The following is a 55,887-nucleotide window of genomic DNA, read 5'->3' on the forward strand; positions in this document are numbered from 1 at the left end:
TGGTCCCGGTCGAGGTCGTGGAGTCCGAGACCGCCGCCAAGTCCGACAAGGCCGAGGCCCCCGCGGCCGCGGACGCGGACGAGGACGACGAGAAGGGCGACGACAAGGGCGAGGGCGCCCCGCGCCGCCGCCGTCGCCGCAGCTCGGGCGGGCGTTCCGAGAACACCTGATCCACACCTGTGTGACCCTGTACGGGGCGGTCGCGTCTGCACGACGCGGCCGCCCCGCCGTCGTCCCGGGCGTATGCTCTGCTGGATGTCCCGACGCGAAGAAGAAGGATCCATGAGTTCTGTCCCCATCGCCGCCGAGCAGGAGCCGGGCACGACCGTCACGCTGCTGGAGCCCGACGGCGGTTCCGGTCTGGTGCGTCGGACGGTGCTGCCCGGCGGCCTGCGCGTGGTCACCGAGAACGTTCCCGGGGGCCGCTCCGCCGCCTTCGGTGTCTCCGCGACCACCGGCTCCCGTGACGAGGACTCCGCGCACGCGGGGTCGGCGCACTTCCTGGAGCACCTGCTCTTCAAGGGCACCGGGACCCGTTCGGCGCTGGAGATCTCCGCGCTGCTGGACGGGGTGGGCGCCGACCACAACGCGTACACCACCAAGGAACACACCTGCTACTACGCGAAGGTCCTCGACCGGGACCTGCCGCTCGCGGTGGACGTGGTGGGCGACATGGTCGCCAACTCGGTCCTGGACGAGGGGGAGGTGGAGACCGAGCGCGGCGTGATCCTGGAGGAGATCGCCATGTACGAGGACGAGCCCGCCGACCTGGTGGACGACGTCTTCGCGGAGCACTTCTTCGGTGACACCCCGCTGGGGCGCCCGATCCTCGGCACGACCGACACGATCAAGGCGCTCTCCCGCGAGCGCATCGCCGAGCAGTACCGGGACGCCTACGTGCCCTCGGAGCTCATCGTGACGGCTGCGGGCAGCCTGGACCACGAGAGCGTCGTGGAGCAGGTCCGCGCCATGTTCGCGAACCGCCTCGGCGCCGCCGGTGACGCCCGCCCGTCCCGCCCGCGCGGGGCCGGGGAACCGGTCCGGACCTTCGGTGGCACGGTCGTGCAGCCGCGTGAGACCGAGCAGGCGCACATCATCCTGGGTTCGGAGGGGCTGACCCGCACCGACCCGCGCTGGCACGCCCTGCGCCTGCTCAGCGCCGCGTTGGGCGGCGGCATGTCGTCGCGTCTCTTCCAGGAGGTGCGGGAGAAGCGCGGCCTGGCCTACGCGGTGCACGCGTACCACACGGCCTACGCCGACACCGGAACCTTCCAGATCTACGCGGGCTGCCTGCCGGAGAAGGCCGACGAGGTCATCGGCGTCTGCCGCGACGAGCTGGCCAAGGTCGCCGCGTCCGGGATCACTCCGGAGGAGCTGACCCGCGCCAAGGGCCAGATCCAGGGCGCCATGGTGCTCGGCAGCGAGGGCACCAACGCCCGGATGGGCCGCCTGCTCGCCCACGAGCTCACCCAGCCGCGCCACTTCTCCATCGACGAGGACCTGGCCCTGTTCGACGCCGTCACGCTGGACGACGTCGCCGGGGTCGCCGCCGAGCTGCTGGCCCGCCCGAGGGCGCTCGCCGTGATCGGCCCGTACGCGGCCGACCGGACGTTCTGAGGTCGGACCCCGCGAACGAAGGGAGCCCGTGACCGTCGCCGGTCACGGGCTCCCTCCTTCCGCTCGCCCTACAGCGGGCGTCCGCGCGGCCGACCGCGCTTCTTGATCGCGATCTGCCGGGGGCCGCCGGTGTGGGCGCCACCGTGGACGACGACCTCCAGGAGGCCGTCACCGAAGGCCGCCTCGACGTCCTTGTCCTCGACGTCCTCGGGGAGGCTGATCTCACGCCGGAACGAGCCCATGAAGCGCTCGGACGTGTAGTAGATCGTGGAGTCGTCCTCCTCGCGGTGCCGCTCGCCGCTGATGACGAGCACGCCGTGCGCGAGGCTGACGGACACGTCGGTCTCCTTGACCCCGGGCAGCTCCGCCCGGATGACGAGGTCGCGGCCCTTGGCCATGATGTCCGTGGACGGGCTCCAGGCGTCGGCGAACGTCCTCTCGCGCTCACCCACCTGGGTGGTCTCGATCGTCGAGATCGTGTCCGACATCCTGTTCATCTCGGTGATCATGTCCACCACCCCGTGGAAGGGGTTGCTGAACCTCTTGGGTGCCACCGTTGCCTCCTCAATACGCCGTCGGTGGTGATGCGCCCACCGTCAGGAACGAACTGGTTCCTACTCTGCCCGGTCTCCGGAACGAGAACGATCCTCGGCCCGCGACCTCTTGGGTTCGCCCGGGGCACGTTCGCTGGCCAGCCCCTTGAACAACCCGGCCGCCATGAACAGCAGGATCACCGCGAAGGGCAGTCCGGTGATCACCGAGGCCGCTTGGAGCGCCGACAACGCGTCGTCGCCCCCGGCCACCAGGAGGATCCAGGTGACGCCGCCCAGGCAGACGGCCCAGAAGCCGCGCTGGAAGCGGTTCGGGTTCCGGGTGCCGCCGTTGGTCAGCATGTCCACGACCAGCGAGCCGGAGTCCGCGGAGGTGACGAAGAAGATGGCCACGACGGCCAGCAGCCACACGGCCGCGACCATCGCGACCACTCCGGAGATCGGCAGCGCCTCCAACAGGGTGAACGCGGCCTGGGCCTCGTCCCCCTCGATGAAGTTGGCCCTGCCCGCGAGGTCGTAGAAGAGGCCGGAGCCACCGAACACGCCGAACCACAGGACGCAGACACCGGTCGGGGCGAACAGGGCGCCGATCACGAACTCACGGATGGTGCGCCCGTAGGAGATCCGTGCCAGGAAGATGCCGACGAAGGGCGCCCAGGAGATCCACCAGCCCCAGTAGAAGATGGTCCAGGCCTGGGTCCAGGCCGCCCCCTGCTCGTCGACCCGGGGACTCGGGAACGACAGGCTCCAGGAGACGAGGTTGCTCAGGTACTCCCCGGAGGCGGTGGTGGTGCTCGCGATGATCCAGAGTTTGGGACCGACCGCGAACACGAAGGCGAGCAGGATGAACGCCAGCCACAGGTTGATCACCGACAGGCGGCGCAGTCCCTTGTCGATGCCGGACAGCACACTGAACAGCGCCACGGCCGTGATCACCACGATGATCAGGGTCTGGATCAGCGCGTTGTTCGGAAGCCCGAACACGTCGGTGAGCCCGCCGTTGATCTGGAGGGTGCCCAGGCCCAGCGACGTGGCCAGGCCGAAGATGGTGCCGAACACCGCGAGGATGTCGACGACGTTGCCGGGCCAGCCGAAGGCGCGGTCCCCGAGCAGCGGGTGGAGCGCGGAGGCCGGGCGCAGCGGCAGACCCTTGCGGTAGGCGAAGTAGCCCAGGGACAGGCCGAGGGCGATGTAGACGGCCCAGGGGTGGAACCCCCAGTGGAAGAACGTGAGCGCCAGCGACTCCGACGCGGCCGCGGGCAGCGGAGCGCCGTCCTCACCCGGCATGAGCGCGGCGTCGCGCGGCCAGTGCAGGTGCTCGATGGGCTCGGCCACACCCCAGAAGACCAGTCCGATGCCCATGCCCGTGGTGAAGAGCATCGCGAACCAGGCCAGGGTGCTGAACTCGGGTCGCGAGTCGTCCGGTCCGAGACGGATGCCCCCGTACTTGCTGAGCATCAGGAACACGGCGGTGACGACGAAGAAGACCGTCGCCAGGACGTAGATCCAGCCGATCTTCTCGCCGATCCACGTCCGGGTGCCCTCAGTGGCGTCCAGCAGGGGGCCCGTGTACGCCACACCCAGGATGATGAAGGCGATGATCACGAGGCCCGACACGCCGAAGACCGTGGGGTTCGTCTTTTCTTTTATGTATGTGCGCAGGGATGAGATGGTGTCTCCTTCCCGGCACCGCCGGGGGATCGAGCGGTGTTTGGGAGAGTTGCCGGTCCCGCTGCCGGCCACGGATGGGTCCCGTGGGATGTTAGGGCCGTTGGTCCCTTGCAGCAAAGTAAAGCCGCGAGTTGGAGTGTTCCGACAAAAACGGCATGACGGACTTGGGTCGCGTGTGGCGCGGACGTCGCGGCGCCCGGAGGGTGCCTCCGGGTCAGGGGCGCGGCGGCAGTGAGGTGATCAGAGCCTCAAGGGTGAGCCCCGCGCGGTCCAGCCAGTCCGCGATCACCTCGAGTTCCGCGTCGGTGTAGCCAGCGTGCAGGTCGGTCATGGCCTGGCGCATGCCCGGCGCGGGGGGACCGAGCGTGGCCTCGGCGCCCTCGAGGAGCCGCACGGCGATCTTGCGTCGATCCAGCGGGTGCGGTGCGCGCTCGACCAGTCCGTGTGCCTCCAGGCGGTCCACGACGCCGGTGACGGACCCGGTGGACAGGCAGAGGCTGTCCGCGATCTCGCCGGGCGTCATGGTGCCGCTCGCGCGGAGCAGTGTGTAGCACTGGAAGTCGGTCGGGTTCATGCCCGAGCGGTCGGCCATGCGGTGCAGGAGCCGGACCAGGCGCACGGCCAGCTGCTGTCCGTCGCTCTGGAGCGCCTCGTACAGCTCCGCACGCGTCCTGTGACCGTTGCCGTCTCCGGGTGCCCTCGCGGGAGGCTCGGTGCTGGGCGCGGTGTCCATGGATCTCCCTACCGCTCCGTGAACGGTCCCTCCGGTCACTTGCCGTCGAGTCTAGGCCGCTCTCCAAGTGTCGCCTGGCCCCGGAGTGCGTCGCGTGAAATACTTGCCTCAGTAAGATGCTCGATTTTTAAGGTATTTCCCGAGAAATCGGACACTCGCCGGGGGTAGCCATCGCCGTCTCGCCTGCCGACACCGTGGAGGAACCGCTTCCCACCGACCTGGACGGGGTGCGGGAGGCGGTGAACGGACTCCTGGCCGCGTACCTCGGACACAGGGTCGAGGCCGCACGGGCGGTCGACGGGGACTTCGCGGCCGAACTCTGCGCGAGGATGTCGGCCTTCACACTCGCCGGGGGCAAGGGTCTGCGCTCCGTTCTGGCCTGGTGGGGGTGGCTCGCCGGTGGCGGCACCGCCGCGGGGCCGGTCGCCGGGTCGGCGCTGCGAGCGTGCTCGGCGGTCGAGGTGCTCCAGTCCTTCGCCCTCGCGCACGACGACGTCATGGACGCCGCCCCGCTCCGGCGCGGTTCCCCCTCCTTCCACGCCGTGTACACGAGACAACACCGTGAGAGGGGCCTGCGCGGGGACGCGCGCCGCTACGGCGAGTCCCTGGCGATCCTCGTCGGGGACCTCGCCATGGTCTGGGCCGACGACCTCCTCCACGAGTCCCTGGCCGACCTGCCCACCGGGGCCGCCGCGCACGCGGTGTGGCGGGACATGCGTACCGAGGTCATCGCCGGACAGTTCCTGGACCTCGGCGCCCAGGCCGACGGCGACCGCTCCGAGGACAGGGCGGTACGCATCGACCAGCTCAAGACGGCGACCTACACCGTCGAACGCCCCCTGCACATGGGGGCGGTGATGGCCGGGGCCGACGAGGCCACCGTGACCGCCCTCCGCGCGTACGGCACCGACGTGGGCGTGGCCTTCCAGCTCAGGAACGACCTGATGGACGCCTACGGCGCCCCTGACCACACCGGGAAGCGGACCGGCGAGGACCTGCGGGAGGGCAAGAACACACTCCTGTTGGCCTGCGGCGTCCGGAGGGCGGAGGAGGCGGGGGACCGGTCGGCCCAGCGCGCCCTCGCCCGGGTCGGACGCTCCTCCGCACCGGAGGACGCGGAGGAGGCGGCGCGCGTGCTCGACCGCGTCGGCGCCCGCGAGGAGGTCAGCCGTCGATGCCGCCTGCTCGCCGAGCGCGGACTGGGACGGATCCGCCGACTCGATCTCCACCCCGCCGTCTCCGAGGGCCTGCGCCGCTTCGCCGAGACAGCGGCCCGTACGTGAAACCCACACCGAGAGGATCCGTCGACGTGCCCGCGAGGAACGGTAGGGAACCCGTGGTCGTGGTGGGGGCCGGTCTGTCCGGACTCTCCTGCGCCCTCCACCTGCTGGGAGCCGGACGCGAGGTCGTGGTGCTCGAACGCGAGGACCACCCCGGCGGACGCGCCGGGCGCCTGGACATGGACGGCTTCCGGGTCGACACCGGACCGACCGTGCTCACCATGCCCGAACTCCTCGACGAGGCGTTCGCGGCGGTCGGGGAGTCCGTCGGCGACCGGCTCGAACTGCTGCCGCTGGCCCCGGCCTACCGGGCGTCCTTCACCGACGGCTCCACCGTCGACGTGCACACCGACCGGGAGCGGATGGCCGCCGAGGTGGCCCGGGTCGCGGGCCTGCGTGAGGCGGTGGGCTACCTGCGGCTCCGGGACTGGCTCACCCGTCTGTACGAGGTGGAGATGCGGTCGTTCATCGACGCGCGGTTCGACTCGCCGCTCGACCTCCTCGGCCCGGACCTCGTGCGGCTCGCCGCGATGGGCGGGTTCCGCCGCCTGTCCCGGGTCGTCGGCGGCCACCTGAAGGACGAGCGCCTGCGCCGCGTCTTCTCCTTCCAGTCGCTCTACGCCGGGGTCGCCCCGGACCGGGCCCTGGCCGCCTACGCCGTCATCGCGTACATGGACACCGTCGCGGGCGTCCACTTCCCGAAGGGCGGCATGCGCGCCATGGGCGAGGCCCTGGCGGGCGCCGCCGCCAAGGCCGGGGCGGTCCTGCGCTACGGGGAGTCGGCACACCGCCTGGAGCGTCGCGGAGACCGGGTCACGGCGGTCATCACCGAGCACGGGGAGCGCCTGCCCTGCGACCACGTGGTGCTGACCACCGACCTCGCCGCCGCGCACCGTCTGCTCGACCACCGCTCGCGGCGCCCGCTGCCCCACCGGTACTCCCCGTCGGCCGTGGTGCTCCACCTGGGCACCGACCGCACCTGGGACCACCTGGCCCACCACACCATCTCCTTCGGCACGCAGTGGGAACGCACCTTCACGGAGATCATCGACGAGGGCCGGACCATGAGCGACCCCTCCCTCCTGGTCACCCAGCCCACCCTCACCGACCCGAGCCTGGCGCCCGACGGGCACCACCTCCTGTACGTCCTGGCGCCCGCGCCCAACCTGGCCGCGGCGGACATCGACTGGGACAGCGAGGGCCCCCGCTACCGGGACCGGATCGTGGCCGTCCTCGAAGCCCGGGGGATGACCGGCCTGGACGCCTCGGTGCGCGCCGAACACCTGGTCACGCCCGCCGACTGGGCCCGACAGGGGCTGGCCCGGGGCACCCCCTTCTCCCTCGCCCACACCTTCGCGCAGACCGGGCCCTTCCGGCCGCGCAACACCGTCCCCGGAACCGCCAACGCGGTCCTGGCCGGGTGCGGGACCACGCCCGGGGTGGGTCTGCCGACCGTCCTCGTCTCAGGGAAGCTGGCGGCCGCGCGCGTCGTGGCCGGAACGGAGCGGCGCGCACGATGATGACCTCAGCCACCGGGGAACTGGACGCCGCCGGGATCGAGCCGGGGCGGCTGCGCTCCGACTACCTGCGGTGCCGCGCGCTGCACGCCCGCCACGGCCGCACCTACTTCACCGCGACGCGGGTGCTCCCACCCGAGCGCCGCCCCGGCATCCACGCCCTCTACGGGTTCGCGCGCTGGGTGGACGACATCGTCGACGAACCCGGCCCCGACACGACGCCGGACGATCAGCGTGCCCGCCTGGACGAGATCGGCGCCGACCTCGACACCGCGTTGACGGGAGGGGAGCCGCGCGAGCCCGTGCTGCGTGCGCTCGCGCACACGGTGGAGGGGTACGGGCTCCCCGGCGACTACTTCACCGCGTTCATGGCCTCGATGCGGATGGATCTCGACACCACGGCCTACCGGGACCTGCCGCACCTGCGCGAGTACATGTACGGGTCGGCGGCGGTCATCGGGCTCCAGGTCCTGCCGGTCCTGGGGACCTCCGCGCCCAGGGAGGAGGCGGCGCCGCACGCCGCCGCGCTGGGGGAGGCCTTCCAACTCACGAACTTCCTCCGTGACGTGGCGGAGGACCTGCGCAGGGGCCGCGTCTACCTGCCCGCCGACGTGCTGGAGGCGCACGGCGTGGACCGGCCGCTCCTGGAGCGCTGCGCCCGGGGACGTCGGCCCGACCCGCGCGTCCGTGGTGCCCTCGCCGCGCTCGTGGAGGTCAACCAGGACCTCTACCGCGAGGCAGAACCGGGCGTCGCGATGCTCTCACCGGTCGCCCGACCGTGTGTCTCCACCGCGTTCCGGCTCTACCGCGCCATCCTGGACGAGATCACCGCCGCCGACTTCGACGTGTGGAGCGTGCGGCACCGCGTCTCCGACACCCGCAAACTGGCCGTGGCCGCGCCCGCCCTGGCCCGGGCGCTCTGGGCGCGGACCGTGCCCCGGCCCCGGGTCGGCACCTGACCCGCCGGTCCGCAAGGGACCGTCAGAGACCCGTTGAGGAGGTCCCGTGACACTGCCCGACCCCGAGCCGCGACGCCTGCCGCTGCGGCGCATGCCCAGAAGCGTCTGGGCGCGACAGCACCCGACCTGGCGCGAGGCCTCGCCCTCGGTCATCGGCGGGGCGCTCAAGCGTGCCCTGGCCCGGCCCTCCGGGAACTGGTTCGTGCTGGCCGCCAGCTCCGAGGTCCGGACGGACCGGCCCTTCGGCCGGGTGGTGTCCGGAACCGAGCTCGTGGCCTGGCGCACCCCCGACGGGGCCGTGCACGCCGGTCCGGGTGCCTGTCCCCACCTGGGTGCGCCCCTGTGCCGGGGCGCGGTGACGGAGGGGAACCTGGTCTGCCGCTGGCACGGACTCTCGCTGGGGCCCGGGGGCATGCCCGGGTGGAGCCCGTTCCCGGCGCACGACGACGGCTTGCTCGTGTGGGTCCGCCTGGACGGGTGCGGGGGAGAGGAACCGACGGAGGCGCCGGTGGTCCCGGAGCGTCCGAGGGCGGACGCGAGCATCGCGGCGGTGGAGAGCCTGGCCGGACGCTGTGAACCGGAGGACGTGGTGGCCAACCGGCTCGACCCCTGGCACGGTTCGTGGTTCCACCCTTACTCGTTCGTCGGCCTGACGGTGACCGAGGTCCCGCAGGGTCCGGACCCCGACCCGGACCGTCTGGTGGCGGACGTGGGGTTCCGTGTGGCGGGCCGCTGGGGCGTGCCCGTGCGTGCCGAGTTCACCTGCCCCGAACCGCGCACGGTCGTCATGCGCATCATCGAGGGGGAGGGCACGGGCAGCGTGGTGGAGACCCACGCCACGCCGCTGGGCGCCGACCGCGACGGGGTCCCGCGCACCGCCGTGATCGAGGCGACTGTGGCGGTCTCCGGGCGCACCGGTTTCGCCCTGGCCCGGCGCGCGGCCAGCGCGGTGCGACCGGCGATGCGGCTGGTGGCCCGCCGACTGTGGAAGGACGACCTCGCCTACGCGGAGCGCCGCTACCTGCTGCGCACCTCCGGCCGCTGGCCGGGCTGACGGAAGGACCGGGCCAGAGCCCTCAGGACCGCGCCCCTCCCCTGGCGGGGCACGGTCCACAGGTCGTGTCCGGGCGTTCCCCAGCGCGACAGCAGCGCGTTGGCGGCGCTCAGTCCCGTGGTGGCCGCCCCCTCCATGAGGGCGACCGGCAGGTCGACCCGGACGTGGTCGCCCGCCACCACCAGGGTCGGGTCCGGTGTGGTCACCGTGCAGCGGTCCCGGTAGCCGCCGGGAGGGAACAGCGCGCAGTCCGCGCGCAGCTCGTGCCGGGAGTCCACCTCGCGCGCCGGAGCCAGCTCCGGGTAGACCGCCGTCGCCTGCTCCCAGAGCGACTTCCGCTCCAGGTCGGGGTCGTGGTCCCCGGGCAGCGCGTAGGCGTGCAACTCGACCACGGAACCTCCGGTGCGGGCGGCCCACGCGCGGGCCTGGTCCTCGTAGCGGTCCAGGACGCTCACGTTGTCGAGCGTCGGATACCCGGCGGTGGCCAGGAAGGCCTGCCGGTGCGGCCGCACCGGGCGGTCCAGCCAGTACCGGGAGACCAGGAACGGCGGAGCGGAGGCGACCCCCGCGACCCGTGCGCGCCAGGCCGCCGTCCCGAGTCCGGGGGAGTCCGCCACCAGGGCGCGCAGCCCGCGCGGGTCGGTGGCCAGCACCACCGCGTCGAACTCCTCCCGGCGGGACCGTCCGACGTCGCGCCAGGTGAGCGCGTGACGCAGGCGCTCCCCACGGGTGACCCGCTCCACCCGCACCGCCGTCCGGAACCCCACTCCAGCCCGGCGCAGGTACCCCTCCAAGGGGTTCCACAGGGCCTGGGGGAAGGGCGAACGCGGCACGTCGAACACCAGGCCCTCGGACGAACCGAGGAAGTAGACGTGGAACATGACCGCCATCTCGGCGGCGGAGAGCCGTTCGGGCGCGGCGAAGAAGCTCCGGCTGAAGACCTCGAAGGCCAGGTGGCGCGCGGTGCGCGGAAAGCGGGTGACCTCCAGCAGGTCCCGGGCGCTCCGGTGCCCCAGGCGGTCGTGCACCCCCGGGACGTCCACGTCCAGGAACTGGAGCACCGCCGGGAGGTTCACCGCGGCCAGTTCCGAGACCGGGAAGCTCCGGCTCGTGGCCGCCAGCGCGAACGCGTTCCACGGCGGAGTGGTGGGAAGACCCGAGAAGCGGTCACGGGCCCCGGAACGGTGCACCAGCGGGTAGTCGGGCAGCGGCACCAGCGAGTCCAGGTCGGGATCCGCGCGCCGGAGCAGCCCCCGCAGGTTGTAGTACTGGCGGAAGAAGGCGTGGAACCCGCGGCTCATGGTCGCCGTGCCGCCGTCGGCCAGAGTGGTGTCCCACCCCCGGAGACGACCGCCCAACCCCTCCTCGCGCTCGAACACCACGGTGTCCACCCCGCGCTCCGCGAGCCCGCAGGCAGCCGCCAGCCCGGCGATGCCGCCGCCCACCACCGCGACCCGTGGCGCGCGCTCCGGGGGCGGCCCGGACGGGGCGGGGGCGACGATCCGCTCGGCCCGGGGGTCGTTGACGTCGGGGTTCACGGCCGGGCTCCCACGAAGGTGTGCGTGATCCCGTAGCGCCAGCCCGGCATGGGCGCGCTGGCCACCGCTCCCAGCCCCGCCGCCCGCATCCGCTCCAGCAGGGCGGCGCGGCCGTCGAAGTCCAGGACGCTCCGCCAGAGGTACCGGAACAGGTCGTCCCGCCCGGTCAGGGCGCGGCCCGCCGGGATCACCACGCCCCAGCACACCGCGCTCCACACCGCGCGGGCGGAGGCGGAGTCGGCCACGGAGTACTCGTGCAGCGCCAGCCGCCCGCCCGGACGCAGCAGCGCCCGCACCCTCGCGAGGAAGGCGTCCGGATCCGGGACGTTGCGCACCAGGTAGGAGGCGAACACCGCGTCGGCCGGGCCACCGACCACCTCCTCGGCCCACTCCGGGGTGAGGTCCTGGGCGCGCGCCAGGTGGAAGCCGACACTGCTCGGCCACCCCTTGGCCTCCGCCTGGCGGAGCATGCCCTCCGAGGAGTCCACGCCGACGATCCGGGCCATGGGGTACTCGCGTGCGAGAGCGGCGGTCGAGGCCCCGGTGCCGCAGCCCAGGTCGACCAGCACCTGGTCCGCGCCCCGGTTCGGCAGGAAGAGCCGACGCGCGGACGTGCGCAGGTCCCGGTGGTAGCCGGGGCTGGACGCGACCAGTCGGTCGTAGGCCGGTGCGGCGAGGTCGAACTCGTCGGTCACGGCGGCGGTCTTCATCCGCTCTGTCGTGGTGGTCATCGGTCCTCCGGAAACGGTCGGGGTGGACGGGGGACTTCGACCGCCGTAGGGGCCATGCTGGGAGGATGGCCGACTACGACGTGGTGATCATCGGAGCGGGAGCCGCAGGGCTCACCTTGGCCCATCGCCTCGGGCAAATCAACGATCGGCGCGACCCACCGCTCAGAACGGCGGTCCTGGAGCCCCCGCCCGGTCCGCACACGCCGCCCCGGCGGACCTGGTGCTTCTGGGAGGCCGGTCCGGGGCCCTGGGACCACCTGCTCGCCGCCTCGTGGGAGGACCTGTCGGTCATCGGCCCGGACGGCGCGGAACACCGCTCCCCGGCGGGACCGTACGCCTACAAGATGCTGCGTTCCACCGACGTGGACGCGCACGTGCGCGCGTCGGCCGGTGCGGCGGTCGAGTTCCGGCCGCTGTTCGTACGGGACACGGAGGACGGGCCCGAGCACGCCACCGTCCGGGCGCTCGCGCCGGGAGGGGAGCACCTGCGCCTCACCGCCCGCTGGGTCTTCGACTCACGGCCCCCCGGTACGCCCCAGGGCGGTCGCACCCGCCTGCTCCAGCACTTCCGGGGATGGTTCGTCCGCATGAAGGACGACGCCTTCGACCCCGCCGCCGCGGTGCTCATGGACCTGCGACCGCCCCAGCCCGCACACGGTGTGGCCTTCGGCTACGTGCTTCCGCTGTCCAGCCGCGAGGCTCTGGTCGAGTACACCGAGTTCGGCCGGGAGGCGCTCACCACCGCCGAGTACGAGCGGGCCCTCACGGACTACTGCGAGCGGAGCGGGCTCCACGGCGCCGAGGTCACCGCCTCCGAGCAGGGCGCCATCCCCATGACCGACGCGCGTCCGCGCACCAGGGTCGGTCGGCGGCTGTTCCGGATCGGCGCGGCGGGGGGCGCCACCCGGCCCTCGACCGGCTACACGTTCAGCGGCACGGCCCGCCAGACCGCGGCGGTCGCGCGGGCGCTGGAACGGGGCCGGGTCCCGGTGCCGCCGGTGCCGCACCGCCCCAGGCACCTCGCCATGGACGCCGTCATGCTCCGCGCGCTGGACAGCGGCAGGGTCGCGGGCGCCGACTTCTTCACCCGGCTCTTCGCCGCCAACCGGCTCGGGGACGTGCTCGCCTTCCTGGACGGGGACTCGCGCCCGCCGCGCGAGTTCGTGATGGGGCTGACCACCCCCGTCGCCGCGATGTCCCTGAGCACGGCCGACCACCTCTGGTACTCACTGCGCTCGCGGGTCCCGGCCCCGTCGCGCGAGGGGGTGTCACGGCGCGGTCGGGGGGTCAGCCGCTGAGCGTCCGCACGCTCTCGGCGAGGGAACCCAGGTGCCCGTCCGCCAGCCGCAGGGCGTCCCCGGTCCCACGCCAGCCGGGGCCGGCCGTGTAGAGCGCGGTGCGCTCGGGCGCGGACACCGTCGCGCGGGCCGTCGCCACCAGCGTCTCCGTGTCCTGCTCGCCGCTCGTGTGACACCACAGGACCACAGCGCGCGGGCCGATCCGGCCGACCGTGCGGACGGTGGCGTCGGTCGGGGTGCAGGGCCCCAGGACGCGGTGGGGGAGCCCCGCCTCGCGCAGGGCCGCCGCCAGCGCCTCCACCGGGAGGCTGTGCGCCTCGTGCGGCACGCAGGCCAGGACCACGGGACGGGCACGGACGCGGGGGGCCGTCGCCGGAGCGGGCACGCGGCGCAGCACCGAGGACACGCTCCACGAGAGCAGGTGCTCCACCTCGACGTAGCGGCGGGTGTCCTCCCATCGGCGGCCCATGCCGTACAGCAGGGGCATCGCCAGGTTCTCCCAGGCCGCCACGGTCCCGTGGCGCTCCACGGCGGCCTGGAGCAGGTGTTCCACCAGGTCGGAGTCCATGCGCATGGCAGCCCTGGTCAGGCCCTGGAGGGTCGGGGTGTGCTCGCGCACGGCCGTGGGTAGGGCGTCGGTAGGCCGGGTGCCGGGGCCGGTGGCCTCGGCGCGCGGCTCCGGAACGGCGGGGGCCGTGGCGAGGATCCGCAGGGCGGCCTCGGCCGCGGGAACGCCCTCGCCGACCAGGTGACACAGTGCGCGGAGCCGGGCGACGTCCGCCGGTGCGTACCGCCGGTGCCCGCCCGGGCTGCGCTCACGGGGACCGATCCCGTAGCGCCGGTCCCAGCTGCGCAGAGTGGTCGGTGCGACGCCGAGGAGACGGGCGACGGCCCCCGGGCCGAGAGCTTCGGTCATGGCACCCCAACACGTTGCGAAAGCGGTGCGACTTGTGACGCGGGCCGCTGACCTCCGACTCTAGGACCTGAGAGCACCGAAAGGGGCGACGACATGGATCTGGACACCTCGCGCCGGGCGGACCGGCGGTTGGACCACGTCTACCGGATCGGGGCCGGGCTCACCGGGCTCGTCCTGGTGGGTTTCGGCAGCGCCGGCATGATGATCAGACTTCCGTTGTTCGACACACAGGGCGAGGTGGTCGCGGGGCTGTCCACGAACGGCGCCCTCAGCTTCCTGTCCATCGCGATCGGTTCGCTGCTGGTGGGCGCGGCGATCCTGGGGGGCAAGTTCGCGTCGACGGTGTGCGTCACGGTCGGCGGGGCCTTCCTGGTGAGCGGTCTGGTCAACCTGATCCTCATGAGCACCGACTTCAACATCCTGGCCTTCAGCGTCCCCAACGTCATCTTCAGCTACGTGGTGGGCCTGGTCCTGCTCACCTTCGGGATGTACGGCCGGTTCACGGGGAACCTCCCGGAGGACAATCCGTTCCGGCGGTACCGCCACCCTGAGGAGGACGCGGCGAAGGAGAACACCGACGTCTCCCCGGCCGAGGGCGGTGCCCACGGCGTGCCCGGACCGCGATCGGCCCGTGAACGCGAGGACAGCACCGAGGAGACCAGGGGATGAGCGCGCCCTCGGGGAGACTGGCCCTGGTGACCGGGGCGAGCGGGTACATCGGCGGACGGCTCGTCCCCGAACTGCTGGCCGCCGGGTACCGGGTCCGCTGCCTGGCCCGCACACCCGAGAAGCTGCGCGACCACCCCTGGCGCGCCCGGGTCGAGGTGGTCCGGGGCGACGTGGTCTCCGGGGAGGGGCTGGCGGAGGCGTTGGCCGGTGTCGACGTGGCCTACTACCTGGTGCACTCCATGAGCGGCGGCAGCGACTTCGTGCGCACCGACGCCGAGGGGGCCCGCCGGTTCGCGGAGGCGGCCGGGGAGGCGGGGACCGGACGGGTCGTCTACCTCGGGGGCCTGGCCCCCGAGGGCACGGAGCTGTCGGAGCACATGGCCTCGCGGGAGGAGGTCGGGCGCCTCCTGTTGGAGGCCCCGACCCCGGCGGTGGTGCTGCGCGCCGCCGTCATCCTGGGGTCGGGGTCGGCCTCCTTCGAGATGCTCCGCCACCTCACCGAACGGCTTCCGGCGATGACCACCCCCCGGTGGGTGCGCAGCCGGGTGCAGCCGATCGCGGTGCGGGACGTGCTCCGTCTGCTGGTGCGCGCGGACGAACTCCCCGAGGGGACCAACCGCACCTTCGACATCGGCGGACCGGAGATCCTCAGCTACGCCGAGATGATCCAGAGGTTCGCCACCGTGGCGGGGCTGGCTCGTCGACTGATCCTCCCGGTGCCGGTCCTGTCGCCGGGGCTGTCGAGCCTGTGGGTGGGTCTCGTCACGCCGGTGCCGCCCTCGGTGGCCCGGCCGCTGGTGGAGTCGCTGCGGCACGACGCGGTGATGGGCGAGGACGACCTGGCGGAGGCCCTGCCGGACCACCAGCGGATCGGGTTCGACGAGTCGGTCCGGCTGGCGCTGCGGCGGATCGACGAGGACCGCGTGGACACGCGCTGGTCCTCGGCGGCCTGGCCGAGCGCCCCCTCCGACCCACTGCCCACCGACCCCGACTGGACCGGCGGGAGCCTGTACACCGACCGGCGGGCCCGGTACGTGGACGGATCTCCCGAGAGCCTCTGGCGGGTGATCGAGGGGATCGGCGGCGACCGGGGCTGGTACTCGTGGCCGCTGGCCTGGGCCGCCCGGGGCTGGATCGACCTCGCTGTCGGCGGGGTGGGGCCACGGCGCGGGCGCCGCGACCCGCAACGCCTGCGGGTGGGCGACTCCCTGGACTTCTGGCGGGTGGAGGAGATCGTCCCGGGTGAGCTGCTCCGGCTGCGCGCGGAGATGCGCCTTCCCGGCCCGGCCTGGCTCGAGCTGCGCGTGGCCCGCCTGGAGGGGCGCACGGTCTACTGCCAGCGGGCGCTGTTCCATCCGAGGGGACTGTCGGGGCACCTGTACTGGAAGGCGGTCACTCCCTTCCACGGGATCGTGTTCGGCTCGATGGCGAGCAACATCGCGGCCCGCGCGGAGCAGGAGACAGCCCGGGGCTGAGCCCCGGTGGAGGGCCGACGCCGGGATGCGCTACGTTGTGGACAGAATTAGCTAGAAATCCGAGAGACTTGGTTTTCGAGCTAATAGGCCACAGCTGGGGCCGCGCCGACGCGTGCCCGGAAGGAAGTCCCGTTGTCGACACGACACGCACCCCCGCCCCGTCGATCCCGCTGGTGGGTCGGTGCCGCACTGCTGGTCAGCCTGGTGTGGCTGCTCGGTGCGGGCCCGCTCGGCGCATTCCTCGGGAAGCTCGGCGAGGTGCAGACCAACGACCCCGGCGCCTTCCTGCCGGTCGGTGCCGAGTCCACCGAGGCCGGTGAGCTGGCCGAGGAGTTCGACCGCGGCGACACGGTCCCGGCGATCGTCGTCCTCTCCGCCGACCAGGAGCTCACGGGGTCCCAGCTGGCCGAGGCGGGCGCGCTGGGAGAACGGATCGGGGATCAGTCGTGGGTCTCCGGCGAGGTCGTCGGCCCCCTGCCCGGCACCGAGGACCCCTCCGTCGCCCAACTCGTGGTCCCGATCGGCGCGGAGAACGACACCGGCGACTCCGTGGCCGAACTCCGGGAACTCCTGGCCGACCACTCCCTCCCAGGGATCCAGGCCCAGGTCACCGGGCCCGCCGGCTACGCGGCCGACCTGGTCGCGGCCTTCGGCGGCATCGACTCGACCCTGCTCCTCGTGGCGGTCGTCGCGGTCCTGGTCATCCTGGTCGCCGTCTACCGGTCGCCACTGCTCCCGGTCCTGGTGATCGTCGCCTCGCTCCTGGCCCTCGGACTGTCGGGAGCGCTCGTCTACGCCGCCGCCGACGCGGGCCTGGTCAGCCTCAACGGCCAGAGCCAGGGCATCCTGTTCATCCTGGTGGTGGGCGCCTGCACCGACTACGCCCTGCTCCTCGTCGCCCGCTACCGCGAGGAACTGGCCGTCCACGAGCGGGTGCCCGAGGCCGTGCTCGCGGCGGTGCGCGGGGTCACCGGTCCGGTCCTGGCCTCCGGGGGAACGGTGATTCTCGGCGTGCTCTGCCTGCTCGCCGCCGACCTCGCCTCCACCCGCAGCCTCGGCCCGGTGGTCGCCCTCGGGGTCGCCGCCGCGATGCTCTCCGCCATGACCTTCCTCCCCGCCGCCCTGGCCCTGTGCGGACGCGCCGCGTTCTGGCCCACCGCTCCGCACCGTGCCCGTGAGGAGGCCGGGAACACCACCGACGAGGTCCTGCGCCAGCACCCGTTCTGGGGGCGGATCGCCACCACCGTGGCGCGCCGACCACGCGCCTACTGGCTGGGCACCGCAGCCCTGCTGCTCGCGGCGGCCGTGTTCGCTCCGCAGTTCAGCGCGCAGGGCACCGGCCAGTCGGAGGTCTTCCGCACCGAGGTCGAGGCCGTGGACGGGCAGGAAGCCCTGGTCCGGGGGTTCGGGGCCGACTCCAGCGCGGCGCCCGCCCTCGTGGTCGCCAGGGAGGGCCACCTGGACGAGGTCGTGGCCGCGGCCGAGCGGGTTCCCCGGGTGGAGGGGGCGGCTCCGGCCACCGAGCCCGGCCCGCCCGGTGCGGAGGCCCCGCCGCTGGTGGAGGACGGACAGGTCCTGGTCGAGGTGGTGCTGTCCGCCGATCCGGAGTCCCCGGAGGCGGTGGAGGCCGTCCGCGACCTGCGCGCCGAGCTCGGCACGGTCGAGGGGGCCGACGCGCTGGTCGGCGGGGTGAGCGCCACGGACCTCGACACCCTGGAGACCGCGCAGCGGGACTTCGTGGTGGTCGTCCCCCTGGTGACGCTGGTGGTCTTCCTGGTGCTGATCCCGCTGCTGCGGTCACTGGTCGCCCCGCTGCTCCTGATGACCGCCAACGTGCTCTCGTTCGCCGCCGCCCTGGGCGTGGGAACCCTCGTGTTCGACCACGTCCTCGGCCTGCCCGGCGCCGATCCGGTGGTGCCGCTCTTCGCCTTCGTCTTCCTGGTGGCGCTGGGGATCGACTACAGCATCTTCCTGATGTCCCGCGCCCGTGAGGAGACGCTCGCGCACGGGCACCGGGAGGGGATCCTGCGGGCGCTCACGGTGACGGGAGGGGTGATCACCTCGGCGGGTGTGGTGCTGGCCGCCACCTTCGCCGCGCTGGCCGTGATCCCGCTGCTGTTCCTGTTGCAGCTGGCGTTCCTCGTCGCCTTCGGCGTCCTGGTGGACGCCCTGCTGGTGCGGACCCTGCTCGTGCCCGCCCTCTCGTTGGACGCGGGACCGCGCCTGTGGTGGCCCGGACGCGCGGCCCGGATCCGCTAGAGCGGGTCGCCCGGAAGTTCCCGGTAGGCCCGTGCTATTCGTTCCGTGAGCTCGGGGAGGGGCAGGTCCACCCCGTCGATCGAGGCCACCGGACGCACGCCCGTGGCGGCGTTGGTGACGAAGGCGCCCGCCGTCCTGGTGGCCGCGACGGCCGCCAGGGGGCGGGTGGCGACCGGGACGCCGAGCGATGCGGCGACCCGGTCGACCAGCCGCGCGGTGACCCCCTCCAGGCACGGCGCCTCGGGCCAGACCAGCCCCTCGCCGTCCAGGAAACCGATGTTCCAGGTGGGGCCCTCGGAGACGCGGCCGTCGACCCCCATGAACAGCGCGTCGTCGAGTCCGTCCAGCTGGGCGGCGCGCCGCTGGCGGATCACCCCGAACAGTCCGGTGCCCTTGATGGCCGGCGCGTCGCGGGTGAACTGGCGGGTACCGAGGTGGAGCGGGGGCGGGGTGGAGGCCGGGGCCGGGCGCGTCGTGACCAGGATCTGCGGGAGGGACCGCGCGGCGGGGCGGCCGAGGTCGAGCTCGGGGTCGTACACGGTCACCCGCACCACGCACGGTGACGGGTGGGCCCGGGCGGAGCGGCGGGCGAGCTCGCGCACGCGCGGGACGTCGAGTTCGGCGCCGAACAGGGCCGAGCAGTCCCGGGTGAGCCGTTCCATGTGCAGGTCGAGGCCGCGTACGCGCAGGTCGGTGACGAGCATGGTCGTGAAGTGCCCGTAACCGTACAGGGCGAGGCCGGAGAGTTCTCCCGTGCTGACGGGGCGTCCGTTCAGTTCCATTACGGACACCATTCTGGCACTTCGGGACCTCTGGCAGGGGTGGTTCCCGTGGCTCGGCGCGGTGGTCAGGCCGGCGGGTTCGGGGTCCGGGAACCCGTCTCCATCTCGGTGAACGCGGTCACGAGCTGCTGTTCGGAGGTGTCCAGGTAGGTGCTGAGTTCGGCCGCGGCGGCGCCGACGTCGCCTCGGGCCAGCTCCCGGTGGATGCGGCGGTTCCACTTGAGGTAGGGATCGTGGAACTCGCGGGGCGCGGCCATCACGTGGAAGACGAGGCGGGTCTCGGCCAGGACCTGACGCATGAACTCGTTGACCCGGGCGCTGCCGGACAGGGCCGCGAGGGCCTCGTGGAAGCGCATGTTCGCGCTGCCCATCCGCCACCAGTCCTCCCGGGCCCGGGCCCGCTCCCCCTCGTCGACGGCGCCGCCCACCGCGCGCACGAGTTCGGCCGGGGCCTCGGCCGCGCCGCGCACGGCGGGAAGTTCCAGGGACCGTCGGGCGCTGAACAGGTCGCGGACGTCCTCGCTGGTGGGGCGGTTGACGAACACCCCGCGGTGCATGTGGTGGACGAGCAGGCGTTCTCGGCTGAGGAGCCGGAAGGCCTCACGCAGGGTGTTGCGGGAGACCTCGTACTTGCGGCTGAGCTTCTCCTCGGACAGTCGCACCCCGGGGGCCAGCTCGCCGTCGATCACGAAGGCGCGGAGCAGCTCGGCGACGCGTTCGGCCTGGCTGGTCGGCCGGGTCAGGGCGGGAACGGGCAGCCGGTCGATGTGGTCCTCGGTCGCCGTCACGTGAGCCCTCCGCTGTCTCGTGCGCCCACACCGGAGACGGGGTGGTCCCACCAATGTTACGTACCGGGACTCCACGATTTTACTTATCCGTGCCTTACTTGGGGTGCAAGATTGGAGTATTGTTCAACAATCCAACAATGAGGTTGGCGTCACACCACTCCCGTACACCTGGAGAGTCAGCCATGGGCGAAGCGCCCCCCGCACCTGATCAGAAGGTGCGTCTGCGGCTTGGCAGAGTCACTCTGAGCAGCGGTCTCCTCGGAGCCATGTTCCTGATGGCCACCAGTGCCATCGGTCCCGGGTTCATCACCCAGACCACGACCTTCACCGCCCAGCTCGGTGCCGCCTTCGCCTTCGCGATCCTCGTGTCGATCCTGGTCGACATCGCGGTGCAGCTGAACATCTGGCGCGTCATCGGCGTCTCCAACATGCGCGCCCAGGACCTCGCCAACAAGGTGCTTCCGGGAGCGGGCTACCTGCTCGCCGTCCTCATCGTCTTCGGCGGCCTGATCTTCAACGTCGGCAACATCGCCGGTACCGGCCTCGGCCTCGACGCGATGATCGGCCTCGACCCGCGCGTGGGCGCGGCGATCTCGGCCCTCGTCGCGATCGTCATCCTGGCCGTGAAGAGGCTGGGCGTGGCCCTGGACCGCATCCTCGTGGTCCTCGGCGTCATGATGATCGCCCTGACCGCCTACGTGGCCTTCGTGTCCAGCCCGCCCGTGGGCGACGCCCTGCGCCAGTCGGTGCTGCCCGAGGCGGCGAGCAGCGACCTCTTCCTCGCCACCATCACCATCATCGGCGGCACCGTCGGCGGCTACATCACCTACGCGGGAGCCCACCGGCTCATCGAGAACGGCATGGGCGGCCGTGAGAACATCGCGGCCATCACCCAGACCTCCGTCACCGGCATCATCGTCACCGGCCTCATGCGCGTCCTCCTCTTCCTCGCCATCCTGGGCGTGGTCGCCGGCGGCGTCGCCATCATGGACGCGCCCAACCCCTCCGCCGAGGCCTTCTACCAGGCCGCCGGAGAGGTCGGCATGCGGCTGTTCGGCATGATCATGTGGGCGGCGGCCGTGAGCTCCGTGATCGGTGCCTCCTACACCTCCATCTCCTTCGTCACCACGTTCTCCCCGTGGCTGGAGCGGCACAAGGGCAAGCTGGTCACCGGGTTCATCGGTGTCTCGCTGGCGATCTACCTGGTCTCCGGACAGGCTCCCGGCACCCTGCTGGTCATGGCCGGCGCCCTCAACGGCGTCATCCTGCCGGTGGGTCTGGGGCTGCTCCTCTGGGTGGCCGCACGCCACTCGAAGACCCTGCTCAACGGCTACCGCTACCCGCGCTGGCTGCTGGTCGTCGGTGTCGCCGCCTGGCTGCTCACCGTCTACATGGCGGTCAACGCCCTGGGCGGCATCGCCGCGCTCTGGCAGTAGCGAAGGGCCCGGGACGGCGTACACAGTCCCGGGCGGACCACCACCCCACGGGCGGCGTCACCACCTCGGAGTGGGGGCGCCGTCCGCGGGTACGAGAACTGGGAGGACCCACGTGCGTATCGACCTCAACTCCGACCTCGGTGAGAGCTTCGGCCGCTGGGAGCTCGGTGACGACCAGGCGCTGCTGTCCATCGTGACCAGCGCCAACGTCGCCTGTGGCTTCCACGCCGGAGACCCGTCGGTCCTGCGCCGGACCACGGCCGAGGCGGCCGCGCGCGGGGTCGCCGTCGGCGGACACGTGGCCTACCGGGACCTGGCCGGGTTCGGCCGCCGGTTCGTGGACGTGCCACCCCCCGAGCTCACCGACGAGGTGCTGTACCAGATCGGCGCGCTGTCGGCCTTCACCGCCCTGAGCGGCGACCGCATCCGCTACGTCAAGCCGCACGGCGCCCTGTACAACGCGATCGTCCACCACGAGGACCAGGCGGCCGCGGTCGTCGAGGCCGTCCGCGCCTTCGACCCGGACCTGCCCGTCCTCGGCCTCCCCGGGTCGAGCTTCCTGCACCGGGCCGAGGAGGCGGGCCTGCGCACCTACCGGGAGGCCTTCGCCGACCGCGCCTACACGCCGCAGGGGACCCTGGTCTCGCGCCGCGAGCCGGGCGCCGTCCTGCACGACCCCGAGGCGATCGCCGCCCGCTGCCTGCGCATCGCCCGGGGCGAACCCGTCGAGGCCGTCGACGGCAGCGAGATCCTCATCCGGGCCGACTCCCTGTGCGTGCACGGCGACAGCCCCGGAGCGGTGGACATCGCCCGCGCCGTGGCCGATCTGCTGCGCGCCGAGGGCGTCACCATCGCGCCCTTCACCGGTACCGACCCGTCCGCCTGACCATCCCGATTTGGAGTCGTCCTTGCGCGTCCTGAAGTGCGCAGACACCGGGGTCCTGGTGGAGGTCAGCGACCTCTCCCAGGTCATCGCCCTGGGTACGGCCCTGGAGGCCGCCCCGCTGCCCGGCGTCGCCGACGTCGTCCCCGCAGCCCGTACCGTCCTGCTGCGGCTGGAGCCCGGCGCCGACCCGGCGCGGGTCGCCGAGGCCGTCACCGCACTGCCCCTGACCTCCGGCGGCAGCCGCAGCGTGGGGGAGACCGTGACCATCCCGGTCCACTACGACGGGCAGGACCTCGACGACATCGCCGGGCTCACCGGCCTCAGCCCGCGCGAGGTGGTGCGGGCCCACACCGCCGCCACGTGGACCGTCGCGTTCTGCGGCTTCGCCCCCGGCTTCGGCTACATGGTCGGTGACGACCCGCGCCTGAACGTGCCCCGCCGAGGCGAGGCGCGCACCCGGGTCCCGAAGGGCTCCGTGGCGCTGGCCGGGGAGTTCACCGGTGTGTACCCGCGCAGCTCCCCCGGCGGCTGGCAGCTGCTCGGCCGGACCGACGCGGTGGTGTGGGACCTGGAACGCGACCCGCCCGGCCTGCTCCGCCCCGGGGTCCGCGTGCGCTTCGAGGAGGTCTCGTGACCGCGCTGGAGGTCCTGGCCACGGGACCGATGACCACCGTCCAGGACGCCGGGCGCTTCGGGCACGCCGCCCTGGGAGTCGGGCGCTCCGGCGCCGCCGACGCCGCCTCCTACGCCCTCGGCAACCGGCTCCTGGCCAACCCCGAGGGCGCCGCGGCTCTGGAGGTCACCCTCGGCGGCCTGCGGGTCCGCGCCCGGGGAGCCGTCACGGTCGCCGTGACCGGTGCCGAGGCGCCGGTCCGGGTCGACGGGCGCGGTGCGGCGGTCAACACGGTCCTGCACCTGCCGGACGGCGCCGAGCTCACCCTGGGCGTCCCCGCGCGGGGACTGCGGTCCTACCTGGCCGTACGCGGGGGAGTGGCGGTCGCGCCCGTCCTCGGCTCGCGCAGCACCGACGTGCTCGCCGGGCTGGGCCCCGACGTCCCCGGTGCCGGTGACCTGCTGCCGGTCGGTCCGGCACCCGCCGCCCTGCCCAACACGGACCACGCCCCCGTCCGGGCGGTCGGCGGGGACCTGGTGAACCTGCGGGTCGATCTCGGACCCCGTGAGGACTGGTTCACGGAGAAGGCCGTCACGGCCCTGTTCTCCGGCGAGTACGAGGTGACCTCCCGCAGCGACCGGGTCGGCGCCCGGCTCGCCGGGCCGGTCCTGGAACGCTCCCGCGAGGGTGAGCTCCCCAGTGAGGGCATGGTCGCCGGGTCGCTCCAGGTGCCTCCCGGCGGCGAACCGGTGCTGTTCCTCGCCGACCACCCCGTGACCGGCGGCTACCCGGTGATCGCGGTGGTGCGCTCCACCGAGCTGCCCAAGGCCGCCCAGGCCCGCCCCGGCACCCGGATCCGCTTCGTCCCGTGAACCCGCCCCAGAGAGAGGCCCGGAACCGATGAACCCCGAACCCGACCACAGCACCGACGGGCCGTCCCCGGCCGAGCTCTCACCCGCGCGTGCCAGGGCCCTGTTCCGGCGGGGGCTGCGCGTGCCGACCTCCGGCTACAGCGCCGGGTACGCGCAGGCCAACCTGATCTCGCTCCCGCGTGACCTCGCCTTCGACTTCCTCCTGTTCGCCCAGCGCAACCCCAAGGCCTGCCCGGTCCTCGACGTGACCGAGCCCGGCGAGGTGTCGGCCTCGGTGTTCGACGGCGACCTGCGCACCGACCTGCCCGCCTACCGCGTGTACCGCGACGGCGTGTTCGTCGAGGAGCGCACCGACGTCACCGACCTGTGGCGCGACGACCTGGTGTCCTTCCTCATCGGGTGCAGTTTCACCTTCGAGACCCCGCTCCTGGAGGCGGGGGTGCCGGTCCGGCACATCGAGACCGGGAGCAACGTCGCCATGTACCGGACCAACCGCGCGTGCCGACCCGCCGGGCGCCTCTCGGGTCCGCTCGTGGTGTCCATGCGACCCATCCCGGCCGGGCAGGTCGCGGACGCCGTACGGATCACCTCCCGCTACCCGGCCGTGCACGGGGCGCCGGTCCACGTGGGCGACCCCGCAGCCCTGGGGATCACCGACCTGGACCGGCCGGACTACGGTGACCCCGTGGAGGTCCGGGAGGGCGAGGTGCCCGTGTTCTGGGCCTGCGGCGTCACCCCGCAGGCGGCGGTGACGGCCTCCGCCCCGGAGTTCGCCATCGGACACGCCCCCGGACACATGGCCGTCACCGACGTCCGGGACACCGTCTACCAGGTGCCCTGACCTGGAGGATCAGACCCCGCCCGGACGGTCGGCCGCCAGGACGCGCAGCCGACCGTCCCGCATCTCCAGGACCCGGTCGGCCGCGTCCAGGTACTCGGTGTCGTGCGTGACCAGCAGGGTCGCCACGTCGAAGGTGTTGGTCGCCTCGACCAGCAGCTCCATGATCCGTCCGCCCCGTTCGTGGTCCAGGGCCGCGGTGGGCTCGTCCACCAGCAGGACGCTCGGCCGACCGGCCAGCGCACGGGCGATGTTCACCCGCTGGCGCTCACCTCCGGACAACTGGTGCGGGCGCCGGTGCTCCTTGCCGGACAGGCCCACCGCGGCCAGCGTCTCCATCGACCTGACGCGCGCCTCGCGGACCGGGAGCCCGCGCATGTGCTCGGTCACCACGAGCTGTTCCACCGCCGTGAGGGAGCCGATCAGGTTGGGCTGCTGGAAGACGATGCCCACCCGGCCCAGCCGCAGTTCGCTCAGCTCCCGGGGGTGCAGGCCCAGCGTCTCGACCCCGCCGACGGCCACCCGCCCGGAGTCCGGCCTGATCAGCGTGGCGGCCACGGCGAGCAGGCTCGACTTCCCCGATCCGGAGGGGCCCACCACGGCGGCCAGCTCACCGGGGGCCACCCGCACCGACACCCGGTCCAGTGCGGTGACCACGCCGTCGCCGTCGGGATGGGTCAGGGTCACGTCGTTCAGCTCCAGGCTCATCGCACGCCTCCCAGCGCGGTCAGCGGGTCGACGGAAGTGATGCGGCGGACGGCCAGGACCGCGCCGAGCATGCCCAGCACGACCATGGCGGCGATCGGGCCGAGGGTGGTCGCGGCGGTCAGGGAGAACGGCAGGGCCGCGCCGGCCAGGGCGCCCGCCGCGATCCCGAGGCCTCCGCCCACGGCGGCGCCGGCGACCAGCACGATCAGGGCCTGGGCCAGGGCGTCCCTGACCAGGTACCCGGTGGAGCCGCCCAGCGCCTTGAGGATCGCGATGTCACCGCCGCGCTGGATGGTCCACACGGTCAGGAACGCACCGACGACCAGCGCGGAGATCCCGTACAGGAAACCCTGCATCGTGACCAGCGAGCCGTTCTCGGAGGAGAAGGAGCCGATCGCGCGCAGGCTGCCGGAGAGGGTGGTGGACACGGTGTCGGCCGACGCGTCCGCCCGTTCCGGGGCGCCCGCCCCCGAACCCGTCCGCGCGGCGATCACGTTGGCGACCGGCGCGTCCGCGCCCTCCCCGTGCCGCACCCGGGGGTCGATCCCCCGCCACACGCCGATGTCGGTCCACACCACGGGCACGTGGCTGTGGTGCTCGGTGGGGGCGACCGCCCCCACGACCAGGTCGGTACCGGCGACGGACACGGTGTCGCCCACGTCCACCCCGAACTCCTCCGTGATCTCCTCGCTCACCACCAGGCGGGCGCCGGGCTCCAACCCCTCCGGGGCCAACGGGCCGTCCGCCGACACACCGAACAGCACGGCGGCGGTCCCGTCCCCGCCGTCCAGCTCGACCCGGCTCTGGGTGATCCCGAGCGGCTCGGCCCACTCCACCCCCTCGGTGCCGGACCAGGCGTCGAGCTGGTCCCGGGTGACGGTGCTGTTCGCGAAGGACTCCTCCGGCGAGCCCTCCCCGGACGTCCCGAAGGCGACGTGGCTGGCGGGCAGGTTCCTGACCGCTGACGTGGACTGGTCGGCCAGACCCGCGGTGAGTCCCGACAACAGGACGATCAGCAGGGTGATCAGGGCGACGACGGAGCCCATCAGCGCGAACCTGCCCCTGGCGAAACGGATGTCCCGAAGGGCGACGAACACGACGGCCCCCTTTCTGGTGGATCGGTTGTTCCGTGGCCCGAGACTCCCGCGCGGCCGGGGGCGTCGGCATCGGGCGAACGGAGCTCCTCCCGGCCCCCGAGGGTGGAGGCGCGACTCCACCGAACGATGGATGCCCTCGCCGTCCCCACCGACGTACGCTGCACTGATGCGGAACAGCGGAGGGTGGGCGCCCGAACTGCCCGGGGTGACGACGGTGCTCAGGGCGCTGCGCCTGCTCCTCCACGCCTGCTTCCTGTTCCTGCTCGGTGTCGGCACCGCGCGGTACGCGCTCACCCACCTCGGTGACACCCGGGCCCAGGGCCTGCACTGGGCGGTGCTGGGCGGGGCCGTGCTGCTCGGGACCGTCTACTGCGCCGGAGCGCTGGCCGCCCGCCACGACCTCCACCGGACCCGTTCGCTCGTGTGGCTCGCGGCCGTCACGCTCCTGTGGTTCGCGCTCGTCTGGGCCGGGCAGGACTTCGTGTGGCTGGCCTTCCCGCTCTACTTCCTCCACCTCCACCTGTTGCGCGGCCTCCACTCGGTGCTGGCGGTCGTCGTCATCACGGCCGCGGTGGTCCTCGGCCAGTCGCTGCACACCGGCGACATGACCGCCGGGATGGTCCTCGGGCCCGTGCTCGGCGCGGTCTTCGCGGTGGCGATCGCGGCCGGATACACGGCGCTGCGACGTGAGGGCGAGCGACACCGCGAGCTCATCGAGACGCTCACCCGCACGCGCGGCGAGCTCGCCGCCTACCAGCGGCGCACGGGGGTCCTCGACGAACGCGAACGCCTGGCCCGGGAGATCCACGACACCCTCGCCCAGGGGCTGTCCAGCATCGTCCTGCTGCTGCGCTCGGCGGAGAACGCGCTGCCGGGGGACCCCGGGCTCGCCGCCACCCGGGTCACCGAGGCCAGGGAGAGCGCCTCCGCCAACCTCGCCGAGGCGCGCGGGTTCGTACGCGACCTCGCCCCGCCCTCACTCACCGGCGCCAACCTGCCCGAGGCGCTGCGGCGCCTCTGCGAACGGGTGGGCCGCACCGAGGGACTCGACTGCCGGTTCCGCACCGACGGCGTCCCCACCGAGCTGCCCGCGGGCTACGAGGTGGCGCTCCTGCGCGCGGCGCAGTCCAGCCTGGCCAACGTCACCGCGCACGCCGACGCCACCACCGCCGTCGTCACCCTCGGCTACCTGGAGGAGGAGGTCACCCTGGACGTGTACGACGACGGTCGGGGCTTCGCGCCCGCGGGGCTCCGGCCCCGAGAGGACGGAACCGGCTACGGGATCACCGCGCTGAGGCAGCGCCTGGCGGCCCTGGGCGGAGACCTGGAGGTGGAGTCTGCGCCGGGCGAGGGCACCGCGGTCGCCGTCCGGCTGCCCCTGACCCGGAGGGAGGCCCCGTGACCGCACCGGACGAGCGGCGCCGTGCCCTGCGCATCCTGCTGGTGGACGACCACCCCGTCGTGCGGCACGGACTCAAGGCGATGTTCGCTGAACGACCCGACATGGACGTGGTGGCCGAGGCCGCCGACGGCGGGGCCGCCCTGGAGGTACTGGCCGGAGACCCCGTGACGGAGGTGGACGTCGTCCTCATGGACCTGCGCATGGGGGCGGGGATGGACGGGGTCACCGCGATTCGGCGCATCACCGAGCTCGACGCCCCGCCCCCGGTCCTCGTGCTCACCACCTACGACACCGACGCCGACATCCTCGCCGCCGTCGAGGCGGGGGCCACCGGCTACATGCTCAAGGACGCCCCGCCGGACCAGCTGTGCGAGGCCGTGCACACGGCGGCGCGCGGGCAGACCGCGCTCGCCCCGGACGTCGCCAACCGCCTCATGGACCGGCTGCGCTCACCGAGCCCCGCGCTGAGCGGGCGCGAGCTGGAGATCCTCGGCCTGCTCGCCCGGGGCCTGTCCAACCGGGCGATCTCCCGGGAACTGTTCATCAGCGAGGCGACGGTCAAGACGCACCTGGTCCACGTGTTCGACAAGCTCGGGGTGGACAACCGCACCGCCGCGATCACGACGGCCCTGCGGCGGGGGATCATCCGGGTCGACTGAGGGAGCGCCGGGCGGTCAGGCCGACCGCGCCGGGGAGGCGGTCGGACGCAGTCCCAGACGGCGCAGTTCCAACGCGGCCAGTCCGGCCACCGCCGCCCGGTCGTTCCCCTCCCAGGCTCCGGCGGGGTCGTCGTGCACCTCCAGAAGCCTCCTGCCGGAGACCGAGGTCAGGGCACGCAGCGCCAGGATCCGGGTCCGGGCCTCCGGGGCCATCCGGTCGAGGCGCCTCGTCCCCGTGGCCCGGCGGATCCACCGCGCACGCAGGGGCAGCCAGGTCGTGGCGATGAGGTACAGCGGGATCACCGCCACGAGCAGGGGAAGGGTGACGGCGAGCTGGGCCACGGTCTCCTGGAAGGAGTCCCCCGCCGCGCTGAGTGTGGTCCCCGACTCGCTGAGGTTGACGAAGGGCGTGGCCAGGGCCTCCCCGGCGAAGGGGACCTGCTGGACGTTCTCGGCGGCCGTGCTCATGTGTTCCGTGAACCCCTCCCCGGTGCTGGTCATGAGCTCGCCGGGGCGGTTCAGGGAGAGCAGGACCTCGCGCAGGGACACGGCCGCGTAGATCCACAGGACCGCCCAGGTCAGGGCGAACAGGTCCGAGACCAGCTGGAGGACAGCGCGCACCGGGGCGTCGGCGTACAGCTTCACGGGGGACTCCGGGGGGTGAGGAGGGAAGGGGGTCGGGGCCTGGGCCCACGCTTCCCCGTTACCCGTTTCCCTCCGGGCGCACCCGTCCCGGCGCCCGCCCGTGCCCTCCTACCCCCAGGCCCCGACCCGAGCGGCCCCGGCGACGTACTCCTCGAACCCTCCGGCAGGGCGGCCCAGAGCACGCCGCACCCCGTCCGAGGGCGCGGCGTTGCGGCCGTCCAGGACCTCGGAGAACAGGGCCACCAGGGCGTGGGCGACCTCCTCGGGCAGACCGTCGGCGGTCGCCCCGGCCACGAACTCCTCCGGGGCGACGGCCCGGTGCTCGACCGGGCGTCCGGTGGCCGCGCCCAGGACCGCGCCGACCTCGGTGAAGGTCAGTGCCCTGGGGCCGGTCATCTCGTACAGCTCCCCGGCGTGCCCGTCCTCGGTGAGGGAGCGGACGGCGGCCTCGGCGACGTCGTCCAGGTCCACGAACGGCTCGGGGACGTCCGCCACCGGCATCGTGATCGTTCCGGCCAGGACCGCCGGGACCAGGTAGGACTCGGAGAAGTTCTGCGCGAAGAAGGCGCAGCGCAGCACGGTCAGGCCGGGGAGGACCCGGCGGACCTCCTCCTCCGCGCGCCGGGCCTCCGGCTCACCGCGCCCGGACAACAGGGTCATCCGGCGCACGCCCCGGGCGACGGCGCGCGCGGCGAAGGCGGACACCGTCTCGGCCGCCCCGGGGACGGCCAGGTCGGGGTGGAAGCAGAGGTAGACGGCGTCGGCCCCCTCCAGAGCCCCGTCCCAGGTCTCGGGAGCGTTCCAGTCGAAGGGCGGGGTGCCGGTCTCCGCGTGACCGGCGCGGGAGCCGACCCGGTGGTCGACGCCGCGTGCGGCCAGGAGGGCGCGGACGCGGCGGCCGGTCATGCCGGTGCCGCCGGTGACGAGGACGCGCTGTGTGCTGCGGTTCGTGTTCATGACTCCAGTACAGCGGGAAACGTCTGGACGGGACATGGTTCATCTGCTGGACTGCATAAGAGATCGTCCAGAACCGGGAGAGCCCATGGACCCCCTCGTCCACCTGATCGACGGGCCCCGCGCCCGCTCCGCCTTCACCCTGCGCGTGGTGATGAGCGGGGCCTGGGGCGTGCACATCCGTGACGAGGCGGCGCTCGCGGTGGTGGTGGTCACCGACGGCCGGGTGTGGCTGCGCCGGGAGGGCGCCGAACCCGTGCTGACCGGGCCCGGGGACGTGCTGCTCGTGCGGGGGCCCGAGCCCTATGTGGTCTCCGGCGGGCCCGACACCGCTCCGACCACCGTCGTCCACGCGGACCAGCGCTGCGTGGGCCTGGACGGCGAGGAGGTCCGCCTCACCATGAGCCACGGGGTCGGGACCTGGGGCAACGACCCCGAGGGCACGGACCGGATGATCATCGGGGCGTACGCGGACACCGGTGAGATCGGCAGGTTGGCGCTGTCGGCGCTGCCACCGCTGGCGGTCCTGCCGGCGGGATCGGTCGACGCCTCCGTGGTCGCGCTGCTCACCCGGGAGATCACCACCGCGCGGGTGGCCCAGAGCGCGCTCAACGACCGCCTCCTCGACTGCCTGCTGGTCATGGCGGTTCGCAGCTGGCTGGAGGCGCACCCGGACTCCGCGCCGAGCTGGCTCAGCGCACGGCACGACCCGGTGGCCGCCCGTGCCCTGGACCTGGTCCACGAACGCCCCCACCACCCCTGGACCCTGGACTCCCTGGCCAGGGAGTGCGCGGTCTCCCGGGCCACGCTGGCCGCCCGCTTCCAGCGCGCGGTGGGCAGCCCGCCCATGACCTACCTGCGTACCTGGCGTCTCACCCTCGCCTGCGACCTCCTCCTGGCCGAGCCCGGCCTGGGACTGGAGCCACTGGCGGCTCGCGTGGGCTACGGCAGCGCGTTCGCGTTCAGTGCGGCCTTCAAGAAGCACCTGGGTACCAGCCCGTCCGCCTACCGCCGGGCCACGGCCGAGGACCGGCCGGACCCGCGCGCACGGGCGGGGCGGAGGCGCCTCGACGCACCGGTCGAGGCGCCGCGTACGGGTGACCGCCTCCGTCCGGGCGTTGGTCGGGGACGTCGTGCGGGGTGGGGGTCCCCGCCCCGGCTGGAGGACGGTTGGTTCGGTGCGGGCGGGACCCTCACCAGGGTCCGAAGGTTCAGCCGGTGATCTCCCCCCGGTCGAGGGCCGCCTGTCTCCGGGCCTCGACATCGTCCACCAGCAGGTCCAACATCTCCTCGGTGACGCCCAGACCGAAGGTGCGCAGGGTGAGGATCGGCAGGGACCTCGCCATCTCCAGCATCTCCGGCGGGAGGTCGTCGAGCCCCGGGAACGTCGCGATGATCTCCTCGATGACCGGCCCGCCGACGGGGTGCGAGCGCCACTCGCCCACGGTGCAGTACTTGGTCAGCGGGCGCACGTACCGGTCGCCCTCGGTGGTGATCTCGCCGCGCAGCGCCAGGTCGCGGGAGGACGCCCCGACGGAGACGGTGTAGGTGCCCGCCGCCAGCGACCAGCGCTGGTCCCTGGGGTCCCAGACGGACAGGTCGCGGCGGGTCAGCGGCAGCTCGATCCGGGCGCTCTCTCCGGGTTCCAGCGCCACCTTCGCGAAGCCGCGCAGCTCGTGCCGGGGCCGGGTCGGGTGGTCCTGCTCGACCCCCGTGTACAGCTGGGCGACCTCCCGTCCGGCGCGGTCGCCGGTGTTGGTCACGGTGCACGACACCGTCCACCCGCCGTTCCCGTCCGGGTCCACTTCCAGCCCGGAGTACGCGAAGGTCGTGTAGGTGAGACCGTGCCCGAAGGGGTAGGCGACCGGTACGTCCAGGGTGTCGAAGTGCCGGTAGCCGACGAACACGCCCTCACCGTGGCGGACCACGCCGTGCTCGCCGGGGAAGTTCAGATAGGTGGCGTGGTCGCTCAGCCGGACGGGGATCGTCTCGGTGAGCCTCCCTGAGGGGGACACGGCCCCGGTCAGCACGTCCACGACGGCGGCTCCGCCCGCCTGACCGAGCAGCCAGCCCTCCACCACCGCGTCGGCCCGGTCCTGCCACTCGGACACCGACACGACACCGCCGTTGGAGAGCACGACCACCACGCGGTCGCTGACCTCGCGCACTCTGGCGAGCAGGTCCAGCTGGGGCGCGGGAAGGCTGATCGTGGCGCGGTCGTACCCCTCGGACTCGGCGGCGTCCGGCAGCCCGAGGAGGAGCACCGCCGTGTCCGCCTCGCGCGCCGCCGCCACGGCCTCCTCGACCAGCGCGGGGTCGTCGGTCCCGTCCAGGGTGAATCCCGGGGCGAACCGCACCTCGTCGAGCACGCGCTCGAACTCCTCCAGCGCGGAGTGCACCCGGGTCGGCACCACGTGGGAGGAACCGCCCCCCTGGAACCGGGGCGTCCGGGCGAACTCCCCGATCACCGCGACCGAGCGGTCCGTCGTCAGCGGCAGCACGCCGCCCTCGTTCTTCAGCAGGACCAGGGCCTCCCGCGCGGCCTCCCGCGCCAGGGCGTCGTTGGCCTCGTGCTCCAGCGGGCGCGTGGTGTCGGCGGACACCCGGTCCTGCAACCGCCGCAGCCGCTCCACCACGGTGTCCAGCACGGACTCGTCCAGCTCGCCCCGCCGCACCGCCTCCACCACGACCTCGTCGGTCCCACTCGGCGGCATCTCCAGGTCGAGCCCGGCGCGGACGGCCGCGACCCGGTCCACGACGGCGCCCCAGTCGGAGACCACCACGCCCTCGAACCCCCACTCACCCCGGAGGAGGTCGGTGAGCAGCCAGGGGTCCTGGCTGGTGTACACCCCGTTGAGCCGGTTGTAGGAGCTCATCACCATGGCGGGCGCGGTGGTGCGGACGACCTCCTCGAAGGCGGACAGGTAGATCTCCCGCAGGGTGCGGTCGTCCACCTCGGCGCTGATCCGGTGCCGGTCGGTCTCCTGGTTGTTGGCGGCGAAGTGCTTCACGCACGCGCCGACCCCCTGCGACTGGATCCCCGTGACCAGGGCGGCGGCGATGCGCGCCGTGACGTGGGGGTCCTCGGAGACGTACTCGAAGTTGCGGCCGCACAACGGCGACCGTTTGATGTTCATGCCCGGCCCCAGGACCACGTCCACGCCCTGCGCGCTGGCCTCTCCGCCGAGCGCCGCACCGACCCTGCGCACGAGGTCGGGGTTCCAGGTCGCGCCCAGGCCGACGGCGGGCGGGAAGCAGGTGGCCGGGACGCTGCCGCCGATGCCGAGGTGGTCGCCCTCCTCGGGTTGGTGCCGCAGCCCGTGCGGGCCGTCCGCGAGGTGGAGGGGGCGCAGCACGCCCTCCACACCGGTGCTGTGCCAGGTGTCGGAGCCGGAGCTGGCGGAGGCCTTGGCGGTGAGGTCGGGGCGTGGTTCCGTGCTCATGTGGGCCTGTCTCCCGTGGGGTCGGTGCTGGTGGGGGTCGGGTCGGGGACGGTGATGCCGAGGCCTTCGAGGAAGGAGGCGACCACGGCCCGCATGTCGACGGAGTCCGGATCGAGGAGCCACTGGACCTGGAGTCCGTCCTGGAGGGCCAGGAACTGCTGGGCGGCGGTCTCCGGCGTGGGGTGCGGACGGTCGCGGAGGAGTCCGGCGAAGGCGGCTGCGAGGTGTGCGCGCAGGACGCGGTACCGGCGGACGAAGTACTCGTGCGCGGGGTGTGTCGGGTCGGTGGCCTCGGCCGACAGGTTGACGTAGAGCGAGACCATCCCGGGCGTGCCCGTGTTGCGCTCCACGATCCGCACGATGTTGTCGATGAGTTCCCGGTGGCTCAGGGCCTCGCTGAGGACCAGGGGAGCGTCGATCTCGTCGCGCCTGCTCAGGACTTGTATGAGCATGGCTTCCTTGTTGGGGAAGTGGTGCAGCGCCCCCGCGTGCGTGATCCCGGCGTGCGCCGCGATGTCGCGCAGTGACACCGCCCGGTATCCGGACCGCGAGAACAGTTCCGAGGCGGAGTCGATGATGCGCCGCCGTGTGCGCTCGCCCTTGCTCGGCCGGGGGTGGTCTGCGTCCGCCACGGGACGGTCTCCTCGCGGTTGGTCGCGCCACGGGTCCGCCGTGGCGACGTGGGCCTGGGTCGCTCCGAGACTACGGTTCCGTTCCCTCGTTCCTCCCGTACGCGACCGCCGCGCCGCGCGTCGGACAGGCAAAAATCTACCATCTGGTTAATTTGTGACGCAAGGCACATGAGTGTCCGTCGACGCGCTCGCGTTCGCCCGCGCGTCGGCCTCCTTGGGTGCCCCGCTCCCGGAGAGGCGGGGGAGCGGGCGACGAGGGCCCGGGCTGGGAGGGGCGGGAGGGACGACACCCCTGGCGCGAGGGGCAGTGGGCGACAAGGGCCCGGGCGGGGGCGAGGGGCGTCGATGTCCTGGATGGTGGGCCGAGCGCATCGGGCCCCTCCCTGGGGTCGTGGAACCGGGGTGGATTCCAGGACACCAGGAAGGGGCCGTGCTCGCCACCCCCGGTTCTCCGCCTGTGGACAACAGGGAGCGACCGGGTCTCATCCGGGCGTCGTCCGCCACCGGGACCACCGGCGCTCCAGGGCGACCAGCGCGCCGTTGAGCGTCACCCCCAGCAACGCGATGGACAGGATGCCCGCGTACATGTCGTGGATCTGGAAGTTGAGCTGCGAGGAGTTGATCAGGTAACCCAGGCCCGACTGCGCGCCCACCATCTCGGCGGCCACCAGCACCAGGATCGACGCCGCCCCGGCCATCCGGATCCCGGTGAAGACCGACGGCACCGCGGCGGGCAGGACCACCTTCCGGAACAGGGCGAGCGGGCCGAAGCCGAGCGACACCGCCGCCTTGACCAGCAGCGGGTCCACCGTCCGCACCCCGGTCACCGTGCTGAGCAGGATCGGGAACGTGCAGGCGAACACGACCAGCGCCACCTTGGACGCCTCACCGATCCCCAGGATCAGCACGAACACCGGGAGCAGGGCCAGCGCGGCCGTGTTGCGGAACAGTTCCAGGAGCGGCAGCAGGAGGTCGGACACCGGCCGGTACCAGGCGATCAACAGGCCCAGCGGCACCGCGACCGCCACAGCGACGACGAACCCGGCCAGCGCGCGGGACAGGCTCGCGGAGACGTGCGCCCACAGCTGGCCGCCGACGGCCAGGTCGGCGGTGGCCACGAGGACCTCCGAGAGCGGGGGCAGGAACACCCGGTCGACCAGGCCCACACGCGGCGCGGTCTCCCAGAGGAGGAGGAACGCGAGGATCGCGGCCGAACGCCTGAACCACAGCCAGCCGACCGCCAACAGAGGACGCGCGGTCCCGTGCGCGGTCGGGTCGTCGGTGGGAACCGTGGGAGCGGGGGTGCGGGTGAGGGTGTCAGCCACGGTCGGCCTCCGACGGGACGGGTGCGAACTCGGACCTCCGGGCCAGCGCCACCTCGTCGTGGAGCTCCTGCCAGACCCGGTTCCGGTACCGGGCGAAGGCCGGGTCCGAACGCGGGTCCCGGCTGGCGTCCCGGTCCAGGTCGACGTCGATCACGCTCTTGATCCGCCCCGGCCGTGACGTCATCACGGCCACCCGCTGCCCCAGGTAGACGGCCTCGTCTATCCCGTGCGTGATGAACAGGACGGTCTTGCCGGTGCGCAGCCAGATGGCCCGGAGCTCGTCCTGGAGTGACTCGCGGGTCTGGGCGTCCAGCGCCGCGAACGGCTCGTCCATCAGCAGCACCTCGGGGTCGAACGCGAGGCTGCGGGCGATCGCCACCCGCTGTCGCATTCCGCCGGAGAGTTCGTGCGGGTAGCGGTCCGCGAACCCCTCGAGGCCCACCAGCGCCAGGTACTCGCGGGCGCGAGCGGCCCGCAGACGCCGGGGCAGCCCCTTGGCCTCCAGACCGAACGCCACGTTGTCCAGGGCCGTGCGCCAGGGCAGCAGCGCGTACTGCTGGAACACCAGGCCCCGGTCGAGCCCCGGCCCCTCCACGGGGCGGCCGTCGAGCAGGATGCGCCCGCCGGTCGGCCTCGCGAGCCCGCCCAACAGGTCCAGCAGGGTGGACTTGCCGCAGCCGCTGGGACCGACCAGGGTGAGGAACTCGCCCGCCCCGACGTCCAGGGTGACGTCGTCGAGAGCGGTCAGGGGTGGTCCCGGCCGCCCTCGGGAATCGCGCACGGGGAAGGTCTGCCGGACCCCGTCCAGCCGCAGCCTGGGGTGCTCGCTCATGCGTCCTCGCTCTCGGTGGGACCGCCCACGGGCTGCCCGTCGGGGCCCGACCCCTCGGGGAAGGTGCCGTTGTGGAACGGGTTGAACTCGTTGGTGTAGAGATCCGAGGCCTCGACCGAACCCCCGGGCAGCTCTCCGTTGCGGTCCAGCCACTCCAGCCAGATCGCGAACTCCTCCTCCGCGACAACCCCGCCGGTCCCGGCCACACCGCTGCTCCTCCAGTACCGGATGACCTCGGAGGTCTCGTTGCGGCCGCGCCCCTCGACGATGGCCGCGAACCGGTCCACCACCTCCTCGCGCGGCGTGACCTGTGACCAGCGGATGGCCCGGGCGACCCCGCTGACCAGGGAGAGGGTCGCGTCGGGGTGCTCCTCGACGAACTCGTCACGCAGGACCAGGGACCCGTAGCTGAAGGTCCCGTACAGGGCCTCGTCGGTGAAGAGGGGGCGGATGCCGCCGCGCTCCACGGCGGTCTCGCGCAGGATGCCCCCGAGCGTGGCGGCGTGCACCTGGCCCGCGCGCAGGGACTGCTCGGTGTTGGCGGGCGGAACGACGGTGAGCTCCACCCGGGCGATCTCGTCCGGGCCCAGTCCCTCCCGTGCCAGCCACTCGCGGACCACGAACTCGTGGTGGGCGCCCAGAGTGTTCATCGCGACCTTCCGGCCGACGAGGTCCCTGGCCCCCGTGATCTCGCTGTCCTCCAGCACGTAGTAGCCGTTGAACGACTCCTCGTCGGACCCGTAGTAGGAGATGACCGAGGTGATCGGGGACCCGGCGGCGACCAGCTTGGCGATCGCCCCGTTGAAGGCGCCGCCGATGTCGGTGTCGCCAGTGGCCACGGCCTGGATGTCCTGGGGGCCGCTGGTGGTGTCACCGATCCACTCCAGTTCGATGCCGTCCAGGTAGCCGAGGTCCGCGGCCAACTCGGGGAAGACCACCGAACCGGCGGTCCCCTGGTAACGCACGAGGGTCGCGTCCGGGTCTCCGGCGGAACGCTCCGAGGTGCCGCAGGCGGCCGCGAGGGGCAGGACGGCCCCCGCCGAGGCGGTGTAGCGCAGGATGTCGCGTCGTGAGTGCATGTGTGGGCTCCGGAGGACGGCGGGTCGCGTGTGCCGCGACCCGCCGTCGTCGAGGGGGTGTGCTGCGGTGGGGCGGGCCCGCCAGGGCCCGGGGTCAGATCGCCGGGGTGTACTCGCTGGAGTCGCCCACCAGGGAACGGCTGGGGGTGCCGTCGACGCCCTTCGGGACGTCGCCGCCCACGGTGATCCGGTGCAGGCGGCGCGCCTGGTCGTCGTAGTCGGCCACCGCGTAGTGCTGGGTGGCGCGGTTGTCCCACACCGCCACGTCGCCCGCGCGCCAGCTCCACCGCACGGTGTTCTCCGGGCGGGTGACCCGCTGTTGGAGGAGGTCGAAGAGGGCGGTGAAGTCCCGACTGCTCAGCCCGGAGAAGTGCTGGGCGAAGTGGCCGAGGAAGAGCGCCCGCTCGCCGGTCTCCGGGTGGACGCGCACCACGGGGTGCTCGGTCCGGTAGAGCGTGGAGACGAACTGCTCGCGGTACTTCCTCAGCTCGCCGCTCACCTCGGTCCTGGGGGTGGAGGCCGCGTAGTCGTAGTCGTTGGTGTGGACCGCGCGCAGGCCGTCCGCGAGCGCCCTCAGGGGTACGGGGAGGTCCTGGTAGGCCGTGACGGTGTTGGCCCAGGTGGTGTCACCGCCGTACGGGGGCAGGTGGATCGCGCGCAGCACGCTGGCCTGCGGGGGGCGGTCGACGAAGGTGACGTCGGTGTGCCAGCTGTTGGCCTTGCCGCGCTCGGAGTCGATCGGCAGGACGTGGTGCTCCTGCCCGAACACGCCGCCGGTGGTGGGGTGCGGGGTGGTGAGCGGGCCGAGCAGCGAGGCGAACCCGGCCTGCGTCTCGTCGGTCAGGTGGTGCTGGTCGCGGAAGAAGATCACCTTGTGCGCGAGCAGGGTCTCGCGGATCCGCGCGACGGTGGCCTCGTCGAGGCCGGGACCGATCTCCACGCCGGAGATCTCGGCCCCGATCCGTCCGGCGACGCGGCGGACGGTCAGGTCCGTGGTGGTGGTCACGTTGGTGCTCCGTTCTGGCAGCGGGTGCGCGGCGGTCACCTCACGCGTTCGGTCGCGGTCCGTTCGCGGCGGGTGACTTGAAGGTAGGGCCGACGCGCGAACAAAGTCAACTAAATCAGTAGGAAAACCATGAATAGCCAGATGGGGAGGTCACGGAGGTGGATCCGGGGTTCAGACTCCGTTCACACCGGTCACCGAACCGTCACACCGGTCACCGTGTCGGACGCTCCGCTACGGTCGTCACACCCCCACACCCCAAGGAGAGGGACACCGATGAGCGACGACCGGACCCAGGCCTTCAGCGGGCTCTCCGGGAACTACCAGGCCTTCCGCCCCGACTACCCGGCGCCGATCCTCGATCTCCTGGCCGACCACCTCAAGGCCGGAGCCACCGACGCCTGGCCCAGCCCCTGGCTCCTGCTCGACGTCGGCGCGGGGACCGGCATCTCCACCCGCGCCCTACGCGCCCTCCTCGGCCCGGGGCCCCGGGTGGTCGGTGTGGAGCCCGGCCGCGACATGATCCGGACCGCCGAGGCGGAGGGTGGCGGGGTCGAGTACGTGCGGGCCGCCGCCGAGGACGTCCCCTTCCCGGACGCCTCCGCCGTACTCGTCCTGGCCGCCCAGGCCGTGCACTGGTTCGACCGCCCCGCCTTCTTCGCGGAGTCCGCCCGGCTGCTCGCTCCCGGCGGCACCCTCGCGGTGCTCAACAACAACCGCGACCTCACCGGCAGCGCGTTCGTGGACGACCACGAGGGTCTGCTGGAGCGGTACAGCCCCGGGTACGACCGGCACTACCGCCAGTACGACCTGGTGCGGGAGCTGTCCGAGGTCCGGGGGCTCACCGGGGCGACCGAACACTCGCACCGCTGGACGCGGGTGCTCACCACCGACGAGTACCTGGGGATGGCGCTGTCCTCCAGCAGGATGGCCGCCGTCGTCGGCGAGCTCGGGGCGGAGCGCACCCGCGCCGAGATCACGGCCGTGGCCGAGCGCCACTTCCCCGACGGCCGGGTCGAGATGCCCTACACGACGCAGCTGGTGGTGGCCCGCCGCGTGTGAACCGGGGTTTTGCGGGATCGCTCCCTCCCGCTGGCCTTGGCCAGAGACGCCCCGGGGAACGCTCCCGCAGATCGGGCCCGCCGACGGCGGGCCGGGCGACGACGACGGGGGGAACCAGCACCCATGGCGCAGCTGATCGTACTCGGGGTGGCCGACCGCGACACCGCCGAGAAGGCGCTCGACATCGCCTCGGACCTGAACAAGCAGGAGCTCCTCCAGCTGGAGGACGCCGCCTACGCCTACAAGGACGGCAAGGGCCGTCCCCGCATCCACCAGACCGTCAACCTCACCGGCTACGGCGCGGCGGGCGGTGCCCTGTGGGGCACGCTCATCGGCCTGCTCTTCCTCAACCCGCTCCTCGGCCTGGCGGTCGGCGCGGGCGCCGGTGCCATCGCGGGCAGGCTCAGCGACGTCGGGATCGACGACGACATGATCAGGGACATCGGGGCCGAGCTCCAGCAGGACCGGGCCGCCGTCTTCCTGCTCGCCACGGACGCCACCATCGACCGCGTCGTCGACGCCTTCCGACAGCTGGACCCCACGGTCATCCAGACCAACCTGTCCAAGGACAACGAGCGGGAGCTCGTCGAAGCCCTCCAGAGCCAGTAGGTACCAGGTCGGCCGGGCCCGGAGCCCCGAGCCCTCTCACACCGCCGGTGCGGGTCGCCCGCACCGGCGGCCGCACGGGTGCACCCGCCCGGACGAACCCCGTCCGTACGACGAGGAGCAGCGATGACCGGTCACGGACCCGAGCACTCCGACGACTTCGCCAACGCCGAGCGCGGCCTGGTCGCCCGGCTCGAACCCGGCCAGATCAGGGACGCGAACGGCCGCGTGGTGTGGGACGCCGACGCCTACGGCTTCCTCGACGCGGAGTGCCCGGACACCGCCAACCCGAGCCTGTGGCGCCAGTCCCAGCTGTGCGCCAAGCAGGGACTGTTCGAGGTCACCGAAGGGATCTACCAGGTCAGAGGCCTGGACCTGTCCAACATGACCCTCGTGGAGGGAGACCAGGGCGTCCTGGTCATCGACCCCCTCATCTCCGCCGAACCGGCGCGCGCCGGTCTGGAGCTGTACCGGGAGCACCGGGGGAACCGGCCGGTCAGCGGGGTCGTCTACTCGCACTCGCACGTGGACCACTTCGGCGGGGTCGGCGGGGTCACCGACGGCACCGTGCCCATCCTCGCCCCGGCCGGGTTCCTGGAGAACGCGGTGGCGGAGAACGTGCACGCCGGGCCCGCCATGGCCCGCCGCAGCCTCTACCACACCGGTTCCCACCTGGAGATCGGACCACGGGGACAGATCGGGGTGGGGCTCGGTCAGACCCGGTCGGTCGGCACGGTCACCCTCATCGCGCCCAACCGGGAGATCACCCGCACCGGCCAGGAGGAGGTCGTGGACGGGGTGCGGATCGTCTTCCAGATGACGCCCGGGACCGAGGCGCCCACGGAGATGAACTTCTACTTCCCCGACCACCGTGCCCTGTGCATGGCGGAGAACGTCACCCACAACCTGCACAACATCCTCACCCTGCGCGGAGCCCCCGTGCGGGACGCCCGGGTGTGGTCGCGCTACCTGGACGAGTCGGTGGAGCTCTTCGCGCACGAGTCGGACGTCCTGTTCGCCTCCCACCACTGGCCGACCTGGGGCACCGAGAAGCTGGTGGACCTCCTGAGCCAGCAGCGGGACCTCTACGCCTACCTGCACGACCAGACGCTGCGCCTGATGAACCGGGGGTACGTCGGCGCGGAGATCGCGGAGCACCTGCGGATGCCGCCCGGCCTGGAACGGGAGTGGCACACCCGGGGCTACTACGGGTCGGTCAGCCACAACGTGAAGGCGATCTACCAGCGCTACATGGGCTGGTTCGACGGTAACCCCGCCCATCTGTGGGAACACCCGCCGGAGGAGGCGGCACGGCGCTACGTGGACTGCATGGGCGGTGTGGACGAGGTGGTGCTCCGGGCGGACGAGTACCGGGACCGGGGCGACCTGAGGTTCGCCGCCACGCTGCTCAACCACGCGGTGTTCGCGGACCCGGAACACGGCCGGGCGCGGGCAGCCCTGGCCGGGGTGTACGAGCGGCTGGGGTTCGGCTCGGAGAACGGCACCTGGCGCAACTTCTACCTCCAGGGCGCGGCCGAGCTGCGGCGGGGCAAACCGGAACTCCCGTCGAACCTGGGCACGGGGATGGCGGCCGCGCTGTCGGTGGACCAGCTCTTCGAGTCGGTGGCGATCCGGGTCAACGGCCCCAGGGCGTGGGACGAGCAGTTCGTGATCGACTGGGTGTTCACGGACCTCGACACCACGTTCCGGACCACGCTCTCCAACGGAGCGCTCACCACCAGGGAGAAGCCGCGCCGGGGGGAGCCGGGCCTCACCGTGACCCTGAACAAGTTCCGCCTGCTGCGGTTGCTCGCGGGGAAGGGGACCGAGGGCATGGCCTTCGCGGGGGACGGGGAGCTGCTGGACCGGCTGCTCGCCCTGCTGGACCGGCCCGACCCGTCCTTCGACATCGTGACTCCCTGACCGCGCCCCCGCCGCGGTGCCGGGAAACGGTCAGTTCCGGGAGCGTAGACGGCGGAGCATACGGGCGTCCTGGAACCCGACGGCCCGGGCGGCGGCCTCCGCCGTCGCTCCCGCGTCCAGCAGGAGTTCGGCCCGTTCCAACCGCAGGCGCTGCTGGTACCTCAGCGGGGTCAGCCCGGTGGCCGCGCCGAACGCCCGGGTGAGGGTGCGTTCGCTGACCCCGAGTGAGGTGGCCAGCGCGGACAGGGGAAGTGGTTCGGCGAACCTGGCGTCGATGGTGTCCTGCGCCCGGTGCACGAGGTCCACGGGGTGGTTCCGGAACCGCAGCACCACGCTGGCCTGGGGTTCGTCCCCGTTACGGCGGGCGTAGACCACCATCTCCCGGGCCACGGCGGCCGCCACGGACGGCCCGTGCCAACGGGTGACCATGTGCAGGGCGAGATCGATGCCGCTGGCGATCCCGGCAGAGGTCACCACCCGGTCGTCGGACACGTACAGCACGTCCGGGACGACGCGGGCGCGCGGGTGGCGCCGGGCGAGCCCTTCCTGGAGGGAGTGGTGCGTGGTGCACCGGCGCCCGTCCAGCAGACCGGCCTCCGCGAGCACGAAGGCTCCCGAACAGACGCTCGCCACCGTGCCGCCGCGGGCGTGGTGGGAGGTCAGCGCCTCGATCTGCTCGGGTGTGGCGCGCGGCGGGGGACCGGAGGTCCGCCATCCGGGGACGAGCACCAGGTCGTCCGGCCCGAGCGCGGGCCAGACGACCTCGGCCCGCAACCCGACCCCCTGCGCGGTGGGGACGTCGGGTCGCGCGGCGACGTGGTGGAGCGCCACCGGGCGGTCCGGCCCGGCCAACGTGGAGAACACCTGCGCCGGACCGGCCAGGTCCAGCAGGTGCAGCCCGGGCAGCAGGAGGAAGACGATCGTACGCACGATCCGGTCAGCCTAGCCGAGGCCGTCGGCCAGGATCTCCTCCACCGTGCGCACCCGGGCGAAGCGGTCGGCCAGCGCGTACACGGTGCGGGTGACGATGTCGTGGGGGAGCAGGGTCGCGGGGTCGTCGAGGACCTCCCGCAGCGAACGTCCGGGAGCGGACCCCGGGGCCGCGATGGGCTCCGTGGCGGTGGCGTCCACCGCGAAGGTCATGGTGAACCCCAGCTCCGACCCCATGCGGGTGGTGGTCTCACAGCACTGCTCGGTGCGCACGCCGCAGACGGTGAGCTCCCGTACGCCCCACGCGGTGAGCAGGTCCTCCAGGTCGGTGCCGGTGAAGGCGCTGTGCGCGGTCTTGGTCAGCAGGGTCTCGCCGCTCGCCGGGGCCAGCCCGGGCATCGGCTCCACCAGTCCGCGCTCGGGATCGAACACGGTGCCGGTCCCGGGCTCGGTGTGCAGGACCCACACGACCCGGTCGCCCCGGCCCCGGAAGTGGTCGACCAGTCGGCCGATCCGCGAGGCGACCTCGGGATCGGAGGAGGCGCTCCAGCTCTCACGCTGGAGGAAGGACCGTTGAGCGTCGACGACCAGCAGCGCGGCGCCGGTGGCGGTGTGCGTGTTCATACCCGAACCCTCGCAGCCGCGCGGGCACGGGACCAGACACGATCCCGCGCGACACCGGACTGATCCGGTCACCGTGCCCTTCGGGCGGGGTCCTGTGCGACCCCGCCACCCTTGGAACGGTCACGGTGGTACCCGGACCCGGTTCAGACCAGTCTCTTCTTGAAGCCGATGTGGCTGGGCTCGTACCCCAGCCGCTGGTAGAAGCGGTGGGCGTCCTGACGCTTGGCGTCCGAGGTCAGCTGCAACATCACGCAACCGCGCCCCTGGGCCTCGCGTTCGGCCCACTCCAGCAGGGTGGAGCCCAGACCGCCGCCGCGTTCGTCGGCGTGCACCCGGACCGCCTCGATCTGGGCGCGGGTGGCCCCCTGCCGGGAGAGCCCCGGGACCACGGTGAGCTGGAGCGTGCCGACGACCCGGCCGTTGCGGCGGGCGACCGCCAGGTACTGGTGCGGGTCGGCGTCGATGACCTCGAAGGCCTCGGTGTAGCGGGACAGGTCGTCGGGCGTCTCCCGGCGGGCGCCCAGGGGGTCGTCAGCCAACAGGGCGACGATCGCCTCCACGTCGGTCTTCAGCGCGCGTTCGATGGTGATCATGCGCCCAACCTAGCGACCCCCCTCTGAGCGGCCCGGAGGCTTGAACCGGTTCCCCCCGGTTGGGCGTGGACTCTCCCGATCCGGAACATGGGTCAATTACTGTTGACCCATGGACACCGAACACCTCAGCGCCCTGGCCCGCGCCATGGACGGCGGCGACCCCCTGGAAGGACTGGACGCCGTGGTGCGGCTGAGGGGCGAGGCCGAGCGCGTCGAAGCGGTCCTCGTGCGGCGCGCGAGGAACGAGGGCGCCACCTGGGCCCGGATCGCGGAGTCGCTCGGGGTGTCCAAGCAGGCCATCCACAAGAAGTACGGCGGCCGGGGCCTGCTGCGCGACCAGAAGTAGGTCAGCGCAGCGCGGCCACGAACCGCACCATGCGCTCCTCGAAGCCCTCCGCCTCCCCGAACCACACGGCGACGGAGTCCGCGCCCGCCACGGCCAGCTCACGGAACCGCGCCACCGCCCGAGCGAACTCCTCCTCGCCCCCGGTCCACGCCATCCGCACCCCGGTGCCCACCGGGCGACGGGTGAGCTCGCCCAGCCGAGCGCGGGCGGCGCGGAAGACCTCCGGGTCCGGGTCCACGCCCTGCCACTCGTCGGCCCACGCGGCCGCGCGGCGGAGCGCGGGTTCCGAGCCCCCGCCGACCATCACGCGCACCCGGCGGCGCGGTCGCGGCGCGAACACCCCGTGTTCGTACTCGTGGAAACGGCCGTGGAAGGCCCCTTCCCCCTCGAACAGGTGCCGCAGCAGCGCCAGCGCCTCGTCCGCGCGGGCGCCCCGGGTGGCGAAGTCCGACCCCACCGCCGCGAACTCCTCGCGGGACCAGCCCACGCCCACTCCGAGCGTGAACCGGCCCCCCGACACCTCGTCCAGGGTCGCCACCTGTTTGGCCAGTACGAAGGGGTCGCGCATCGGCAGCACCAGGACGGACGTGCCCAGCCGGACCCGTTCCGTGCGGGCCGCCAGGTACGCGAGGGTGACCAGGGGTTCGTACACGCCCCCGAACGTGGCGCCGTAGGGCGCGGGCGGGAGGAGGTGGTCCGGCAACCACACGGTGTGGGCACCCAGTTCCTCGGCGCGCACGCCCAGGTCGACGACGGTCCTCGCGGGGGTTCGGGGCGATTCGTTGGGCAGGACCACCTGGAGGCGGGGTCGGGTCGGCTCGCTCATGCGGCGACCGTATCCCGCCCGGTCCTCCCGAGTCCGGCGCTTCGGGAACCGCCTTCCAGGACGATCGTGTCCCGCTCTCAGACCGTCCCGTGGGGAAGGGTCAGTCCGGCCACCAGCGCGCGGTGCGGGGTCCCCGGAACGTCCAGGATCTCCAGCTCGTCCACGGACACCCGGTCATCCACCAGCACGTGGTCGATCGCGGCCTTGGGCAGGGGAGCGCCCACCGGCCAGGTGCCGGTCAGACCCTGGCCCAGGTGGGCGGCGGCGTCGACGTACCCGAGATCGAGGACGCGCCGCGTCTCGGCGTGGTCGAGGGTGGCGTTGAAGTCGCCCGCCAGGACGCGCAGGGTGTCGTCCGAGGTGGCCGGCAGCCCGCGCAGCCCGTCCTGCCAGGCCGCCATCGTGGAGGGACGGCGCGGGGGCATCGGGTGCACGGACACGACCTCCACGGGCCGGGAGGCGCCCGGGACGCTCAGACCGGCGCGTGGCATGGCCAGGGAACCGATGTCGTGCCCCACGTCCCCGAGGTCCGTCAGGGGGTGCGCCGAGTGCACCGTACCTCCGGCCGCGGCGGGGGCGGAGTGGTCCACCGTGTACGGCAGCAGGTCACCCAGCCCGGCCGCGTCCAGCCCCTCGGCCAGCTCCGGCGTCACCTCCTGGAGGGCCAGGAGCTCGACCCCGTGCTCGCGGACCAGGTGGACGACGGTGTCCGGTCGCGTGTGCCCGAAGTGCACGTTGAGCGTGAGCAACCGCAGGTTCGGTCCCTCCTGGGCCGTGGAGCCGCCGTCGAGGGCCCTCGGCAGGATCGCCGTCGCCAGCAGGACCCCGGCCAGGGCGAGGGCCGCCGCCGACCACCAGCGGCGCAGCAGGGCGGCGCCCAGCAGGGCGACGGGCGCCGCGCAGAGCACCAGTGGGGCGTAGGCGAGCAGCGGGACGAGGGGGAAGCCGCGCTCCAGCCCCAGGGTGCGCACCAGCGCGTAGACGAGGAATCCGACCGCGACGAGGGCGACCAGGAGGGTCACCGCGCGGTGAGGGCCGGGACCCGTCGGACGGGGACGGGGTTGGGCGTGCATGGGGGATTCGGCTCCGCTCGCCGGGGACGGGTGACGCGGGGTGTGACGGCGCCGGGGCTCCGGTGGTTCCCGGGCCCTGCGACAGGCACGCCGACACGTGCGGTCCCGATTGGCCGCCGCGCGGCGCGCGGGTCTACCCTCGGGGTCGCGCGGGCGGCCGGACCAGGCCCCACCTGCGCGGGGTCCGCTCGTGGCGCCGCCCCGAGCCGCGACCCGCACCCACCGTCGAAAGGCATCCCTTGCAGTACGTCACGCTGAACAACGGCCTCACCATGCCGCAGCTCGGGTTCGGGGTCTGGCAGGTCCCCGACGACGAGGCCCACCGGTCCGTCTCGACCGCCATCGAGGCCGGGTACCGCAGCATCGACACCGCCCGGATCTACGACAACGAGAAGGGCACCGGCCGCGCCATCGCCGAATCCGGTGTGGCCCGCGAGGACATCTTCCTCACCACGAAGCTGTGGAACGACGACCAGGGCCACGACAACGCCCTGCGGGCCTTCGACGCCAGCCTGGAGCGCCTGGGCACCGACTACGTCGACCTGTACCTGATCCACTGGCCCACCCCGGCGCGCGACACCTACGTCGAGACGTGGAAGGCGCTGGAGCGTATCCACGGCGAGGGCCGCGCCAAGGCGATCGGCGTGTCCAACTTCACGGCCGCGACCCTGGAGCGTCTCGTGGGCGAGGCCGACGTGGTGCCCGTGATCAACCAGATCGAGCTGCACCCCTACTTCTCCCAGTCCGGGATGCGCGCGGCCAACGCGGCCCACGGCCTGCTGACCGAGGCCTGGAGCCCCCTGGGGCAGGGGAAGGGGCTCCTGGAGGACCCCGTCCTGGTCGAGCTCGGTGCCCGCCACGGCAAGTCCGCCGCGCAGGTCGTCCTGCGCTGGCACCTCCAGCTCGGCAACGTCGTCATCCCCAAGTCCGTGACCCCGGCGCGCATCCGTGAGAACTTCGACGTGTTCGACTTCGAGCTGACCGCCGAGGACATGGACCGGATCGGCTCGCTCGACCGCGACGGCCGGATCGGCCCGGACCCCGCCGGGGTCAACTAGGTCCACTGACGGGGTCACCGGGTCCACGGGCTAGCCCCGGACCGGCCGTGTTCCTGGTCACGGTCACCGTCGCCCGGCCCGTCGAGCCCCGCTCGGCGGGCCGCGGACATCCCATCTCCCCCTGACCTCGTCATGGGATGAGAGGTCGGATCCCAGGGGTGGTCATCGGATCCCGAACGCCCGGAACCACACCGGGTCCGCGCCAAACTTCACACGGTCGAATGTCCACTTTCGGACGAGATGCGCAACCCCTGTACCAGGGCAAACACACACAACTCGTGACACATCGGTGAGGGTAGGAGTCCGTTGTGCGCGGCTGGTCGGCGACACCACACCGGGTGCTCCCCTTCCGGAGTGGCGGGGGGCCGAACAGAGGCGTACAGTCCTCTCTGGTGCGCCGGGAAAGTTCACGCGGCGGACACCACATCTCTCTCTACGCGAAACCAGATCCATGACCGTCGTCCCCCTGCGCACAGCGCGCGTGTACCGCTCCGTCACCGCCGAGCGGTCAGTGCACGCCTGGTGCCACAAAGCCCTGAGCCAGTGGCCCGAACTCGGACCCCTTCCGCCCATGGAGACCCGGCTTGGCCCCACACAGGCCTTCCGCGCCTCGGGCGGGAACGGAACCCCGGTCCTGGTCCTGTCTGGCACCAACTTCAACGCCGCCACCACGGTTCCCGCCGCCCGCGCGCTCGCCGCGGACCGGCCGGTCCTGCTGGTCGACCTTCCGGGACAGCCGGGTCTGAGCTGCAACCAGCGGACCGCGGGGGCCCGGATCGAGGCCTACGGTGGGTGGCTCGACGAACTGCTGCCCCAGATCACGGACGGCCCCGTCATCGTGCTGGGCCACTCCAGGGGCGCCGCGATCGCGCTGTCCTCGACCCCGAGCCCGCTCGTGGCGGGGATGCTCCTGCTCAACCCGGCCGGGCTGACCGCGGCGGGCGTCAGCTCGGAGTCGATGCGCGCCACTCTGCCGTGGATGATCCACCCCAACGAGCAGACCAGCACCCGGTTGATCGAGTTCCTCAGCGGTCCGTCCACGGACACCGGCTGCGAGGAGCACCGCTCCGAGGCCGAGTGGCTGACGCTGGTGGCCCGCCACTGCCGCACCCACTCCACACCGACCCCGCTGCACGCGGAGTCCTTCCTGGCCTGGTCCGGTATCCCGGTCCGGGTGGCCACGGGGTCGCACGACCCGTTCTTCTCGCCCGCGCGCCTGCACGGACCCGCCCGCCGGTTCCTGAACACCGACGTGCGGACCATCGAGGGCGCGGGTCACCTGTCCCTGTACGAGCAGCCGGAGAGGGTCGCGGAGCTCCTGCGCGAGTTCGACGCCTGACCGGAACCGGCGCCGACGACGTCGAGGCGCCACTGGTGGCGGCCGTACGACCGCCACCAGCCCGTGTTCAGTCCCGGCCCAGTGCCCGCCTGAGCTCGGGCGCCGACGTGAACACGTGCCCCTGGAGGCCCAGCTTCCCGGCGGCCTCGACGTTGGTCCGGTTGTCGTCCACGAACAACACCTCACCGGCGGGTGTCCCCATGCGCTCCAGACACCACCGGTAGGCCCCGGCCTCGGGTTTGGCGTGGCCGATCCGGCAGGAGAGTCCCCGGGTCGGGAACAGGTCCAGCACGGAGGAGTGTCTCTCCTCGAAGCGCGCGGCCAGCTCCGGGGGGATGTTCGAGAGCAGACCGAGCGGCACGCCCGCCTCGGAGAGCTCCGTCACCAGCGCCACCGAGTCCTCGTTCAGTCGCGACCAGCTGTCCAGGTCCAGCGCGACCAGCCGTTCGATCCGCTCCGGCTCGAAGGACTCACCGAGCAGGCCTCCCACGGCGCGCCAGTAGGCGGGCCCGTCCAGGTCGCCCCGGTCGTAGTCCTGGCGCGGGGCCCAGTACGCGGCCCAGAAGGTGTCGTGGTCGTGGCCGGAGTACTCCACCATCGTGGCGCGGACCGTCGGTGACTGGTCCATGGCGACCACACCAAACATGTCGAACAGCACTGCTTCCACGAGGCACTCCCAGGGTCGAACGTGCGGGGGGTCGGTTCGGAGGCCCTCCTTCCCTCACAGGCCCCGGACGAACCGCCCTCCACTCAGGTCCCGGGGAGCGTCGGGAGCGCGGTCCGGAGGTTGATGCCGACCCCGGTTCGATGTCATTTATTGGCTTTTTTGGTGATACATGAGCCGATGAAGTTTTGTCAGCTTTTGTCGACCGTTTTCAGAGGGCTTTCTCAGAGTGGTGGTTCTTTGTCCCGTGAGGGCCGGTTTCGCTGTCAGAATGTGGGCATGTGACGGAAGAGAAGACGTCTTCCCTTTGCGCCTCTCTGCCCGAGGCCGACTGGTTGGGGAAAGGATGGGGCCCCGCTGGTCGAACCAGCCCGAACCACCAGAAAGCAGCCGGTATGTTCGAAAAACTGGCACGGAAGCTGGGTCTGGAGACGAACCCGGCGATCTTCTTCGTCTCGGCGTCGCTGACCGTGTTGTTCGTGGTGTGCGCGATCACCTTCACTGACCAGGTGGATCTGGTATTCGGTGCCACCTCCGAGTGGATCCTGTCGCACCTGGGGTGGCTCTACATCCTCGGTGTGACCACTTTTCTCATTTTTCTCATTTGGATCGCTTCCAGCCGTTTTGGCAACATTCGTCTGGGTCCGCCGGACAGCAGGCCGGACTACAGCAACCTCACGTGGTTCTGCATGCTGTTCGCGGCGGGAATCGGAAGCATCCTCATGTTCTGGGGCGTGGCCGAGCCCATCAGCCACTACGCCAATCCCCCCCAGGGCAACGCCGAGCCCGAGACGATCGAGGCCGCGCAACAGGCGATGGGCTTCACGCTCTACCACTTCGGCCTGCACACCTGGACGATCTTCTGCCTGCCCGCCCTGGCCTTCGCCTACTTCGTGTACCGCAAGGGCCTGCCGTTCCGGGTGAGCTCGATCTTCCACCCGTTCCTCGGTGACCGCGTCAACGGGCCGTTCGGCCGGATCATCGACATCTTCGCGGTCCTGGGCACCCTCTTCGGTGTCGCCGTCACCATCGGCCTGGGCACCATGCAGATCAACAGCGGGCTCAACACGCTGTTCGGTGTCGAGGAGAGCCGCGTCAACCAGCTGATCCTCATCGCCGTGGTCACCTGCGTCGCCGTGATCTCCGTGGCCTCGGGCCTCGACGTGGGCATCAAGTGGCTCTCCCAGATCAACATCATCATCGCGGTCGCGCTGCTGGTGTTCGTGTTCGCCGCCGGGTCCTCCCTCTACCTGGCCAAGGGCGTCATCGAGACCACCGGTGTGTACGCGCAGTGGCTCATACCGCTCTCGTTCTGGAACGACACCTTCGGCAACACGGGCTGGCAGGGCACGTGGACGGTCTTCTACTGGGCCTGGACCATCACGTGGTCGCCGTTCGTCGGCATCTTCATCGCCCGCATCTCCCGGGGCCGCACCATCCGCGAGTTCGTCCTGGGCGTGCTGGGGCTGCCCACGGCCTTCAGCATCGTGTGGTTCAGCGTGTTCGGCCTGTCGGCTTTCGACATCGAGATGAACCGGGGCGGCGGTCTGGTGGAGGAGGTCGTCGGCCAGGGGGACATCCCCGGAGCGCTGTTCGCCTTCCTCACGCACTACCCGTGGACGACCTTCGTCTCGGCCATGTGCATCGTCATCGTGATCATCTTCTTCACCACCTCGTCGGACTCCGCGTCCCTGGTGGTGGACATGCTCTGTTCGGGGACGGAGGAGTCCCCGACCCGCCAGCGCGTGTTCTGGGGCATCACCGAGGGGGTGGTGGCCGCGACCGTCCTCACGGCCTCCGGAGTCGGTGGGTTGGACGCGCTCCAACAGACGATCATCGTGTTCGGGCTGCCGTTCTTCGTCATCGGCTTCTTCATGATGTTCTCCCTGGTTCGGGCGCTCCAGGCCGAGACGGCGGAGAGCTCCGGTGTCCAGCGTGGCCGCCGCACACCGCTGTCCGCCCGGTCACGCAGACTCCGCCGTCAGCACAGGCGGAGCCGTGGACCGTCGCCCGGCGGGAACGGCGGTAGAGGCAACGGCAACGGCAATGGGTACGGCAACGGAAACGGGAAGCGGGGCGACGACGCACTGGAGCCCTGACCGCCGCCGCGTGTCACCCCCGGGGCACGGGCCAGAAGAAGTCGTCGACTCCGAAGTGCAGGGAGAGCAGCCCGGGGTCGACGCGGTCCCGACCGTAGGCGTCCAGGAAACGGTCCGCGTCCGCCTGACCGAAGTGCGGGTTCAGATGGCTGAGCAGGCTCCCCACCATCGAGGCCAGGTCACGGTGCGGGTCGGAGACCCCTGCCTGGCCGAGATCCACGAGCCCCCACCCGAGGTCGCCGGTGAAGAGGACGTTCGGCAGGCAGAAGTCCCCGTGGGTCACCACCTCCGGCAGGGGACCGGCCCGCTCCACCCGCAGCTCCACCTCCGCCAGGGCTCGGGCCGGGTCGGTGCCCTCGTAGCGGCTGCCCTGCCAGGAGCGCCGGACCAGGCCCGCGGCCACCCGCTTCCGGGCCCGCTCCAGGTTCTCCGCCAGCCCCTCGCGGATCACCACTCCGCCGACCTGCGACGCGTGGATCGTACGGGCCGCCTCGGCCAGCGACTCGACCAGCCCGGGGTGTGTCCGTGCCACGTCGGGATCGTGGGCCGGGGTACCGGGCAGGTGGCTGGAGACCATCCACCGCGAGGGGCCCTCCCGTGACTCGAACTCCAGGACACGCGGGGTCCCCAGCCCGAACCGAGCCATCCAGGCCGTCCGGACGATCTCGTCGTCGAGCTTTTCGGCCAGGTCAGGGCGGTCGTCCGGGACCCCCTTGAAGACCGCGACCGGACGGCCGGTGTCGTCACACAGGCGGAACACCCGGGCCCCGGACAGACCCACGCGTACCTCCACCGGGTGCAGGGCACGCAGGGCGGGGTCGTCGAAACGGGGCAGCTCCATGTCCGCAGCCTAGGTACCGGAACCCGTGGGGGCCACCGGTTATCCACAGTCGGCGGAAAGGGTGAGCGCGCCCCGGCCCGGTCCGGCCATGATGGGAACCATGACCCTCTCTGACGAACACTTCCTCGCGACCACCGCCGAACGGCTCGCCGCTCTCCCCGGGGTCGAGGCGGTCAGCCTCGGCGGATCGCGCGCCCAGGGGACGCACCGGCCGGACAGCGACTGGGACCTCGCCGTCTACTACCGGGGTTCCCGGGAGGAGTTCGCTCCCCGTGACCTACGCGACGTCGGATGGGAGGGGGAGGTCTCGGAGATCGGCGGCTGGAGCGACGGCGTGTTCAACGGGGGCGCCTGGCTGAGGATCGACGGCCGCCGGGTGGACGTCCACTACCGCGACCTCGACGTGGTGGAGCGGGAAACCGTCGAGGCCGAGCACGGCCGGTTCCGCGTGGAACCGCTCCTGTTCCACCTGGTGGGCATCCCCACCTACCTGGTGGTGGCCGAGCTCGCCGTGGGCCGGACCCTGGTCGGGGACCTGCCCCGCCCCGCCTACCCGGACGCGCTCCGGCGGAGCGCCCCGCCGCGCTGGCGCGGATTCGCCTCGGCCACCCTCGCCTACGCGGAGCGCCACCACGCCCCGCACGGGAGAGTGGCCCAGTGCGCGGGGATGATCTCCCAGGCCGCCTCGTACACGGCCCACGCGGTGCTGGCCGCGCGCGGTGAGTGGGTGACCAACGACAAGGCCCTGCTGTCCAGAGCCGGACTGGAGGAGGTGGACTTCGTGGTCGCGGGGATGACCGCGGACCCGCAGGACCTGCTCGCGGCGGTCGCCGAGACCGGCCGCGTCGTCGCCGGGGCCCGCTGACCGGACCCGGACGTGCCGGAGGGAGGAGCATCGGGACACCCCGCCCACCGGCGGGCGGAACCTACGTCGACCAGGTCATGTTGATCACACCGCTGATGGTGTCGTACCCGGCGCGGGTGAAGGCCCGGGCCATGGGCACGTTCCCGACGTCCGTGGCGGCACGGACGTACGCGACGCCCTCCCGTACCAGGACCCGGGTGCCCTCGGCGAGCAGGTCGTCGATGTAGCCGTTGCCCCGGTGCTCGGGCAGCACCGCGATGTAGCTGATGATCGGGTGGTAGGCGTTGCGTGCCGGGATCACGAAGCCCACCGGAGTGCCGTCGGGGAGTGTGGCCACCCGCCACCAGGAACGCGGTGTCGAGTAGTTCGCGAACTCGTCGGCGAAGTTGGCCGCGGCCACCTCCTCGGCGGAGAGTTCCCGCAGGTCCATCCGGTCGTGGGTGTCCAGGGTGCCCTCCAGGGCCCGGACCATGAGACCGAGGATGTCCTTGGTGTCCTCGATGCCCCGGTAGACCAGGCGACCGCTGTCCTCGGGAAGCGGGTTCCCGGCCCGCCATTCGTAGCGCAGGCGCTCCACGAGCGGGACCGCGCCCGACTTCTCGATCACGGCCAGGCGTTCACCGACCCGGCGCCGGGAGCGCTCGTCGTCACGCCAGTCGGCGACCTCGAAGCGCAGGAACTCGGGCGGGGGAACGGTGCCCTGGGCGACCGGGACGCCGTCGGGGAACAGGGCCGCGTTGGCGGTGCTCAGGAGCTCGGTGGCCACGGCCACGCGGTCGACGTCCTCGGCGGTGTCGTCCACGTCGAGCAGGTCCAGCAGGAAGGGGGCGTCGTCCTGGTTTCGGCACCACCAGGAAAGGCGGGCCAGGAGACGGTCGCCGTCGAGGGCCACCCACATCCAGGAGGGGCGTCGACGGCCCTCGGCGAGGTCGTCAGCGAGCTCGTGGTTGAGCACGTAGGGGATCCGGTTGAAGAGGTCGAGCTCCTCGGGACCGGTGATGGGGCGGAGGGTCAGGGTGTTCGGAAGAACGGTCAAGGCTGCACCTTCGGTGTGTGCGCCCGCCGTCGCCGGGGTCAACGGTGGTCGTCGACCCGGGAGGACACGGACGCGGTGATCACGGGGAACATCGGATGTGCCTCCTTTCGCGTCGTCGCCGCGTCGGGGGTCGTCGCGGCCCTTAGGGCGTGTTTTGTGGATCATTCCGCGCTCGCGTTGCCAGGCTGCCTCTCGCCGCGCCGATGAAGCTCGGACAGCCAAACCCGGGCTGGCCTTCGCTCATCGTCTTGCGAGAGATGGCCTGGCGGCCGCTCGCATCGATGGCGGCTCCGCCGCCACCGGCGAAAGCATCCACAAAAACACGCCCTAGTAGTTGTACCGGCGCCCTCGCGGCGCCGCAACCCCTTTGTGGGGCCGGATCGCGGGTTGTCCACAGGGGCACGAAACCGGTTGGACCGGTGCCGCCGTAGTAAGTGACCATGGGGAACATGAGCCGAGACTTCGACGCCCTCATCGACGAGGCCGCCGCCGAACCGACCGAGGGCTGGGACTTCTCGTGGTTCGAGGGCCGGGCCACCGAGCAGCGCCCCTCCTGGGGGTACCAGCGCCTCATGGGCGAGCGGATGGCCCGCGCCACCGCGGCCCTCGACCTCCAGACCGGCGGTGGCGAGGTCCTCGCCGGGATCCCCTCCCACCCGCCGCTCACCGTGGCGACCGAGGGGTGGCCGCCCAACGTCGTCGCCGCCACCCGGTTGCTGCACCCCAGAGGCGTGGCCGTGGTCGCGGATCCCGACCGGCCTCCGTTGCCCTTCGCGGACTCGGCCTTCGACCTGGTCGTGTCCCGCCACCCCGTCACCGTCTGGTGGGACGAGATCGCGCGTGTCCTCACCCCCGGCGGCACCTACCTCGGGCAGCACGTGGGGCCGTCGAGCGTGTTCGAACTGGTCGAGTACTTCCTCGGCCCACAGCCCCGGGAGACACGCGAGGCCCGGCACCCGGACCACGACCGCGCCGGGGCCGAGGCCGCCGGGCTGGAGATCGTCGACCTGCGGTCGGAACGGCTCCGGATGGAGTTCCGCGACGTCGGCGCCGTCGTGTACTTCCTGCGCAAGGTCGTGTGGATGGTCCCTGGCTTCACCGTGGACGCCCACCGCGACCGGCTCCGGGAACTGCACGAACAAATCGAGGAACGGGGGCCGTTCGTGGCCCACGCGTCCCGCCACCTGGTCGAGGCCCGCAGACCGGAGCCGTCGCGGGGGTGATGCGGCTCAGCCCGCCTTGACGTGCTGGACGACCTCGAAGCCCCAGATCTCACTGTTGGTCGCGGCCGGCCCGCCGTGACCGCCGTGGGCGTGGCCGTCCTTCTTCGCGTCGGCCGCGGCCCGGGCGTGGCCCTTCCGGAAGTCCTGCCCGTTCACCCAGTTCTGGAAGTCCTCCTCGGACCGCCAGCGGGTGTACACGAGGTACTTGTCGGTGCCCTCGACCGGCCGCAGCAGCTGGAACTCCTCGAACCCCTCCTGGTTCTCCACGAGTCCGGCCCGCTTGGCGAACCTCTCCTCCAACGTGGAACCCTCACCCTCGGGGACGGTCAGGACGTTGAACTTCACGACACTGGTCACGCGTGTACCTCCGGACGGTCCGATCCCTGTCAGGGCCAACCTAAGGGACCCGACGTGCCGACTCGCGGCGGGCTCCCCGGAGGGCCGTTCACCCCAGGCCGTGCTTGCGGGCCACCACGCGCAGCATCGCGGCGCGGGGCAGGAGGCGCCGGAGCGCGAA

The 55,887-nt window shown here is 72.4% G+C and carries 54 protein-coding genes and 1 pseudogene (2 of these 55 running past the window's edge); 27 read left to right on the plus strand and 28 right to left on the minus strand.

Translation table 11 applies throughout. The features are described from left to right. Both ACFW3L_RS20755 and ACFW3L_RS20760 read left to right on the plus strand, forming a co-directional pair. Positions 1–170, plus strand: the 3' end of a protein-coding gene (locus ACFW3L_RS20755) for a polyribonucleotide nucleotidyltransferase (protein ID WP_378742921.1). The gene continues 2,143 nt to the left of window position 1, outside the view; only the last 170 of its 2,313 coding nucleotides appear in the window; the start codon falls outside the window, past its left edge; the stop codon is at positions 168–170. 112 nt (positions 171–282) lie between these two features. Next, positions 283–1,617, plus strand: a complete 1,335-nt coding sequence (locus ACFW3L_RS20760) for a M16 family metallopeptidase (protein WP_378742923.1) — start codon at positions 283–285, stop codon at positions 1,615–1,617. Between the two features lie 68 nt (positions 1,618–1,685). Here ACFW3L_RS20760 and ACFW3L_RS20765 read toward each other — a convergent pair whose 3' ends face one another. The 3 genes from ACFW3L_RS20765 to ACFW3L_RS20775 all read right to left on the minus strand — a co-directional run bounded on the left by ACFW3L_RS20765 (position 1,686) and on the right by ACFW3L_RS20775 (position 4,572). Further along, a complete protein-coding gene (locus tag ACFW3L_RS20765; protein ID WP_378742925.1) occupies positions 1,686–2,171 on the minus strand; it encodes an Hsp20/alpha crystallin family protein in 486 nt (161 codons plus the stop codon). A gap of 60 nt (positions 2,172–2,231) precedes the next feature. Then, positions 2,232–3,773, minus strand: coding sequence for a BCCT family transporter (locus ACFW3L_RS20770; protein ID WP_378743081.1), 1,542 nt, complete (start codon positions 3,771–3,773; stop codon positions 2,232–2,234). A 280-nt stretch (positions 3,774–4,053) separates the two neighbouring features. Beyond that, positions 4,054–4,572 carry a MarR family winged helix-turn-helix transcriptional regulator gene (locus ACFW3L_RS20775; RefSeq protein ID WP_378742927.1) on the minus strand — a complete coding sequence of 173 codons (519 nt, stop codon included), beginning with the start codon at positions 4,570–4,572 and terminating at the stop codon, positions 4,054–4,056. 194 nt (positions 4,573–4,766) lie between these two features. Between ACFW3L_RS20775 and ACFW3L_RS20780 the strand changes: the two genes are divergently transcribed. Genes ACFW3L_RS20780 through ACFW3L_RS20795 form a run of 4 tightly spaced genes read left to right on the plus strand, consistent with a single transcriptional unit; the run spans position 4,767 to position 9,382 of the window. Further along, a complete protein-coding gene (locus ACFW3L_RS20780) occupies positions 4,767–5,855 on the plus strand; it encodes a polyprenyl synthetase family protein (protein WP_378742929.1) in 1,089 nt (362 codons plus the stop codon). A gap of 53 nt (positions 5,856–5,908) precedes the next feature. Further along, positions 5,909–7,372, plus strand: coding sequence for a phytoene desaturase family protein (gene crtI, locus ACFW3L_RS20785; protein WP_378743083.1), 1,464 nt, complete (start codon positions 5,909–5,911; stop codon positions 7,370–7,372). Next, the gene (locus tag ACFW3L_RS20790; RefSeq protein WP_378743085.1) at positions 7,372–8,328 is read left to right on the plus strand and encodes a phytoene/squalene synthase family protein; all 957 of its coding nucleotides are present in this window, start codon (positions 7,372–7,374) and stop codon (positions 8,326–8,328) included. The genes crtI and ACFW3L_RS20790 overlap by 1 nt, the downstream gene beginning before the upstream one ends. Positions 8,329–8,374: 46 nt before the next feature. After that, entirely contained in the window at positions 8,375–9,382 is a 1,008-nt protein-coding gene (locus ACFW3L_RS20795; protein ID WP_378742931.1) for a DUF5914 domain-containing protein, read from the plus strand. Here the strand turns inward: ACFW3L_RS20795 and ACFW3L_RS20800 are convergent. Then, entirely contained in the window at positions 9,346–10,920 is a 1,575-nt protein-coding gene (locus tag ACFW3L_RS20800; protein ID WP_378742933.1) for an FAD-dependent oxidoreductase, read from the minus strand. The two genes, ACFW3L_RS20795 and ACFW3L_RS20800, sit on opposite strands and share 37 nt — an antisense overlap. Then, on the minus strand, positions 10,917–11,651 hold the full coding sequence (locus ACFW3L_RS20805; protein WP_378742935.1) for a class I SAM-dependent methyltransferase: 735 nt from the start codon (positions 11,649–11,651) through the stop codon (positions 10,917–10,919). Before ACFW3L_RS20805 ends, ACFW3L_RS20800 begins: the two co-directional genes overlap by 4 nt. 65 nt (positions 11,652–11,716) lie before the next feature. Here ACFW3L_RS20805 and ACFW3L_RS20810 point away from each other — a divergent pair, with 65 nt between their 5' ends. Further along, entirely contained in the window at positions 11,717–12,949 is a 1,233-nt protein-coding gene (locus tag ACFW3L_RS20810; protein ID WP_378742937.1) for a lycopene cyclase family protein, read from the plus strand. Here ACFW3L_RS20810 and ACFW3L_RS20815 read toward each other — a convergent pair. Beyond that, the gene (locus ACFW3L_RS20815) at positions 12,939–13,865 is read right to left on the minus strand and encodes a MerR family transcriptional regulator (protein ID WP_378742939.1); all 927 of its coding nucleotides are present in this window, start codon (positions 13,863–13,865) and stop codon (positions 12,939–12,941) included. The genes ACFW3L_RS20810 and ACFW3L_RS20815 overlap by 11 nt on opposite strands. Before the next feature lie 93 nt (positions 13,866–13,958). On the opposite strand from ACFW3L_RS20815, the gene ACFW3L_RS20820 reads away from it, so the two are divergent. From ACFW3L_RS20820 to ACFW3L_RS20830, 3 genes are all read left to right on the plus strand, one after another. Further along, positions 13,959–14,534, plus strand: a complete 576-nt coding sequence (locus ACFW3L_RS20820) for a DUF4383 domain-containing protein (RefSeq protein ID WP_378742941.1) — start codon at positions 13,959–13,961, stop codon at positions 14,532–14,534. Further along, positions 14,531–16,009, plus strand: a complete 1,479-nt coding sequence (locus ACFW3L_RS20825) for an SDR family oxidoreductase (RefSeq protein WP_378742943.1) — start codon at positions 14,531–14,533, stop codon at positions 16,007–16,009. Before ACFW3L_RS20820 ends, ACFW3L_RS20825 begins: the two co-directional genes overlap by 4 nt. 132 nt (positions 16,010–16,141) lie before the next feature. Next, entirely contained in the window at positions 16,142–18,268 is a 2,127-nt protein-coding gene (locus ACFW3L_RS20830; RefSeq protein WP_378742945.1) for an MMPL family transporter, read from the plus strand. Here the strand turns inward: ACFW3L_RS20830 and ACFW3L_RS20835 are convergent. Then, entirely contained in the window at positions 18,265–19,050 is a 786-nt protein-coding gene (locus tag ACFW3L_RS20835; RefSeq protein ID WP_378742947.1) for an aminotransferase class IV family protein, read from the minus strand. The two genes, ACFW3L_RS20830 and ACFW3L_RS20835, sit on opposite strands and share 4 nt — an antisense overlap. A 65-nt stretch (positions 19,051–19,115) precedes the next feature. Beyond that, positions 19,116–19,838 carry a GntR family transcriptional regulator gene (locus ACFW3L_RS20840; protein ID WP_378742949.1) on the minus strand — a complete coding sequence of 241 codons (723 nt, stop codon included), beginning with the start codon at positions 19,836–19,838 and terminating at the stop codon, positions 19,116–19,118. Between the two features lie 182 nt (positions 19,839–20,020). Between ACFW3L_RS20840 and ACFW3L_RS20845 the strand changes: the two genes are divergently transcribed. The 5 genes from ACFW3L_RS20845 (at position 20,021) to ACFW3L_RS20865 (ending at position 24,486) form a co-directional block, all read left to right on the plus strand. Then, on the plus strand, positions 20,021–21,274 hold the full coding sequence (locus ACFW3L_RS20845) for an NRAMP family divalent metal transporter (RefSeq protein WP_378742951.1): 1,254 nt from the start codon (positions 20,021–20,023) through the stop codon (positions 21,272–21,274). A 112-nt stretch (positions 21,275–21,386) separates the two neighbouring features. Continuing rightward, positions 21,387–22,160, plus strand: a complete 774-nt coding sequence (locus tag ACFW3L_RS20850; protein ID WP_378742953.1) for a LamB/YcsF family protein — start codon at positions 21,387–21,389, stop codon at positions 22,158–22,160. A 22-nt stretch (positions 22,161–22,182) separates the two neighbouring features. Next, entirely contained in the window at positions 22,183–22,794 is a 612-nt protein-coding gene (locus tag ACFW3L_RS20855) for an allophanate hydrolase subunit 1 (protein WP_378742956.1), read from the plus strand. Next, positions 22,791–23,645 carry a biotin-dependent carboxyltransferase family protein gene (locus tag ACFW3L_RS20860; protein WP_378742958.1) on the plus strand — a complete coding sequence of 285 codons (855 nt, stop codon included), beginning with the start codon at positions 22,791–22,793 and terminating at the stop codon, positions 23,643–23,645. The genes ACFW3L_RS20855 and ACFW3L_RS20860 overlap by 4 nt, the downstream gene beginning before the upstream one ends. A 28-nt stretch (positions 23,646–23,673) precedes the next feature. Beyond that, entirely contained in the window at positions 23,674–24,486 is an 813-nt protein-coding gene (locus tag ACFW3L_RS20865; RefSeq protein ID WP_378742960.1) for a putative hydro-lyase, read from the plus strand. A gap of 9 nt (positions 24,487–24,495) precedes the next feature. On the opposite strand, the gene ACFW3L_RS20870 is transcribed toward ACFW3L_RS20865, so the two are convergent. Further along, positions 24,496–25,191: an ABC transporter ATP-binding protein gene (locus tag ACFW3L_RS20870; RefSeq protein WP_378742962.1), complete on the minus strand. Its 696-nt coding sequence runs from the start codon at positions 25,189–25,191 to the stop codon at positions 24,496–24,498. Then, positions 25,188–26,288: an FtsX-like permease family protein gene (locus ACFW3L_RS20875; protein WP_378742964.1), complete on the minus strand. Its 1,101-nt coding sequence runs from the start codon at positions 26,286–26,288 to the stop codon at positions 25,188–25,190. The genes ACFW3L_RS20870 and ACFW3L_RS20875 overlap by 4 nt, the downstream gene beginning before the upstream one ends. Before the next feature lie 166 nt (positions 26,289–26,454). Between ACFW3L_RS20875 and ACFW3L_RS20880 the strand changes: the two genes are divergently transcribed. Continuing rightward, positions 26,455–27,690 (plus strand): sensor histidine kinase, encoded by a 1,236-nt coding sequence (locus tag ACFW3L_RS20880; protein ID WP_378742966.1) that lies wholly within the window; start codon positions 26,455–26,457, stop codon positions 27,688–27,690. Beyond that, positions 27,687–28,349 carry a response regulator gene (locus tag ACFW3L_RS20885; RefSeq protein ID WP_378742968.1) on the plus strand — a complete coding sequence of 221 codons (663 nt, stop codon included), beginning with the start codon at positions 27,687–27,689 and terminating at the stop codon, positions 28,347–28,349. The genes ACFW3L_RS20880 and ACFW3L_RS20885 overlap by 4 nt, the downstream gene beginning before the upstream one ends. Before the next feature lie 15 nt (positions 28,350–28,364). Here ACFW3L_RS20885 and ACFW3L_RS20890 read toward each other — a convergent pair whose 3' ends face one another. Together ACFW3L_RS20890 and ACFW3L_RS20895 are read right to left on the minus strand one after the other, a co-directional pair. Then, positions 28,365–28,994 carry a hypothetical protein gene (locus ACFW3L_RS20890; RefSeq protein ID WP_378742970.1) on the minus strand — a complete coding sequence of 210 codons (630 nt, stop codon included), beginning with the start codon at positions 28,992–28,994 and terminating at the stop codon, positions 28,365–28,367. 108 nt (positions 28,995–29,102) lie between these two features. Then, positions 29,103–29,951 (minus strand): NmrA family transcriptional regulator, encoded by an 849-nt coding sequence (locus ACFW3L_RS20895; protein ID WP_378742972.1) that lies wholly within the window; start codon positions 29,949–29,951, stop codon positions 29,103–29,105. 85 nt (positions 29,952–30,036) lie between these two features. Here ACFW3L_RS20895 and ACFW3L_RS20900 point away from each other — a divergent pair. Continuing rightward, positions 30,037–30,984: pseudogene (locus tag ACFW3L_RS20900) on the plus strand (cupin domain-containing protein); the annotation flags it as partial. A gap of 175 nt (positions 30,985–31,159) precedes the next feature. On the opposite strand, the gene ACFW3L_RS20905 reads toward ACFW3L_RS20900, so the two are convergent. From ACFW3L_RS20905 to ACFW3L_RS20930, 6 genes are all read right to left on the minus strand, one after another. Continuing rightward, entirely contained in the window at positions 31,160–33,391 is a 2,232-nt protein-coding gene (locus ACFW3L_RS20905) for a glycoside hydrolase family 3 C-terminal domain-containing protein (RefSeq protein ID WP_378742974.1), read from the minus strand. Continuing rightward, complete coding sequence (locus tag ACFW3L_RS20910; RefSeq protein ID WP_378742976.1) at positions 33,388–34,023, minus strand: TetR/AcrR family transcriptional regulator; 636 nt, start codon at positions 34,021–34,023, stop codon at positions 33,388–33,390. Before ACFW3L_RS20910 ends, ACFW3L_RS20905 begins: the two co-directional genes overlap by 4 nt. 482 nt (positions 34,024–34,505) lie before the next feature. Beyond that, positions 34,506–35,348, minus strand: a complete 843-nt coding sequence (locus tag ACFW3L_RS20915) for an ABC transporter permease (RefSeq protein WP_378742978.1) — start codon at positions 35,346–35,348, stop codon at positions 34,506–34,508. After that, positions 35,341–36,180 (minus strand): ABC transporter ATP-binding protein, encoded by an 840-nt coding sequence (locus ACFW3L_RS20920; protein ID WP_378742980.1) that lies wholly within the window; start codon positions 36,178–36,180, stop codon positions 35,341–35,343. The genes ACFW3L_RS20915 and ACFW3L_RS20920 overlap by 8 nt, the downstream gene beginning before the upstream one ends. Further along, positions 36,177–37,259 (minus strand): ABC transporter substrate-binding protein, encoded by a 1,083-nt coding sequence (locus ACFW3L_RS20925; RefSeq protein WP_378742982.1) that lies wholly within the window; start codon positions 37,257–37,259, stop codon positions 36,177–36,179. Before ACFW3L_RS20925 ends, ACFW3L_RS20920 begins: the two co-directional genes overlap by 4 nt. Before the next feature lie 94 nt (positions 37,260–37,353). Further along, positions 37,354–38,265, minus strand: a complete 912-nt coding sequence (locus ACFW3L_RS20930) for a TauD/TfdA dioxygenase family protein (protein WP_378742984.1) — start codon at positions 38,263–38,265, stop codon at positions 37,354–37,356. A 273-nt stretch (positions 38,266–38,538) separates the two neighbouring features. On the opposite strand from ACFW3L_RS20930, the gene ACFW3L_RS20935 reads away from it, so the two are divergent. The 3 genes from ACFW3L_RS20935 (at position 38,539) to ACFW3L_RS20945 (ending at position 41,853) form a co-directional block, all read left to right on the plus strand. Further along, positions 38,539–39,324: a class I SAM-dependent methyltransferase gene (locus ACFW3L_RS20935; RefSeq protein ID WP_378742986.1), complete on the plus strand. Its 786-nt coding sequence runs from the start codon at positions 38,539–38,541 to the stop codon at positions 39,322–39,324. A 123-nt stretch (positions 39,325–39,447) separates the two neighbouring features. Then, entirely contained in the window at positions 39,448–39,933 is a 486-nt protein-coding gene (locus ACFW3L_RS20940) for a DUF1269 domain-containing protein (protein ID WP_378742988.1), read from the plus strand. 123 nt (positions 39,934–40,056) lie between these two features. Beyond that, positions 40,057–41,853 carry an alkyl/aryl-sulfatase gene (locus ACFW3L_RS20945; protein ID WP_378742990.1) on the plus strand — a complete coding sequence of 599 codons (1,797 nt, stop codon included), beginning with the start codon at positions 40,057–40,059 and terminating at the stop codon, positions 41,851–41,853. A 30-nt stretch (positions 41,854–41,883) separates the two neighbouring features. Here the strand turns inward: ACFW3L_RS20945 and ACFW3L_RS20950 are convergent, their stop codons facing one another. From ACFW3L_RS20950 to ACFW3L_RS20960, 3 genes are all read right to left on the minus strand, one after another. Beyond that, positions 41,884–42,783, minus strand: a complete 900-nt coding sequence (locus ACFW3L_RS20950; RefSeq protein ID WP_378742992.1) for a GlxA family transcriptional regulator — start codon at positions 42,781–42,783, stop codon at positions 41,884–41,886. A gap of 12 nt (positions 42,784–42,795) precedes the next feature. Further along, positions 42,796–43,407, minus strand: coding sequence for an isochorismatase family protein (locus tag ACFW3L_RS20955; protein WP_378742994.1), 612 nt, complete (start codon positions 43,405–43,407; stop codon positions 42,796–42,798). 143 nt (positions 43,408–43,550) lie between these two features. Then, a complete protein-coding gene (locus tag ACFW3L_RS20960; protein WP_378742996.1) occupies positions 43,551–44,000 on the minus strand; it encodes a GNAT family N-acetyltransferase in 450 nt (149 codons plus the stop codon). A 109-nt stretch (positions 44,001–44,109) separates the two neighbouring features. Here ACFW3L_RS20960 and ACFW3L_RS20965 point away from each other — a divergent pair, with 109 nt between their 5' ends. Then, complete coding sequence (locus ACFW3L_RS20965; RefSeq protein ID WP_378742998.1) at positions 44,110–44,346, plus strand: hypothetical protein; 237 nt, start codon at positions 44,110–44,112, stop codon at positions 44,344–44,346. Between the two features lies 1 nt (position 44,347). Here ACFW3L_RS20965 and ACFW3L_RS20970 read toward each other — a convergent pair whose 3' ends face one another. Together ACFW3L_RS20970 and ACFW3L_RS20975 are read right to left on the minus strand one after the other, a co-directional pair. After that, positions 44,348–45,172, minus strand: coding sequence for a TIGR03619 family F420-dependent LLM class oxidoreductase (locus ACFW3L_RS20970; RefSeq protein WP_378743000.1), 825 nt, complete (start codon positions 45,170–45,172; stop codon positions 44,348–44,350). A 77-nt stretch (positions 45,173–45,249) separates the two neighbouring features. Next, the gene (locus ACFW3L_RS20975) at positions 45,250–46,245 is read right to left on the minus strand and encodes an endonuclease/exonuclease/phosphatase family protein (RefSeq protein ID WP_378743002.1); all 996 of its coding nucleotides are present in this window, start codon (positions 46,243–46,245) and stop codon (positions 45,250–45,252) included. Positions 46,246–46,484: 239 nt separating this feature from the next. On the opposite strand from ACFW3L_RS20975, the gene ACFW3L_RS20980 reads away from it, so the two are divergent. Both ACFW3L_RS20980 and ACFW3L_RS20985 read left to right on the plus strand, forming a co-directional pair. After that, a complete protein-coding gene (locus tag ACFW3L_RS20980) occupies positions 46,485–47,303 on the plus strand; it encodes an aldo/keto reductase (RefSeq protein WP_378743004.1) in 819 nt (272 codons plus the stop codon). A 451-nt stretch (positions 47,304–47,754) separates the two neighbouring features. Next, positions 47,755–48,642, plus strand: coding sequence for an alpha/beta fold hydrolase (locus ACFW3L_RS20985; RefSeq protein ID WP_378743006.1), 888 nt, complete (start codon positions 47,755–47,757; stop codon positions 48,640–48,642). 67 nt (positions 48,643–48,709) lie between these two features. On the opposite strand, the gene ACFW3L_RS20990 is transcribed toward ACFW3L_RS20985, so the two are convergent. Beyond that, entirely contained in the window at positions 48,710–49,309 is a 600-nt protein-coding gene (locus ACFW3L_RS20990) for an HAD family hydrolase (RefSeq protein ID WP_378743008.1), read from the minus strand. 392 nt (positions 49,310–49,701) lie between these two features. On the opposite strand from ACFW3L_RS20990, the gene ACFW3L_RS20995 reads away from it, so the two are divergent. Further along, entirely contained in the window at positions 49,702–51,405 is a 1,704-nt protein-coding gene (locus tag ACFW3L_RS20995) for a BCCT family transporter (protein ID WP_378743010.1), read from the plus strand. A gap of 13 nt (positions 51,406–51,418) precedes the next feature. On the opposite strand, the gene ACFW3L_RS21000 is transcribed toward ACFW3L_RS20995, so the two are convergent. Next, positions 51,419–52,246 carry a phosphotransferase gene (locus ACFW3L_RS21000; RefSeq protein ID WP_378743012.1) on the minus strand — a complete coding sequence of 276 codons (828 nt, stop codon included), beginning with the start codon at positions 52,244–52,246 and terminating at the stop codon, positions 51,419–51,421. Positions 52,247–52,346: 100 nt separating this feature from the next. Between ACFW3L_RS21000 and ACFW3L_RS21005 the strand changes: the two genes are divergently transcribed. After that, on the plus strand, positions 52,347–53,111 hold the full coding sequence (locus ACFW3L_RS21005) for a nucleotidyltransferase domain-containing protein (protein WP_378743014.1): 765 nt from the start codon (positions 52,347–52,349) through the stop codon (positions 53,109–53,111). Between the two features lie 61 nt (positions 53,112–53,172). On the opposite strand, the gene ACFW3L_RS21010 is transcribed toward ACFW3L_RS21005, so the two are convergent. Further along, complete coding sequence (locus ACFW3L_RS21010) at positions 53,173–54,147, minus strand: GNAT family N-acetyltransferase (protein WP_378743016.1); 975 nt, start codon at positions 54,145–54,147, stop codon at positions 53,173–53,175. A gap of 449 nt (positions 54,148–54,596) precedes the next feature. On the opposite strand from ACFW3L_RS21010, the gene ACFW3L_RS21015 reads away from it, so the two are divergent. Beyond that, positions 54,597–55,370, plus strand: a complete 774-nt coding sequence (locus ACFW3L_RS21015; RefSeq protein WP_378743018.1) for a class I SAM-dependent methyltransferase — start codon at positions 54,597–54,599, stop codon at positions 55,368–55,370. A 6-nt stretch (positions 55,371–55,376) separates the two neighbouring features. Here ACFW3L_RS21015 and ACFW3L_RS21020 read toward each other — a convergent pair whose 3' ends face one another. Both ACFW3L_RS21020 and ACFW3L_RS21025 read right to left on the minus strand, forming a co-directional pair. Further along, on the minus strand, positions 55,377–55,727 hold the full coding sequence (locus tag ACFW3L_RS21020; protein ID WP_378743020.1) for an antibiotic biosynthesis monooxygenase family protein: 351 nt from the start codon (positions 55,725–55,727) through the stop codon (positions 55,377–55,379). Positions 55,728–55,815: 88 nt separating this feature from the next. Next, positions 55,816–55,887 carry the final stretch of an SDR family oxidoreductase gene (locus ACFW3L_RS21025; RefSeq protein ID WP_378743022.1) on the minus strand. Its footprint extends 735 nt past the window's final position, so the window shows 72 of its 807 coding nt (coding positions 736–807); its start codon lies beyond the right edge, outside the window — the gene reads right to left on this strand; it ends in the stop codon at positions 55,816–55,818.

It is taken from the genome of Nocardiopsis sp. NPDC058789 (genome assembly GCF_042745575.1).
Taxonomy (GTDB): domain Bacteria; phylum Actinomycetota; class Actinomycetes; order Streptosporangiales; family Streptosporangiaceae; genus Nocardiopsis; species Nocardiopsis eucommiae.

Excerpts from the sequence above, each read along its gene's own strand:
- ACFW3L_RS20760 (WP_378742923.1), top strand. The coding sequence starts at position 283 with ATGAGTTCTGTCCCCATCGCCGCCGAGCAGGAGCCGGGCACGACCGTC.
- ACFW3L_RS20775 (WP_378742927.1), bottom strand. The coding sequence starts at position 4,572 with ATGGACACCGCGCCCAGCACCGAGCCTCCCGCGAGGGCACCCGGAGAC.
- ACFW3L_RS20790 (WP_378743085.1), top strand. The coding sequence starts at position 7,372 with ATGACCTCAGCCACCGGGGAACTGGACGCCGCCGGGATCGAGCCGGGG.
- ACFW3L_RS20805 (WP_378742935.1), bottom strand. The coding sequence starts at position 11,651 with ATGACCACCACGACAGAGCGGATGAAGACCGCCGCCGTGACCGACGAG.
- ACFW3L_RS20810 (WP_378742937.1), top strand. The coding sequence starts at position 11,717 with ATGGCCGACTACGACGTGGTGATCATCGGAGCGGGAGCCGCAGGGCTC.
- ACFW3L_RS20815 (WP_378742939.1), bottom strand. The coding sequence starts at position 13,865 with ATGACCGAAGCTCTCGGCCCGGGGGCCGTCGCCCGTCTCCTCGGCGTC.
- ACFW3L_RS20820 (WP_378742941.1), top strand. The coding sequence starts at position 13,959 with ATGGATCTGGACACCTCGCGCCGGGCGGACCGGCGGTTGGACCACGTC.
- ACFW3L_RS20825 (WP_378742943.1), top strand. The coding sequence starts at position 14,531 with ATGAGCGCGCCCTCGGGGAGACTGGCCCTGGTGACCGGGGCGAGCGGG.
- ACFW3L_RS20835 (WP_378742947.1), bottom strand. The coding sequence starts at position 19,050 with ATGGAACTGAACGGACGCCCCGTCAGCACGGGAGAACTCTCCGGCCTC.
- ACFW3L_RS20845 (WP_378742951.1), top strand. The coding sequence starts at position 20,021 with ATGGGCGAAGCGCCCCCCGCACCTGATCAGAAGGTGCGTCTGCGGCTT.
- ACFW3L_RS20865 (WP_378742960.1), top strand. The coding sequence starts at position 23,674 with ATGAACCCCGAACCCGACCACAGCACCGACGGGCCGTCCCCGGCCGAG.
- ACFW3L_RS20870 (WP_378742962.1), bottom strand. The coding sequence starts at position 25,191 with ATGAGCCTGGAGCTGAACGACGTGACCCTGACCCATCCCGACGGCGAC.
- ACFW3L_RS20880 (WP_378742966.1), top strand. The coding sequence starts at position 26,455 with ATGCGGAACAGCGGAGGGTGGGCGCCCGAACTGCCCGGGGTGACGACG.
- ACFW3L_RS20895 (WP_378742972.1), bottom strand. The coding sequence starts at position 29,951 with ATGAACACGAACCGCAGCACACAGCGCGTCCTCGTCACCGGCGGCACC.
- ACFW3L_RS20905 (WP_378742974.1), bottom strand. The coding sequence starts at position 33,391 with ATGAGCACGGAACCACGCCCCGACCTCACCGCCAAGGCCTCCGCCAGC.
- ACFW3L_RS20920 (WP_378742980.1), bottom strand. The coding sequence starts at position 36,180 with ATGAGCGAGCACCCCAGGCTGCGGCTGGACGGGGTCCGGCAGACCTTC.
- ACFW3L_RS20925 (WP_378742982.1), bottom strand. The coding sequence starts at position 37,259 with ATGCACTCACGACGCGACATCCTGCGCTACACCGCCTCGGCGGGGGCC.
- ACFW3L_RS20935 (WP_378742986.1), top strand. The coding sequence starts at position 38,539 with ATGAGCGACGACCGGACCCAGGCCTTCAGCGGGCTCTCCGGGAACTAC.
- ACFW3L_RS20940 (WP_378742988.1), top strand. The coding sequence starts at position 39,448 with ATGGCGCAGCTGATCGTACTCGGGGTGGCCGACCGCGACACCGCCGAG.
- ACFW3L_RS20945 (WP_378742990.1), top strand. The coding sequence starts at position 40,057 with ATGACCGGTCACGGACCCGAGCACTCCGACGACTTCGCCAACGCCGAG.
- ACFW3L_RS20955 (WP_378742994.1), bottom strand. The coding sequence starts at position 43,407 with ATGAACACGCACACCGCCACCGGCGCCGCGCTGCTGGTCGTCGACGCT.
- ACFW3L_RS20960 (WP_378742996.1), bottom strand. The coding sequence starts at position 44,000 with ATGATCACCATCGAACGCGCGCTGAAGACCGACGTGGAGGCGATCGTC.
- ACFW3L_RS20965 (WP_378742998.1), top strand. The coding sequence starts at position 44,110 with ATGGACACCGAACACCTCAGCGCCCTGGCCCGCGCCATGGACGGCGGC.
- ACFW3L_RS20970 (WP_378743000.1), bottom strand. The coding sequence starts at position 45,172 with ATGAGCGAGCCGACCCGACCCCGCCTCCAGGTGGTCCTGCCCAACGAA.
- ACFW3L_RS20975 (WP_378743002.1), bottom strand. The coding sequence starts at position 46,245 with ATGCACGCCCAACCCCGTCCCCGTCCGACGGGTCCCGGCCCTCACCGC.
- ACFW3L_RS20985 (WP_378743006.1), top strand. The coding sequence starts at position 47,755 with ATGACCGTCGTCCCCCTGCGCACAGCGCGCGTGTACCGCTCCGTCACC.
- ACFW3L_RS20995 (WP_378743010.1), top strand. The coding sequence starts at position 49,702 with ATGTTCGAAAAACTGGCACGGAAGCTGGGTCTGGAGACGAACCCGGCG.
- ACFW3L_RS21000 (WP_378743012.1), bottom strand. The coding sequence starts at position 52,246 with ATGGAGCTGCCCCGTTTCGACGACCCCGCCCTGCGTGCCCTGCACCCG.
- ACFW3L_RS21005 (WP_378743014.1), top strand. The coding sequence starts at position 52,347 with ATGACCCTCTCTGACGAACACTTCCTCGCGACCACCGCCGAACGGCTC.
- ACFW3L_RS21015 (WP_378743018.1), top strand. The coding sequence starts at position 54,597 with ATGAGCCGAGACTTCGACGCCCTCATCGACGAGGCCGCCGCCGAACCG.